Origin of the sequence: Pseudomonas sp. B40(2017) (assembly GCF_002112855.1) — a bacterium.
Taxonomy (GTDB): Bacteria; Pseudomonadota; Gammaproteobacteria; order Pseudomonadales; family Pseudomonadaceae; genus Aquipseudomonas; species Aquipseudomonas pharyngis.
Genome location: NZ_NEIT01000007.1, coordinates 172,522 through 230,192, shown reverse-complemented (window position 1 = coordinate 230,192; position 57,671 = coordinate 172,522). Strand labels below are relative to the sequence as shown.

Annotated in this window: 48 protein-coding genes (2 of these 48 only partly in view); 31 read left to right on the top strand and 17 right to left on the bottom strand. The window is 61.0% G+C overall.

Features of this window, described 5'->3' with window-relative positions:
- The 23 genes from hflD to CAF76_RS20860 all read left to right on the top strand — a co-directional run.
- Positions 1–457 carry the 3' portion of a high frequency lysogenization protein HflD gene (gene hflD, locus CAF76_RS20965; protein WP_039767411.1) on the top strand. 167 nt of this gene lie to the left of the window's left edge, so the window shows 457 of its 624 coding nt (coding positions 168–624); its start codon lies beyond the left edge, outside the window; it ends in the stop codon at positions 455–457.
- Between the two features lie 127 nt (positions 458–584).
- Complete coding sequence (gene purB / locus CAF76_RS20960; RefSeq protein WP_085648275.1) at positions 585–1,955, top strand: adenylosuccinate lyase; 1,371 nt, start codon at positions 585–587, stop codon at positions 1,953–1,955.
- 86 nt (positions 1,956–2,041) lie between these two features.
- Positions 2,042–3,217, top strand: a complete 1,176-nt coding sequence (locus CAF76_RS20955) for a cupin domain-containing protein (protein ID WP_064380698.1) — start codon at positions 2,042–2,044, stop codon at positions 3,215–3,217.
- On the top strand, positions 3,210–3,635 hold the full coding sequence (locus CAF76_RS20950) for a GNAT family N-acetyltransferase (RefSeq protein WP_007951452.1): 426 nt from the start codon (positions 3,210–3,212) through the stop codon (positions 3,633–3,635). Before CAF76_RS20955 ends, CAF76_RS20950 begins: the two co-directional genes overlap by 8 nt.
- A gap of 243 nt (positions 3,636–3,878) precedes the next feature.
- On the top strand, positions 3,879–4,631 hold the full coding sequence (locus CAF76_RS20945; RefSeq protein ID WP_085648274.1) for a secretin N-terminal domain-containing protein: 753 nt from the start codon (positions 3,879–3,881) through the stop codon (positions 4,629–4,631).
- Positions 4,632–5,107: 476 nt separating this feature from the next.
- Positions 5,108–6,433 (top strand): isocitrate lyase, encoded by a 1,326-nt coding sequence (gene aceA, locus CAF76_RS20940; protein WP_039767419.1) that lies wholly within the window; start codon positions 5,108–5,110, stop codon positions 6,431–6,433.
- Between the two features lie 546 nt (positions 6,434–6,979).
- Positions 6,980–7,393, top strand: coding sequence for an NADH-quinone oxidoreductase subunit A (locus tag CAF76_RS20935; protein WP_003223812.1), 414 nt, complete (start codon positions 6,980–6,982; stop codon positions 7,391–7,393).
- A gap of 10 nt (positions 7,394–7,403) precedes the next feature.
- Positions 7,404–8,078 (top strand): NADH-quinone oxidoreductase subunit B family protein, encoded by a 675-nt coding sequence (locus CAF76_RS20930; protein WP_007951456.1) that lies wholly within the window; start codon positions 7,404–7,406, stop codon positions 8,076–8,078.
- A 69-nt stretch (positions 8,079–8,147) separates the two neighbouring features.
- A complete protein-coding gene (nuoC, locus tag CAF76_RS20925; RefSeq protein ID WP_039767687.1) occupies positions 8,148–9,932 on the top strand; it encodes an NADH-quinone oxidoreductase subunit C/D in 1,785 nt (594 codons plus the stop codon).
- Positions 9,933–9,934: 2 nt separating this feature from the next.
- Complete coding sequence (gene nuoE / locus CAF76_RS20920) at positions 9,935–10,432, top strand: NADH-quinone oxidoreductase subunit NuoE (RefSeq protein ID WP_003223804.1); 498 nt, start codon at positions 9,935–9,937, stop codon at positions 10,430–10,432.
- Entirely contained in the window at positions 10,429–11,784 is a 1,356-nt protein-coding gene (nuoF, locus tag CAF76_RS20915) for an NADH-quinone oxidoreductase subunit NuoF (protein WP_039767423.1), read from the top strand. The genes nuoE and nuoF overlap by 4 nt, the downstream gene beginning before the upstream one ends.
- A gap of 137 nt (positions 11,785–11,921) precedes the next feature.
- Positions 11,922–14,636, top strand: coding sequence for an NADH-quinone oxidoreductase subunit NuoG (gene nuoG, locus CAF76_RS20910; protein WP_085648273.1), 2,715 nt, complete (start codon positions 11,922–11,924; stop codon positions 14,634–14,636).
- Positions 14,633–15,640, top strand: coding sequence for an NADH-quinone oxidoreductase subunit NuoH (gene nuoH, locus CAF76_RS20905; protein ID WP_007964859.1), 1,008 nt, complete (start codon positions 14,633–14,635; stop codon positions 15,638–15,640). The genes nuoG and nuoH overlap by 4 nt, the downstream gene beginning before the upstream one ends.
- Before the next feature lie 11 nt (positions 15,641–15,651).
- Positions 15,652–16,200: an NADH-quinone oxidoreductase subunit NuoI gene (gene nuoI, locus CAF76_RS20900; protein WP_007951461.1), complete on the top strand. Its 549-nt coding sequence runs from the start codon at positions 15,652–15,654 to the stop codon at positions 16,198–16,200.
- A 9-nt stretch (positions 16,201–16,209) separates the two neighbouring features.
- Positions 16,210–16,710: an NADH-quinone oxidoreductase subunit J gene (nuoJ, locus tag CAF76_RS20895; protein WP_007951462.1), complete on the top strand. Its 501-nt coding sequence runs from the start codon at positions 16,210–16,212 to the stop codon at positions 16,708–16,710.
- A gap of 3 nt (positions 16,711–16,713) precedes the next feature.
- Entirely contained in the window at positions 16,714–17,022 is a 309-nt protein-coding gene (gene nuoK, locus CAF76_RS20890) for an NADH-quinone oxidoreductase subunit NuoK (protein WP_003180046.1), read from the top strand.
- A complete protein-coding gene (gene nuoL, locus CAF76_RS20885) occupies positions 17,019–18,872 on the top strand; it encodes an NADH-quinone oxidoreductase subunit L (RefSeq protein ID WP_085648272.1) in 1,854 nt (617 codons plus the stop codon). Before nuoK ends, nuoL begins: the two co-directional genes overlap by 4 nt.
- Before the next feature lie 39 nt (positions 18,873–18,911).
- Entirely contained in the window at positions 18,912–20,444 is a 1,533-nt protein-coding gene (nuoM, locus tag CAF76_RS20880) for an NADH-quinone oxidoreductase subunit M (RefSeq protein ID WP_011334963.1), read from the top strand.
- Between the two features lie 7 nt (positions 20,445–20,451).
- Positions 20,452–21,915 (top strand): NADH-quinone oxidoreductase subunit NuoN, encoded by a 1,464-nt coding sequence (nuoN, locus tag CAF76_RS20875; protein WP_064597748.1) that lies wholly within the window; start codon positions 20,452–20,454, stop codon positions 21,913–21,915.
- 489 nt (positions 21,916–22,404) lie between these two features.
- Complete coding sequence (locus CAF76_RS28875; protein WP_256579644.1) at positions 22,405–22,533, top strand: hypothetical protein; 129 nt, start codon at positions 22,405–22,407, stop codon at positions 22,531–22,533.
- Positions 22,534–22,583: 50 nt separating this feature from the next.
- Complete coding sequence (locus CAF76_RS20870; protein ID WP_085648271.1) at positions 22,584–23,807, top strand: YcaO-like family protein; 1,224 nt, start codon at positions 22,584–22,586, stop codon at positions 23,805–23,807.
- A 41-nt stretch (positions 23,808–23,848) separates the two neighbouring features.
- Positions 23,849–24,754, top strand: a complete 906-nt coding sequence (locus tag CAF76_RS20865) for a trans-aconitate 2-methyltransferase (RefSeq protein WP_256579643.1) — start codon at positions 23,849–23,851, stop codon at positions 24,752–24,754.
- Positions 24,751–25,629, top strand: a complete 879-nt coding sequence (locus CAF76_RS20860) for an alpha/beta fold hydrolase (protein ID WP_085648269.1) — start codon at positions 24,751–24,753, stop codon at positions 25,627–25,629. Before CAF76_RS20865 ends, CAF76_RS20860 begins: the two co-directional genes overlap by 4 nt.
- Before the next feature lie 42 nt (positions 25,630–25,671).
- On the opposite strand, the gene CAF76_RS20855 is transcribed toward CAF76_RS20860, so the two are convergent.
- From CAF76_RS20855 to CAF76_RS20830, 6 genes are read right to left on the bottom strand one after another with little or no spacing between them, the layout of a single operon-like run.
- A complete protein-coding gene (locus tag CAF76_RS20855; RefSeq protein ID WP_085648268.1) occupies positions 25,672–27,414 on the bottom strand; it encodes an ABC transporter substrate-binding protein in 1,743 nt (580 codons plus the stop codon).
- 47 nt (positions 27,415–27,461) lie between these two features.
- A complete protein-coding gene (locus CAF76_RS20850; RefSeq protein ID WP_039767461.1) occupies positions 27,462–27,734 on the bottom strand; it encodes a DUF2160 domain-containing protein in 273 nt (90 codons plus the stop codon).
- A 10-nt stretch (positions 27,735–27,744) separates the two neighbouring features.
- Complete coding sequence (locus CAF76_RS20845) at positions 27,745–28,545, bottom strand: carbohydrate ABC transporter permease (RefSeq protein ID WP_007951486.1); 801 nt, start codon at positions 28,543–28,545, stop codon at positions 27,745–27,747.
- Between the two features lie 9 nt (positions 28,546–28,554).
- Positions 28,555–29,421: a carbohydrate ABC transporter permease gene (locus CAF76_RS20840; protein ID WP_007951487.1), complete on the bottom strand. Its 867-nt coding sequence runs from the start codon at positions 29,419–29,421 to the stop codon at positions 28,555–28,557.
- Positions 29,418–30,530 carry an ABC transporter ATP-binding protein gene (locus CAF76_RS20835; protein WP_007951488.1) on the bottom strand — a complete coding sequence of 371 codons (1,113 nt, stop codon included), beginning with the start codon at positions 30,528–30,530 and terminating at the stop codon, positions 29,418–29,420. Before CAF76_RS20835 ends, CAF76_RS20840 begins: the two co-directional genes overlap by 4 nt.
- A complete protein-coding gene (locus tag CAF76_RS20830) occupies positions 30,530–31,624 on the bottom strand; it encodes an ABC transporter ATP-binding protein (RefSeq protein WP_064597764.1) in 1,095 nt (364 codons plus the stop codon). Before CAF76_RS20830 ends, CAF76_RS20835 begins: the two co-directional genes overlap by 1 nt.
- A gap of 270 nt (positions 31,625–31,894) precedes the next feature.
- On the opposite strand from CAF76_RS20830, the gene CAF76_RS20825 reads away from it, so the two are divergent.
- Positions 31,895–33,760 carry a sigma-54-dependent Fis family transcriptional regulator gene (locus CAF76_RS20825; protein WP_085648267.1) on the top strand — a complete coding sequence of 622 codons (1,866 nt, stop codon included), beginning with the start codon at positions 31,895–31,897 and terminating at the stop codon, positions 33,758–33,760.
- Positions 33,761–33,948: 188 nt separating this feature from the next.
- On the opposite strand, the gene CAF76_RS20820 is transcribed toward CAF76_RS20825, so the two are convergent.
- The 3 genes from CAF76_RS20820 to CAF76_RS20810 form a co-directional block, all read right to left on the bottom strand.
- Entirely contained in the window at positions 33,949–35,166 is a 1,218-nt protein-coding gene (locus CAF76_RS20820) for an MFS transporter (protein WP_085648266.1), read from the bottom strand.
- Between the two features lie 340 nt (positions 35,167–35,506).
- The gene (gene cysS, locus CAF76_RS20815) at positions 35,507–36,889 is read right to left on the bottom strand and encodes a cysteine--tRNA ligase (protein ID WP_039767472.1); all 1,383 of its coding nucleotides are present in this window, start codon (positions 36,887–36,889) and stop codon (positions 35,507–35,509) included.
- A 20-nt stretch (positions 36,890–36,909) separates the two neighbouring features.
- Positions 36,910–38,610, bottom strand: a complete 1,701-nt coding sequence (locus CAF76_RS20810) for a glutamine--tRNA ligase/YqeY domain fusion protein (protein ID WP_064597770.1) — start codon at positions 38,608–38,610, stop codon at positions 36,910–36,912.
- 251 nt (positions 38,611–38,861) lie between these two features.
- Between CAF76_RS20810 and CAF76_RS20805 the strand changes: the two genes are divergently transcribed.
- Together CAF76_RS20805 and lpxH are read left to right on the top strand one after the other, a co-directional pair.
- On the top strand, positions 38,862–39,368 hold the full coding sequence (locus CAF76_RS20805) for a peptidylprolyl isomerase (protein ID WP_039767476.1): 507 nt from the start codon (positions 38,862–38,864) through the stop codon (positions 39,366–39,368).
- Positions 39,365–40,111 (top strand): UDP-2,3-diacylglucosamine diphosphatase, encoded by a 747-nt coding sequence (gene lpxH, locus CAF76_RS20800; protein WP_064597773.1) that lies wholly within the window; start codon positions 39,365–39,367, stop codon positions 40,109–40,111. The genes CAF76_RS20805 and lpxH overlap by 4 nt, the downstream gene beginning before the upstream one ends.
- A 212-nt stretch (positions 40,112–40,323) precedes the next feature.
- Here the strand turns inward: lpxH and CAF76_RS20795 are convergent, their stop codons facing one another.
- The 7 genes from CAF76_RS20795 to CAF76_RS20765 all read right to left on the bottom strand — a co-directional run bounded on the left by CAF76_RS20795 (position 40,324) and on the right by CAF76_RS20765 (position 51,529).
- Positions 40,324–41,853 (bottom strand): DHA2 family efflux MFS transporter permease subunit, encoded by a 1,530-nt coding sequence (locus CAF76_RS20795; protein WP_039767480.1) that lies wholly within the window; start codon positions 41,851–41,853, stop codon positions 40,324–40,326.
- 154 nt (positions 41,854–42,007) lie between these two features.
- The gene (locus CAF76_RS20790; protein WP_007951497.1) at positions 42,008–43,210 is read right to left on the bottom strand and encodes an efflux RND transporter periplasmic adaptor subunit; all 1,203 of its coding nucleotides are present in this window, start codon (positions 43,208–43,210) and stop codon (positions 42,008–42,010) included.
- A 15-nt stretch (positions 43,211–43,225) separates the two neighbouring features.
- Positions 43,226–44,695, bottom strand: a complete 1,470-nt coding sequence (locus CAF76_RS20785; RefSeq protein ID WP_064597775.1) for an efflux transporter outer membrane subunit — start codon at positions 44,693–44,695, stop codon at positions 43,226–43,228.
- Positions 44,685–45,167 (bottom strand): MarR family winged helix-turn-helix transcriptional regulator, encoded by a 483-nt coding sequence (locus CAF76_RS20780; RefSeq protein ID WP_011334990.1) that lies wholly within the window; start codon positions 45,165–45,167, stop codon positions 44,685–44,687. The genes CAF76_RS20785 and CAF76_RS20780 overlap by 11 nt, the downstream gene beginning before the upstream one ends.
- 246 nt (positions 45,168–45,413) lie before the next feature.
- Positions 45,414–49,088 (bottom strand): translocation/assembly module TamB domain-containing protein, encoded by a 3,675-nt coding sequence (locus CAF76_RS20775; RefSeq protein ID WP_085648265.1) that lies wholly within the window; start codon positions 49,086–49,088, stop codon positions 45,414–45,416.
- Complete coding sequence (locus CAF76_RS20770) at positions 49,085–50,812, bottom strand: autotransporter assembly complex family protein (RefSeq protein ID WP_085612686.1); 1,728 nt, start codon at positions 50,810–50,812, stop codon at positions 49,085–49,087. Before CAF76_RS20770 ends, CAF76_RS20775 begins: the two co-directional genes overlap by 4 nt.
- A 66-nt stretch (positions 50,813–50,878) precedes the next feature.
- Entirely contained in the window at positions 50,879–51,529 is a 651-nt protein-coding gene (locus CAF76_RS20765; RefSeq protein WP_064597780.1) for an N-acetyltransferase, read from the bottom strand.
- A 174-nt stretch (positions 51,530–51,703) separates the two neighbouring features.
- Between CAF76_RS20765 and xthA the strand changes: the two genes are divergently transcribed.
- Together xthA and CAF76_RS20755 are read left to right on the top strand one after the other, a co-directional pair.
- Positions 51,704–52,516 (top strand): exodeoxyribonuclease III, encoded by an 813-nt coding sequence (xthA, locus tag CAF76_RS20760; RefSeq protein ID WP_064380745.1) that lies wholly within the window; start codon positions 51,704–51,706, stop codon positions 52,514–52,516.
- A 120-nt stretch (positions 52,517–52,636) separates the two neighbouring features.
- The gene (locus CAF76_RS20755; RefSeq protein ID WP_085648460.1) at positions 52,637–53,971 is read left to right on the top strand and encodes a substrate-binding domain-containing protein; all 1,335 of its coding nucleotides are present in this window, start codon (positions 52,637–52,639) and stop codon (positions 53,969–53,971) included.
- Positions 53,972–54,109: 138 nt separating this feature from the next.
- On the opposite strand, the gene CAF76_RS20750 is transcribed toward CAF76_RS20755, so the two are convergent.
- Entirely contained in the window at positions 54,110–55,339 is a 1,230-nt protein-coding gene (locus CAF76_RS20750) for an acyl-CoA dehydrogenase (protein ID WP_085648264.1), read from the bottom strand.
- Positions 55,340–55,515: 176 nt separating this feature from the next.
- On the opposite strand from CAF76_RS20750, the gene CAF76_RS20745 reads away from it, so the two are divergent.
- The 3 genes from CAF76_RS20745 to CAF76_RS20735 form a co-directional block, all read left to right on the top strand.
- Positions 55,516–56,460, top strand: a complete 945-nt coding sequence (locus CAF76_RS20745) for a LysR family transcriptional regulator (protein WP_064380747.1) — start codon at positions 55,516–55,518, stop codon at positions 56,458–56,460.
- Between the two features lie 55 nt (positions 56,461–56,515).
- Entirely contained in the window at positions 56,516–56,914 is a 399-nt protein-coding gene (locus tag CAF76_RS20740) for a MerR family DNA-binding transcriptional regulator (protein ID WP_085648263.1), read from the top strand.
- Positions 56,915–57,063: 149 nt separating this feature from the next.
- Positions 57,064–57,671 carry the 5' portion of a hydroxymethylglutaryl-CoA lyase gene (locus tag CAF76_RS20735; protein ID WP_085648262.1) on the top strand. It continues 292 nt past the right edge of the window, so only the first 608 of its 900 coding nucleotides appear in the window; its start codon is at positions 57,064–57,066; the stop codon falls past the right edge of the window.

Below are 57,671 nucleotides of genomic sequence, written 5' to 3'. Positions count from 1 at the left end.
CGACGATATCAACCTGCGCGAGGGTTACCGCGCACTGATCGGCGCCCTCGAGCGCGACCCTAGCACCTTGCAGCGCGAACCGTTGCGCTACGCCCTGTCAATGCTCGGCCTTGAGCGGCAACTGGCCAAGCGCAACGACATGCTCGACGTGATTGGCAAGCGTTTGCCGCAGATCCAGTCACAGGTCGAGCATTTCGGCCCGGCCCACGAAAACGTGATCGCGGCCTGCGGTGCTCTGTATCAGGACACCCTGAGCACCCTGCGCCAGCGCATTCAGGTGCACGGCGACATGCGCAACCTGCAGCAGCCGAGCAATGCCTCGAAGATCCGCGCCCTGCTGCTCGCCGGCATTCGTTCGGCGCGGCTGTGGCGCCAGCTCGGCGGTCACCGCTGGCAGCTGGTCGTGAGCCGGCGCAAATTGCTCAAAGAGCTGTATCCGTTGATGCGCAGCGAGTAAATCGCCGCGCAATAAAAGCTTTGTAGCCTGTAACGCGTAATACGCCGGTCAGTTGGCGACGGACCGGCGGATTTTTTCATGTATGATACGCGCCCCATTTCGTTGCCCGACTGTCCGAGAACACCCCATGCAGCTCTCTTCGCTCACTGCGGTTTCCCCTGTTGACGGCCGCTACGCCGGCAAAACCCAGGCCCTGCGCCCAATTTTCAGCGAGTACGGTCTGATCCGTGCCCGCGTTCTGGTTGAAGTGCGCTGGCTCCAGCGCCTGGCCGCTCACGCCGGCATCCCGGAAGTGCCAGCCTTCTCCGCCGAAGCCAACGCCGTTCTGAATGAACTGGCCGAAAACTTCTCGCTGGAGCACGCCGAGCGCGTGAAAGAGATCGAGCGCACCACCAACCACGACGTCAAAGCGATCGAATACCTGCTCAAGGAGCAGGCGGCCAAGCTGCCGGAGCTGGCCAAGGTCAGCGAATTCATCCACTTCGCCTGCACCAGCGAGGACATCAACAACCTGTCCCACGCCCTGATGCTGCGCGAAGGTCGTGATGACGTGATGCTGCCGCTGATGCGCCAGACCGCCAACGCCATCCGCGAACTGGCCATCCGTTTCGCCGACGTGCCGATGCTGTCGCGCACTCACGGCCAGCCGGCTTCGCCGACCACCCTGGGCAAAGAGCTGGCGAACGTGGTTTACCGTCTCGAGCGCCAGATCGCTCAGGTTGCTGCCGTTCCGCTGCTGGGCAAGATCAACGGCGCTGTCGGCAACTACAACGCCCACCTGTCGGCCTACCCGCAGATCGACTGGGAAGCCAACGCCCGCGCCTTCATCGAAGACGAGCTGGGCCTGGGCTTCAACCCGTACACCACGCAAATCGAGCCGCACGACTACATCGCCGAGTTGTTCGACGCCATTGCGCGCTTCAACACCATCCTGATCGACTTCGACCGTGACATCTGGGGCTACATCTCCCTGGGTTACTTCAAGCAGCGCACCATCGCCGGCGAAATCGGTTCGTCGACCATGCCGCACAAGGTCAACCCGATCGACTTCGAAAACTCCGAAGGCAACCTGGGCATCGCCAACGCACTGTTCCAGCACCTGGCGAGCAAACTGCCGATCTCCCGCTGGCAGCGCGACCTGACCGACTCCACCGTGCTGCGCAACCTCGGTGTCGGCTTCGCCCACAGCGTGATCGCGTACGAAGCGAGCCTCAAAGGCATCAGCAAGCTTGAACTGAACGCCGACAAGATTGCTGCCGATCTGGACGCTTGCTGGGAAGTCCTGGCCGAGCCGATCCAGACCGTGATGCGCCGCTACAACATCGAAAACCCGTACGAGAAGCTGAAAGAACTGACCCGCGGCAAGGGCATCAGCCCTGAAGCGCTGCAGACTTTCATCGATGGCCTGGACATGCCGGCCGAAGCGAAAGCCGAACTCAAGCAACTGACCCCGGCCAACTACATCGGCAACGCTGTAGAGCAAGCCAAACGCATCTGATCGACCGTTTGACCCGTTTGAGACGCCCGGCCGCGCCGGGCGTTTTTATTCCCGTCTGAAAAATGCTTTTTTTCAATAGGTTACATATGAATCCCGATATTCCTCTTCAACTTCTGGGTGGTCTTACGGCGCGCGAATTCATGCGCGATTACTGGCAGAAAAAACCACTGCTGATCCGTCAGGCATTTCCTGATTTCGAAAGCCCGATCGACGCCGACGAACTCGCCGGCCTGGCCCTGGAAGAAGAAGTCGAATCGCGTCTGGTGATCGAGCACGGCGAGCGTCCTTGGGAACTGCGTCGCGGCCCGTTCGCCGAAGACGAATTCAGCAAACTGCCGGAGCGTGAGTGGACCCTGCTGGTGCAGGCAGTCGATCAGTTCGTGCCGGAAGTCAGCGAGCTGCTGGAAAATTTCCGCTTCCTGCCGAGCTGGCGCGTCGACGACGTAATGATCAGCTTCGCAGCCCCGGGCGGCAGCGTCGGCCCGCACTTCGACAACTACGACGTGTTCCTGCTGCAAGGCCACGGCAAGCGCAACTGGAAAATCGGCCAGATGTGCGACTCCGAAAGCCCGCTGCTGCAACACGCGGACCTGCGCATCCTCGCCGAATTCCACGAGACCGAAGAGTGGGTGCTGGAACCGGGTGACATGCTTTATCTGCCGCCACGCCTGGCTCACTGCGGCGTTGCCGTCGATGACTGCATGACCTACTCGGTCGGCTTCCGTGCACCGAGCGCCGCTGAAGTGCTGACCCACTTCACCGACTTCCTCAGCCAGTTCCTGACTGACGAAGAGCGCTACACCGACGCCGATGCAAAACCGGTCAGCGATGATCCACATCAGATCCAGCACGATGCACTCGGCCGCCTGAAAGCACTGCTCGCCGAGCACATGAGCGATGAGCGCCTGCTGCTGACCTGGTTCGGCCAGTACATGACCGAGCCACGTTATCCAGAGCTGGTGGTCGGCCCTGAAGAAGTCGAGGAAGAAGACCTTCTTGGCGCGCTCGAAGACGGCGCCATCCTGATCCGCAACCCGAGCGCACGCCTGGCGTGGTCGGACGTCGATGACGACCTGCTGCTGTTCGCCAGCGGCCAGAGCCGCTACCTGCCGGGCAAGCTGCGCGAACTGCTGAAGCTGATCTGCTCCGCCGACGCCCTGCACACCGATAACCTCGGTGACTGGCTGAGCGACGAAGACGGTCGCGGCCTGCTGTGCGAACTGGTCAAACAGGGAAGCCTGGGGTTCGCCGACGATGAATAAGATTCGCGTACGTGTTGCAGACTGGCAAAAGGACAACGCCGAGATCCGCCGCATTCGCGAAACGGTGTTCATTGCCGAACAATCGGTTCCACCCGAGCTTGAGTGGGACGCCGATGACGCCACGGCGGTGCATTTTCTGGCTTTCGAAGGCGATTTTCCGATCGGCACCGCCCGCCTCTTGCCCGACGGGCATGTCGGCCGGGTTTCGGTACTGAAGGACTGGCGCGGCCTGAAGGTCGGCGATGCGCTGATGCAAGCGGTGATTGCCGAAGCGGAAGCACGCGGCCTGAAGCAGCAGATGCTCAGCGCCCAGGTACAGGCCACGGCGTTCTATGAGCGCCTGGGTTTCAACCTGGTCAGCGAGGAATTCCTCGAAGCCGGGATTCCGCATGTCGACATGGTTCGTCACTCGGCATAAGTCCGCGTCGCGGCATTCGCGGGCAAGCCCGCTCCCACAGGAGACCTCCAGCGAACACAGATTTTGTGCTCGGCAGAGATCCAATGTGGGAGCGGGCTTGCTCGCGAAGAGGCCCTCCAGAACACCACAAAACGCCCTGCCATTTTCGGATGCCGGGGCGTTTTGCTGTCTACGATTCAACTTGCCCCACCCTGGGCCGACAAACTGGCAATATCAAGCCTTTCGAAAGCGGAGATAACGGACATGTCCCTACGCACCCTGCTCACCACCCTGCTGCTCGGCTGCAGTGTTTCGGTGATGGCAGCCACAGAAATCGTGCCCCTCAAGTACCACACCAGCGCCGACATGCTGCCGGTGGCTCAGGACTTCATCGGCAAGGACGGCCAGGTCAGCGCCTATGGCAACCAACTGATCGTCAAGGCCGAGCCCGGCAAGATCGAAGAACTCAAGGATCTGCTCTCACAGCTCGACACCGCGCCCAAGCGCTTGCTGATCACGGTCGACACCAACGAAAACAACGGTCGTGGCGACGAAGGTTATTCAGTCAATGGCGCGCAAACCCGCATCATCAGTCGAAGCACTGCCAGCCGTGACGGCGGCATTCAGCAGATCCAGGCCAGCGAAGGTGCTCCGGCACTGATCCAGGTCGGCCAGAGCGTGCCGATCACCAGCAGCCAGACCAACTCCTACGGCGATTACAGCAGCCAGACTCAATATCGCAACGTCACCCAGGGTTTTTACGTCACCGCCAGCGTCACCGGCGAAACCGTTCACCTGGCCATCAGTACCAACCGTGACCGCATGAGCCAGGAACGTCCCGATGTAGTGAACGTGCAAAGCACCGACACAACCGTCACCGGACGCTTGGGTGAATGGATCACCCTCGCCGGCGTGAATCGCCAGACCCAGGCCGACAAACAGGGCCTGGCCCGCAGCTACTCTACTCAAGGCCGGGATGACATGACGTTGCGGGTGAAAGTCGACACGCTGGACTAAAGCACCAAAAACTGACTGATTAGTCGTATTAGACGAAAGATGTAGTGCTTGAAAAAAAGCACTACAAAACGTTTGACGAGCCAAAAAAGCGAAGGCATGATGGCCTCGCTCCCGCTAATCAGAGGCCCTGGCAAGGGCCTTCGAAGCGCTGCTCGCAACCATCCCCGCGAGCCGTTTCGTGTCTGTACCGCCCACAAGGCGTGTTTGACGAGGTTGCCGACTGGAACGAAGTTGTCCCGAGGGACGGAAGCGTAATTAGGTAACCCGGCTTTACACTGTCGTTCGTATAAAGGCCCACGACGCCCGAATGCGCCCACCAGTTCGCCTTTACCTGCTCACCTCCCCTCGAGCTCATCGTTCATCCCGTCGCCTGCCCCGCCGAACCCGACCTGACCACCTAAGCTTCTGGTCAGCGAGCGCAAGGAATTTTCCACCGCAGAACAACTTTTCATAAAGACGCGACGAGGTTTATCTCCATGGCACTGACACGCGAACAGCAAATTGCAGCCCTTGAAAAAGACTGGGCTGAAAACCCGCGCTGGAAAGGCGTGACTCGCAATTACTCCGCTGCTGACGTCGTCCGTCTGCGTGGCTCGGTTCAACCAGAGCACACTTTTGCAAAAATGGGCGCCGAAAAACTGTGGAACCTGGTCACCCAGGGTGCCAAGCCGTCCTTCCGCCCAGAGAAAGATTTCGTCAACTGCATGGGCGCCCTGACCGGCGGTCAGGCTGTGCAGCAGGTCAAAGCCGGTATCCAGGCGATCTACCTGTCGGGGTGGCAAGTCGCGGCGGACAACAACTCCGCCGAATCGATGTACCCGGACCAGTCGCTGTACCCGGTGGACTCGGTTCCAACCGTGGTCAAGCGCATCAACAACTCGTTCCGTCGCGCCGACCAGATCCAGTGGAAAGCCGGCAAGAACCCGGGCGACGAAGGCTACATCGACTACTTCGCGCCAATTGTGGCTGACGCCGAAGCCGGTTTCGGCGGCGTACTGAACGCCTACGAGCTGATGAAGAGCATGATCGAGGCAGGCGCCGCCGGCGTTCACTTCGAAGACCAACTGGCTTCCGTGAAGAAATGTGGCCACATGGGCGGCAAGGTGCTGGTGCCAACCCAGGAAGCCGTGCAGAAGCTGACCGCTGCTCGTCTGGCTGCCGACGTTGCCGGTGTTCCGACCATCATCCTGGCCCGTACCGACGCCAACGCTGCCGACCTGCTGACTTCCGACTGCGATCCGTACGACCAGCCATTCGTGACTGGCACCCGTACCCAGGAAGGTTTCTACAAGGTTCGTGCAGGTCTGGACCAGGCAATCGCCCGAGGCCTGGCCTACGCGCCGTACGCCGACCTGATCTGGTGCGAAACCGCCAAGCCGGACCTGGAAGAAGCCCGTCGTTTCGCTGAAGCGATCAAAAAGGAATACCCGGACCAGATCCTGTCGTACAACTGCTCGCCTTCCTTCAACTGGAAGAAAAACCTGGACGACGCGACCATCGCCAAGTTCCAGCGCGAATTGTCCGCCATGGGTTACAAGCACCAGTTCATCACCCTGGCCGGCATTCACAACATGTGGCACAGCATGTTCAACCTGGCGCACGACTACGCCCGCAACGACATGACTGCCTACGTGAAGCTGCAAGAGCAGGAATTCGCTGACGCCGCCAAGGGTTACACCTTCGTGGCTCACCAGCAGGAAGTGGGCACTGGCTACTTCGACGACATGACCACCGTGATCCAGGGCGGCACGTCCTCGGTAACCGCACTGACCGGTTCGACCGAAGAAGAACAGTTCCACTGATCGACTTCGCCTGAGCGAGCGGCCTTTGCGGACCGTATAGAAAGCTAACCGCACTGCCGAAAAACTGACGCCCCGACTGGTTCGGGGCGTTTTTTTGCCTGCGGTTTTCCGGGCACCTCAGGAATTGGCAAAGCCTGTCAGGTAAAACATTGATCCAGAGCGGTATCCGCATCGCAAAAATCGGCTAAAACGGGCGCCGCCGCTACTTGCAGTAACGCGCATATAAGACAACTTCCCAACTACTGACCTGTTAAACAGTTACGAAACCTCTGCAAACGATATCAATTATCATTTAGCGACAACTATGTTCGTTACATTTCCTACAAAACATAATTCGTGAAATCCCGGCTAATGCCCGCAACGCATGGGCTGCGGGCCCTTCGAGGTGTGCTATGTCCTTATTCCAATAAATAATTTCGCTATAGGAATTTTACTTGCAGGGTGTTTAGCCATAAAATCAGCGCGATTGATTGCTGCGACATATCGTCACTGCCTTATTTCTTTATCAAGCTCAGAGACCTTTGCTCTCTGTTAAGGATTTCCAGCATGCCCGAAGCGACAGGACTCATGGCCCACAACTGGGGCTTTGCCATTTTCCTTCTGGGTGTAGTCGGCCTGTGTGCCTTCATGCTCGGCGTCTCCAGCCTCCTCGGGTCAAAAGCCTGGGGCCGCAGCAAAAACGAACCGTTCGAGTCCGGCATGCTACCTACCGGTGGCGCCCGCTTGCGGCTCTCAGCCAAATTCTATCTGGTCGCGATGCTGTTCGTGATCTTCGATATCGAAGCCCTCTTTCTCTTTGCATGGTCTGTGTCCGTCCGCGAAAGCGGCTGGACCGGATTCGTCGAAGCTCTCGTTTTCATAGCAATTCTGTTGGCAGGTCTTGTCTACCTGTTCCGAGTGGGCGCCCTTGACTGGGCTCCGGAAGCTCGTCGCAAGCGGCAGGCGAAGCTGAAACAATGAGGCTTTGGCAATGCAATACAATCTCACCAGAATCGACCCCGATGCTCCTAACGAGCAGTATCCGATCGGCCAGCGGGAAACCGTTTCCGATCCGTTAGAGGATCAAGTCCACAAAAACATTTTCATGGGCAAGCTGGAAGACGTGCTGAGTGGCGCGGTCAACTGGGGACGTAAGAACTCCCTGTGGCCGTACAACTTCGGTCTGTCGTGCTGCTACGTGGAAATGACCACCGCCTTCACGGCGCCCCACGACATCGCGCGCTTCGGCGCCGAAGTTATCCGGGCATCACCGCGTCAGGCCGACTTCATGGTTATCGCCGGGACCTGCTTCATCAAGATGGCGCCGATCATTCAGCGCCTGTACGAGCAGATGCTCGAGCCCAAGTGGGTGATCTCGATGGGTTCGTGCGCCAACTCCGGCGGCATGTACGACATCTACTCCGTGGTTCAGGGGGTGGACAAGTTCCTGCCCGTTGACGTCTACGTACCTGGCTGCCCGCCCCGTCCAGAAGCATTTCTGCAAGGCTTGATGCTGTTGCAGGAATCCATTGGCCAGGAGCGTCGCCCACTGTCCTGGGTCGTTGGCGATCAAGGCGTTTATCGCGCCGACATGCCTTCGCAGAAGGAACAGCGCCGCGAACAGCGAATCGCAGTCACCAACCTGCGCAGCCCTGACGAAGTCTGATCCAGTCTGTTTCATAGAAACGAGAAGCTGGCTTCATTCTTTACGTTGACCGAAAGCGAAAAAATAACCATGACTACAGGCAGTGCTCTGTACATCCCGCCTTATAAGGCAGACGACCAGGATGTGGTCGTCGAACTGAACAACCGTTTTGGCGCCGAAGCGTTCACCGCTCAGCCGACCCGCACCGGCATGCCGGTGCTGTGGGTGGCTCGCGCCAAGCTCGTCGAAGTCCTGACCTTCCTGCGCAACCTGCCCAAGCCGTACGTCATGCTCTATGACCTGCACGGCGTGGACGAGCGTCTGCGCACCAAGCGTCAAGGGCTGCCGGGCGGTGCCGATTTCACCGTGTTCTATCACCTCATGTCGCTGGAACGTAATAGTGACGTGATGATCAAGGTCGCCTTGTCCGAGAGCGACCTCAGCTTGCCGACCGTCACCAGCATCTGGCCGAACGCCAACTGGTACGAGCGTGAAGTCTGGGACATGTTCGGCATCGACTTCAAAGGTCACCCGCACCTGTCGCGCATCATGATGCCGCCGACCTGGGAAGGTCACCCGCTGCGCAAGGACTTCCCGGCGCGCGCCACCGAGTTCGATCCGTTCAGCCTGAACCTGGCCAAGCAACAGCTCGAGGAAGAAGCCGCGCGCTTCCGTCCTGAAGACTGGGGCATGAAGCGCTCCGGCCCGAACGAGGACTACATGTTCCTCAACCTGGGTCCGAACCACCCTTCGGCGCACGGTGCGTTCCGCATCATCCTGCAACTGGACGGTGAAGAGATCGTCGATTGCGTTCCGGACATCGGTTACCACCACCGTGGCGCCGAGAAGATGGCCGAGCGTCAGTCCTGGCACAGTTTCATTCCGTACACCGACCGTATCGACTACCTCGGCGGCGTGATGAACAACCTGCCGTACGTGCTCTCGGTCGAGAAGCTGGCCGGCATCAAGGTGCCAGAGAAGGTCGACGTCATCCGCATCATGATGGCCGAGTTCTTCCGGATCACCAGCCACCTGCTGTTCCTGGGTACCTACATCCAGGACGTCGGCGCCATGACTCCGGTGTTCTTCACCTTCACCGACCGCCAGAAGGCGTACACGGTGATCGAAGCCATCACCGGTTTCCGTCTGCACCCGGCCTGGTACCGCATCGGCGGCGTTGCCCACGACCTGCCGCGCGGCTGGGAAAAACTGGTGAAAGACTTCGTTGAATGGCTGCCGAAGCGCCTCGACGAATACACCAAGGCCGCGCTGCAGAACAGCATCCTCAAAGGTCGTACCATCGGCGTTGCCCAGTACAACACCAAAGAGGCCCTGGAATGGGGCGTCACCGGTGCCGGCCTGCGTTCCACCGGTTGCGACTTCGACCTGCGTAAAGCGCGTCCGTACTCCGGCTACGAGAACTTCGAGTTCGAAGTACCGCTGGCTGCCAACGGCGATGCCTACGACCGCTGCATGGTTCGCGTCGAAGAGATGCGCCAGAGCGTCAAGATCATCGACCAGTGCCTGCGCAACATGCCGGAAGGCCCGTACAAGGCGGATCACCCGCTGACCACGCCGCCGCCGAAAGAGCGCACGCTGCAGCACATCGAAACCTTGATCACGCACTTCCTGCAAGTTTCGTGGGGCCCGGTCATGCCGGCCAACGAATCCTTCCAGATGATCGAAGCGACCAAGGGCATCAACAGTTATTACCTGACGAGCGACGGCGGCACCATGAGCTACCGTACCCGGATCCGTACTCCGAGCTTCCCGCATCTGCAACAGATCCCTTCGGTGATCAAAGGCAGCATGGTCGCGGACCTGATTGCGTACCTGGGTAGTATCGATTTCGTTATGGCCGACGTGGACCGCTAAGCATGAACAGCACGCTTATCCAGACAGACCGTTTCACCCTGAGTGAAACCGAGCGCTCGGCCATCGAGCACGAGCTGCATCACTACGAAGACCCGCGCGCGGCGTCGATCGAAGCCCTGAAGATCGTTCAGAAGGAACGCGGCTGGGTGCCGGACGGCGCTCTGTACGCCATCGGCGAGATCCTCGGCATCCCGGCCAGCGACGTTGAAGGCGTGGCCACGTTCTACAGCCAGATCTTCCGTCAGCCGGTCGGCCGTCACATCATTCGCGTCTGCGACAGCATGGTCTGCTACATCGGCGGCCACGAGTCGGTGGTCAGCGAAATCCAGAACAACCTGGGTATCGGCCTGGGTCAGACCACTGCCGACGGTCGTTTCACCCTGCTGCCGGTCTGCTGCCTCGGCAACTGCGACAAGGCACCGGCGCTGATGATCGATGACGACACCTTTGGCGATGTCCAGCCTGCCGGCGTCGCCAAACTGCTCGAGGGCTACGTATGACCCTGACTTCTTTCGGTCCTGCCAACCGCATCCAGCGTTCGGCCGAGACTCACCCTCTGACCTGGCGCCTGCGTGACGACGGCGAAGCCGTATGGCTCGACGAGTACCAGGCCAAGAACGGTTACGCCGCTGCGCGCAAGGCCTTCGCCGACATGGATCAGGACGCCATCGTCCAGACCGTGAAAGACGCCGGCCTCAAAGGTCGCGGCGGTGCAGGCTTCCCCACAGGCGTGAAGTGGGGCCTGATGCCAAAGGACGAATCCATCAACATCCGCTACCTGCTGTGCAACGCGGATGAAATGGAGCCGAACACCTGGAAAGACCGCATGCTGATGGAGCAACTGCCCCATCTGCTGATCGAAGGCATGCTGATCAGCGCCCGCGCGCTGAAAACCTACCGTGGCTACATCTTCCTGCGTGGCGAGTACACCACCGCCGCCAAGCACCTGAACCGTGCCGTGGAAGAAGCCAAGGCAGCGGGCCTGCTGGGCAAGAACATCCTGGGCAGCGGCTTCGATTTCGAGCTGTTCGTCCACACCGGCGCCGGGCGTTACATCTGCGGTGAAGAAACCGCACTGATCAACTCCCTCGAAGGCCGCCGCGCCAACCCGCGCTCCAAGCCACCCTTCCCTGCCGCCGTTGGCGTGTGGGGCAAGCCGACCTGCGTGAACAACGTTGAAACCCTGTGCAACGTGCCGGCGATCATCGCCGACGGCGTGGACTGGTACAAATCGTTGGCCCGCGACGGCAGTGAAGACATGGGCACCAAGCTCATGGGCTTCTCCGGCAAGGTCAAGAACCCCGGCCTGTGGGAACTGCCATTCGGCGTGACCGGTCGCGAACTGTTCGAAGATTACGCCGGCGGCATGCGCGACGGTTACAAGCTCAAGGCCTGGCAGCCAGGCGGCGCCGGTACCGGTTTTCTGTTGCCGGAACACCTCGACGCACAAATGTACGCCGGCGGCATCGCCAAGGTGGGCACCCGTATGGGTACCGGCCTGGCCATGGCGGTGGATGACAGCGTCAACATGGTGTCCCTGCTGCGCAACATGGAGCAGTTCTTCGCTCGCGAATCCTGTGGTTTCTGCACTCCTTGCCGTGATGGTTTGCCATGGAGCGTCAAGCTGCTGATGGCCATCGAACAAGGCCGCGGCCAGCCAGGCGACATCGAGACCCTGCTGGGTCTGGTCAACTTCCTCGGCCCGGGCAAGACCTTCTGTGCTCACGCACCGGGTGCCGTGGAGCCGTTGGGCAGTGCCATCAAATACTTCCGTCCAGAGTTCGAAGCCGGTATCGCGCCCGCAAGCGCCACCGTCCCGCCTCTGGCGAAGCCGATCACAGTCGGCGCGTAAACGCTTAAAAAAGGCGAAGGGTCCGTGCCCTTCGCCTTTCGTCCGATGACGCCTTTCGGGGCTGACTGGATTCGGACGGATAACAAGATTCCATTAGCCACGCCCGCTGACACCGGGCCAACGAAGACCTTTGAACCATGGCCACTATCCACGTAGACGGCAAAGCGCTCGAAGTCGACGGGGCAGACAACCTGTTACAGGCATGTCTGTCGCTGGGCCTCGACATCCCTTATTTCTGCTGGCACCCCGCGCTTGGTAGCGTCGGGGCCTGCCGCCAGTGTGCGGTCAAGCAGTACACCGACGAGAACGACACCCGTGGTCGCATCGTCATGTCCTGCATGACGCCTGCCACCGACAACACCTGGATCTCCATCGACGATGAAGAATCCAAGGCGTTCCGCGCCAGTGTCGTCGAATGGCTGATGACCAACCACCCACACGACTGCCCTGTGTGCGAGGAAGGCGGTCACTGCCACCTGCAAGACATGACCGTGATGACCGGCCACAACGAGCGCCGTTATCGCTTCACCAAACGCACCCACCAGAACCAGCAACTGGGCCCGTTCATTTCCCACGAGATGAACCGCTGCATCGCCTGCTACCGCTGCGTGCGTTTCTACAAGGATTACGCCGGCGGCACCGACCTCGGTGTATTCGGCGCCCACGACAACGTGTACTTCGGTCGCGTTGAAGACGGCACCCTCGAAAGCGAGTTCTCCGGCAACCTCACCGAGGTCTGCCCGACCGGTGTGTTCACCGACAAGACTCACTCCGAGCGCTACAACCGCAAGTGGGACATGCAGTTCTCGCCGAGCATCTGCCATGGCTGCTCGAGCGGTTGCAACATCTCCCCGGGCGAGCGTTACGGCGAACTGCGTCGCATCGAAAACCGTTACAACGGTTCGGTGAACCAGTATTTCCTGTGCGACCGTGGCCGTTTCGGTTATGGCTACGTCAACCGCACCGACCGCCCACGTCAGCCGCTGCTGGCCGACGGCACCAAGCTTGGCCTGGATGCTGCGCTGGACAAAGCCGCCGACCTGCTGCGCGGTCGCAACATCGTCGGTATCGGTTCGCCGCGTGCCAGCCTGGAAAGCAACTACGCGCTGCGTGAGCTGGTCGGTGCCGAGCACTTCTACTCCGGTATCGAAGCCTCGGAGCTGGAACGCATCCGTCTGGTCCTGCAAGTGCTGAAAGACAGCCCGCTGCCAGTGCCGAACATGCGCGACATCGAAGACCACGACGCCGTGTTCGTCCTCGGTGAAGACCTGACCCAGACCGCCGCCCGCATGGCCCTGGCCCTGCGTCAGTCGGTCAAAGGCAAGGCCGAAGACATGGCCGAAGCCATGCGCGTCCAGCCTTGGCTCGACGCTGCGGTGAAGAACATCGGTCAGCACGAACTGAACCCGCTGTTCATCGCCAGCCTGGCTGAAACCAAGCTCGACGACATCGCCGAAGAATGCGTACACGCCGCTCCCGACGATCTGGCACGCATCGGTTTCGCCGTGGCTCACGCCCTGGACGCCAACGCACCGGCCGTTGAAGGTCTGGACGCCGAAGCCCTGGAGCTGGCCAAGCGCATCGCCGACGCCCTGCTCGCGGCCAAGCGTCCGCTGATCATCGCCGGTACTTCGCTGGGCTCCAAAGCCTTGATCGAAGCGGCTGCGAACATCGCCAAGGCCCTGAAGCTGCGCGAGAAGAACGGTTCGATCAGCCTGATCGTGCCGGAAGCCAACAGCCTCGGCCTGGCCATGCTCGGTGGCGAATCGGTTGATGCTGCCCTGCAAGCGGTCATCGACGGCAAGGCAGACGCCATCGTCGTGCTGGAAAACGATCTGTACACCCGTACCGCCAAGGCCAAGGTCGATGCGGCACTGAACGCTGCGAAAGTGGTGATCGTTGCCGACCATCAGAAGACCGCCACCAGCGATCGCGCGCATCTGGTTCTGCCAGCCGCCAGCTTCGCTGAAGGCGACGGCACGCTGGTCAGCCAGGAAGGTCGCGCCCAGCGCTTCTTCCAGGTTTTCGACCCGCAATACATGGACGCGAGCATTCTGGTCCACGAAGGCTGGCGCTGGCTGCACGCCCTGCGCGCTACCCTGCTGAACCAGCCGATCGACTGGACGCAACTCGACCACGTGACCGCTGCCGTTGCTTCGAGCACCCCGCAACTGGCCCGTATCGTCGACGCCGCACCGTCCGCCTCGTTCCGCATCAAGGGTCTGAAACTGGCGCGTGAGCCGCTGCGTTACTCCGGTCGCACCGCGATGCGCGCCGATATCAGCGTTCACGAACCACGCACCCCGCAGGACAAGGACACCGCGTTCGCCTTCTCGATGGAAGGTTACTCGGGATCCGCCGAACCGCGTCAGCAAGTGCCGTTCGCCTGGTCGCCAGGCTGGAACTCGCCGCAAGCCTGGAACAAGTTCCAGGACGAAGTCGGTGGTCACCTGCGCGCTGGCGATCCGGGCACCCGCCTGATCGAAAGCAGCGGTGATTCGCTGAACTGGTTCGCCAGTGTTCCGCGCGCGTTCAACCCGGCCCAGGGCACCTGGCAAGCCGTGCCGTTCTATCACCTGTTCGGCAGCGACGAGAACTCGTCAAAAGCCGCTCCGGTCCAGGAACGCATCCCGGCTGCCTACGTTGCACTGGCCAAGTCGGAAGCGGATCGCCTGGGCGTCAACGACGGCGCACTGCTGAGCCTCAATGTTGCCGGCCAGACCCTGCGTCTGCCGCTGCGCATCAATGAAGAGCTGGGCGCTGGCCTGGTTGCACTGCCGGCCGGTCTGGCAGGCATTCCGCCGGCGATTTTCGGCCAAACCGTTGATGGTCTGCAGGAGGCAGCGCAATGACCTGGTTCACCCCTGAAGTGATCGATGTGATCCTGACGGTCATCAAGGCCATCGTGATCCTGCTGGCCGTGGTGGTCGCAGGCGCGCTGCTCAGCTTTGTCGAGCGTCGCCTGCTGGGCTGGTGGCAAGACCGTTACGGTCCGAACCGCGTTGGCCCGTTCGGCATGTTCCAGATCGCAGCCGACATGCTGAAGATGTTCTTCAAGGAAGACTGGACCCCGCCGTTTGCCGACAAGGTGATCTTCACCCTGGCACCGGTGGTGGCCATGTCCGCCCTGCTGATCGCGTTCGCGATCATCCCGATCACCCCGACCTGGGGCGTGGCGGATCTGAACATCGGCCTGCTGTTCTTCTTCGCCATGGCCGGTCTGTCGGTCTACGCGGTGCTGTTCGCCGGCTGGTCGAGCAACAACAAGTTCGCCCTGCTGGGCAGCTTGCGTGCCTCCGCGCAGACCGTGTCCTACGAAGTGTTCATGGGCCTGGCCCTGATGGGCATCGTGGTGCAGGTCGGCTCGTTCAACATGCGCGACATCGTCGAGTACCAGGCGCAGAACCTGTGGTTCATCATTCCGCAGTTCTTCGGCTTCTGTACCTTCTTCATCGCTGGCGTGGCCGTGACTCACCGTCACCCGTTCGACCAGCCGGAAGCGGAACAGGAACTGGCCGACGGTTACCACATTGAATACGCCGGTATGAAATGGGGCATGTTCTTCGTCGGTGAATACATCGGCATCATCCTGATCTCGGCGCTGCTGGTCACCCTGTTCTTCGGTGGCTGGCACGGTCCGTTCGGCATCCTGCCGCAACTGTCCTTCGTCTGGTTCGCACTGAAGACCGCGTTCTTCATCATGCTGTTCATCCTGCTGCGCGCTTCCATCCCGCGTCCGCGTTATGACCAGGTGATGGATTTCAGCTGGAAATTCTGCCTGCCACTGACCCTGATCAATTTGCTGATAACCGCTGCGGTTGTGTTGTGGAACACACCTGCGGTTGCGGTTCAGTGAGGATTTGACCCATGTTCAAATATATTGGCGACATCGTTAAGGGTACCGGTACCCAGTTGCGCAGCCTGGTCATGGTCTTCGGCCATGGCTTTCGCAAGCGCGACACCCTGCAATACCCGGAAGAGCCGGTCTATCTGCCGCCGCGCTACCGTGGCCGCATCGTCCTGACCCGCGACCCCGACGGCGAAGAACGCTGCGTAGCCTGCAACCTGTGCGCCGTGGCGTGCCCGGTGGGTTGCATCTCGCTGCAGAAAGCTGAAACCGAAGACGGTCGCTGGTACCCGGACTTCTTCCGTATCAACTTCTCGCGCTGCATTTTCTGCGGTCTCTGCGAGGAAGCCTGCCCGACCACCGCGATCCAGCTGACCCCGGATTTCGAGATGGCCGAGTTCAAACGTCAGGACCTGGTGTACGAGAAAGAAGATCTGCTGATCTCCGGCCCCGGCAAAAACCCTGATTACAACTTCTATCGTGTTGCAGGTATGGCCGTTGCGGGCAAGCCGAAAGGCGCCGCACAAAACGAAGCCGAGCCGATCAACGTGAAGAGCTTGCTGCCTTAAGGAAGAACGATGGAATTCGCTTTCTATTTCGCATCGGGTATCGCTGTTGTGTCCACACTGCGTGTGGTCACCAACACCAATCCTGTGCACGCCCTGCTCTACCTGATCATTTCGCTGATCGCCGTGGCCATGACCTTCTTCGCACTCGGCGCGCCGTTCGCCGGCGTGCTGGAAGTGATCGCGTACGCTGGCGCCATCATGGTGCTGTTCGTGTTCGTGGTGATGATGCTGAACCTGGGCCCGGCCTCGGTTCAGCAGGAACGCACCTGGCTCAAGCCCGGGATCTGGGCGGGGCCGGTGATTCTCGCCGCCCTGCTGCTGGCCGAACTGCTGTATGTGCTGTTCGCTCACCAGAGCGGTCAGGCCATCGGCCACACCACCGTCGATGCAAAAGCCGTGGGCATCAGCCTGTTCGGTCCGTATCTGCTGGTGGTCGAACTCGCCTCGATGCTGCTGCTCGCTGCAGCCGTCACGGCGTTCCATTTGGGCCGTAACGAGGCGAAGGAGTAAGACATGCCTGCTATCCCTCTCGAGCATGGATTGGCCGTTGCCGGCATCCTGTTCTGCCTTGGTCTGGTCGGCCTGATGGTCCGCCGCAACATTTTGTTCGTGTTGATGAGTTTGGAAGTGATGATGAACGCCTCTGCACTGGCCTTCATCGTTGCGGGCGCCCGCTGGGCGCAACCGGATGGACAGATCATGTTCATCCTGGTGATCAGCCTTGCAGCCGCCGAAGCCAGTATTGGCCTGGCGATCCTGCTGCAACTGTATCGCCGCTTCCACACGCTCGATATCGACGCTGCCAGTGAGATGCGCGGATGAACCTACTCTTTCTGACTTTCGTATTCCCTCTGATCGGGTTCCTGTTGCTGTCGTTCTCCCGCGGCCGCTTCTCGGAAAACCTGTCGGCGCTGATCGGTGTCGGCTCCATCGGCCTGTCTGCCATCGTCGCGGCCTACGTGATCTGGCAATTCAACGTCGCGCCACCGGAAGGTGGCGTCTACACCCAGGTGCTGTGGCGCTGGATGTCGGTGGAAGGTTTCCAGCCTAACTTCGCGCTGTACCTGGATGGTCTGTCCGTGACCATGCTCGGTGTGGTGGTCGGCGTGGGTTTCCTGATCCACCTGTTCGCCTCCTGGTACATGCGCGGTGAAGCCGGTTACTCGCGCTTCTTCTCGTACACCAACCTGTTTATCGCCAGCATGCTGTTCCTGATCCTGGGCGATAACCTGCTGTTCATCTACTTCGGTTGGGAAGGCGTGGGCCTGTGCTCGTACCTGTTGATCGGTTTCTACTACAGCAACCGCAACAACGGTAACGCCGCACTCAAAGCCTTCATCGTCACCCGTATCGGCGACGTGTTCATGGCGATCGGCCTGTTCATCCTGTTCCAGCAACTGGGCACGCTGAACGTCCAGGAACTGCTGGTGAAGGCGCCCGAGCACTTCAAGGTCGGCGATTTCTGGATCGTGCTGGCGACCCTGATGCTCCTGGGCGGTGCGGTCGGTAAATCGGCGCAACTGCCGCTGCAGACCTGGCTTGCGGACGCGATGGCCGGCCCTACCCCGGTTTCGGCACTGATCCACGCCGCAACCATGGTGACTGCCGGTGTCTACCTGATCGCCCGTACCCACGGCCTGTTCGCCCTGGCGCCGGACATCCTGCACCTGGTCGGCATCGTGGGCGGTGTGACCCTGGTACTGGCCGGTTTCGCCGCACTGGTGCAAACCGACATCAAACGTATCCTCGCCTATTCGACCATGAGCCAGATCGGCTACATGTTCCTGGCGCTGGGCGTTGGTGCCTGGGAAGGCGCGATCTTCCACCTGATGACCCACGCCTTCTTCAAGGCCCTGCTGTTCCTTGCCTCCGGTGCGGTGATCGTTGCCTGCCACCACGAGCAGAACATCTTCAAGATGGGCGGCCTGTGGAAGAAACTGCCGCTGGCCTACGCCAGCTTCATCGTCGGTGGTGCCGCCCTGGCCGCCCTGCCGCTAGTGACCGCCGGTTTCTACTCCAAGGACGAAATCCTCTGGGAAGCGTTCGCCAGCGGCAACCACGGTCTGCTTTACGCAGGTCTGGTCGGTGCCTTCATGACGTCGCTGTACACCTTCCGCCTGATCTTCATCGCGTTCCACGGTGAAGCCAAGACCGAAGCCCACGCCGGTCACGGCATCGCTCACTGGCTGCCGCTGTCGGTGCTGATCGTGCTGTCGACCTTCGTCGGCGCCATGATCGTTCCACCACTGCACGGCGTGCTGCCGGAGAGCGTTGGCCATGCCGGTGGCGAAGCCAAGCACAGTCTGGAAATTGCCTCGGGCGCCATCGCTCTGGCCGGTATCCTGCTGGCGGCCCTGCTGTTCCTCGGCAAGCGTCGCTTCGTGACCGCAATCGCCAACAGCGGCATCGGCCGTCTCCTTTCGGCCTGGTGGTTCGCTGCCTGGGGCTTCGACTGGATCTACGACAAACTGTTCGTCAAGCCGTACCTTGCGATCAGCCATGTACTGCGCAAAGACCCGCTCGACCAGACCATCGGTCTGATCCCGCGCATGGCCAAGGGTGGTCACACTGCCCTGAGCCGTACTGAAACCGGTCAACTGCGTTGGTACGCCGCCTCGATGGCTGCTGGTGCCGTGTTGGTCATCGGCGCTGTCGTGCTGGTAGCGGTCTGATATGAACCTTGCGAATTTGCGAAAGGAAACGAGCCCGTCATGATTCTGCCTTGGCTAATCCTGATCCCCTTCATCGGCGGCCTGCTGTGCTGGCTGGGTGAGCGCTTCGGCGCCACCCTCCCCCGCTGGATTGCGCTGTTGACCATGACCCTGGAACTCGCCCTCGGCCTCTGGCTGTGGGCCCACGGTGACTATTCATTTGCACCGGCGCCTGGCGCCGATCCGACCTGGGCGCTTGAGTTCAAGCACGTCTGGATCCAGCGCTTCGGCATCAACGTGCACCTGGCCCTCGACGGCCTGTCGCTGCTGATGATCCTGCTGACCGGTCTGCTGGGTATCCTGTCGGTACTCTGCTCCTGGAAAGAGATCCAGCGTCACGTTGGCTTCTTCCACCTGAACCTGATGTGGATCCTGGGCGGTGTTGTCGGCGTGTTCCTCGCCCTCGACCTGTTCATGTTCTTCTTCTTCTGGGAAATGATGCTGGTGCCGATGTACTTCCTCATCGCGCTCTGGGGTCACAGTTCTTCGGACGGCAAGAAAACCCGTATCTACGCAGCGACCAAGTTCTTCATCTTCACTCAGGCTTCCGGCCTGATCATGCTGGTGGCGATCCTCGGTCTGGTCCTGGTCAACTACAACAGCACCGGCGTGATCACCTTCAACTACGCCGATCTGTTGAAGACCAAGATGTCGATGACCACCGAGTACATTCTGATGCTCGGTTTCTTCATCGCCTTCGCGGTCAAGCTGCCAGTGGTTCCGTTCCACTCGTGGCTGCCTGACGCTCACGCCCAGGCGCCGACTGCAGGTTCCGTCGACCTCGCCGGTATCCTGCTGAAAACCGCGGCCTACGGTCTGCTGCGTTTCGCCCTGCCGCTGTTCCCTAACGCCTCGGCCGAGTTCGCGCCGATCGCCATGACCCTCGGTCTGATCGGGATCTTCTACGGTGCGTTCCTCGCTTTCGCACAAACCGACATCAAGCGTCTGATCGCCTTCTCGTCCGTTTCCCACATGGGCTTCGTACTGATCGGCATCTACTCCGGCAGCCAACTGGCGCTGCAAGGCGCCGTGATCCAGATGCTGGCCCACGGTCTGTCGGCCGCTGCACTGTTTATCCTCAGCGGTCAGCTGTACGAGCGTCTGCACACGCGTGACATGCGTGAGATGGGCGGTCTGTGGTCGCGTATCGCTTACCTGCCGGCGATCAGCCTGTTCTTCGCAGCCGCTTCGCTGGGTCTGCCAGGCACCGGTAACTTCGTCGGCGAGTTCCTGATCCTGATCGGTACGTTCGCCAGTGCGCCATGGATCACCGCGATTGCCACCTCCGGTCTGGTGTTCGGTTCGGTCTACTCGCTGATCATGATCCACCGCGCTTACTTCGGTCCGTCCAAATCGGATTCGATCCTGCACGGCATGGACGGTCGCGAACTGATCATGGTGCTGGGCCTTGCGGTACTGCTGATTTACCTCGGCGTCTACCCGCAACCGTTCCTCGACACTTCTGCCGCCACGATGCATGGCGTGCAGCAGTGGCTCGGCACCGCCTTCACTCAACTCGCTTCGGCCCGGTAAGAGCGCTATGGAATTCACGATTCAACACTTTATTGCGCTTGCGCCACTGTTGATCACCAGCCTCACCATTATCGTGGTGATGCTGGCAATCGCCTGGCGCCGCAACCACTCGCAGACCTTCCTGATTTCGGTGGCGGGTCTGAACCTGGCCTTGCTGTCGATCCTGCCGGCCCTGAAAGTCGCGCCTCTGGCCGTGACTCCATTGCTGCAGATCGACACCTTTGCCTGCCTGTACATGGCGCTGATCCTGGTCGCCACCCTCGCCTGCGTCACCCTCGCCCACGCCTACCTCGGCGATGGCGGTTCGGGTTACCCGGGCAACCGTGAAGAACTGTACCTGCTGATCCTGATGGCCGCCGCCGGTGGCCTGGTTCTGGTCAGCGCGCAGCACCTGGCCGGCTTGTTCATCGGTCTGGAACTGCTGTCGGTGCCGGTCTACGGTCTGGTGGCCTACGCTTTCTTCAACAAGCGTTCGCTGGAAGCCGGCATCAAGTACATGGTGCTGTCGGCCGCCGGTTCAGCGTTCCTGCTGTTCGGTATGGCGCTGCTGTACGCAGACTCGGGCTCCCTGAGCTTCGTCGGTATCGGTCAGGCCCTGGCCGCGACCGGTCTGCCAAGCTCGCTGGCGCAACTGGGTCTGGGCATGATGCTGATCGGTCTGGCGTTCAAGCTGTCGCTGGTACCGTTCCACCTGTGGACGCCGGACGTGTACGAAGGTGCTCCGGCACCGGTGGCCGCGTTCCTCGCCACTGCTTCGAAAGTGGCCGTGTTCGCGGTCATGGTTCGTCTGTTCCAGATCTCCCCTGCCGCAAGCAGTGGCGTACTGAGCAACGTGCTGACCATCATCGCCATTGCCTCGATCCTGTTCGGTAACCTGCTGGCCCTGACCCAGAGCAACCTCAAGCGTCTGCTCGGTTACTCCTCCATCGCGCACTTCGGCTACCTGCTGATTGCACTGGTGGCGAGCAAGGGTCTGGCGGTGGAAGCCATCGGCGTGTACCTGGTCACCTACGTGATCACCAGCCTCGGCGCCTTCGGCGTGATCACCCTGATGTCCTCGCCTTACAACGGCCGTGACGCAGACGCGCTGTACGAGTACCGCGGCCTGTTCTGGCGCCGTCCGTACCTGACCGCCGTACTGACCGTGATGATGCTGTCCCTGGCCGGTATCCCGCTGACTGCAGGCTTCATCGGCAAGTTCTACATCATCGCCACCGGTGTCGAGTCGCACCAATGGTGGCTGGTCGGTTCCCTGGTACTGGGCAGCGCCATCGGCGTCTTCTACTACCTGCGCGTGATGGTCACCCTGTACCTGATCGAACCGAACCTGCGCCGCCACGACGCCCAACTGCACTGGGAACAGAAAGCAGGCGGCGTGATGCTGCTGGCGATTGCCGTCCTGGCGTTCTTCCTCGGCCTGTACCCACAACCGTTGCTGACCCTGGTTCAGCAATCGGGGCTGGCGGGCTGATCGCTCAGCGATACTTGGCTACAAACAGAAACGGCACCTTCGGGTGCCGTTTTTGCTTCTGGGCGAGCATTCCGAGTTCCCCCTGCCAGTCCTGCTTGAGCGCCCGAAAGCTTGCGCCGATTGTGCGGTACTTTGCCAAACCTCATAGGAAAACTCACCGCATAACTGTTCCATAAGTCCACGTAAATCCTTCAGTACGAATTTGCGTCATCCCCGCGATGAAACATCTGACAACGGCAGGAAACAGAACGTCTCGGAACGCAGATTCCTGTCGCCTGACTCGACCGTTTTCACGCCGTTCGATGCTCTCAGAAGCGCCCCGCCTGGTGATTCCGACACGTCAATTCACGTTTTATCAGTACGTATTTCGACACCGCTGAAACCCGCGGCTGGAAACGTCCGGACATTTTTGACCCCGCCTTCACCGCCCTTTTAGATTCGGCTCGTGCTTGCAACAGCACTCCCAAACAACAACCAAGGAGCTACATCATGGGCTATATGGGCAGCTGGAACGCCAACCAGATCGATGAACTCGAGGAGCAAGAAGCGCCCTCGGCAGAGCAGATCGAAGCGCTGCAACTGACCGAGGAAGAACAGGCGGAACTCAACGCCGAGTGACAGAACCCGCGGGGGCCTTGCGCCCTCGCGGGCTTTCCAGGAAGGAAATCATGGACAAGACAACGTTGGCCGAGCGTGAGCTCACGGCCGATCAGGCAGAACGGCGTATTCACACCGAACTTTCACGCCTGGGCCTCACACCGCACACCCGCACCCTCGGCAGCAAAGTGGTTGCCGTTCAGGCGAGTCTTCATGGCGGCGACAACCGTCATGCCCGTGGCTCGGGCAAGGGTTATGCGGATCAGGCGCACCTGGGCGCGCTCTATGAAGCGCTCGAGCATTACTGGACGGATGAGCTCTGTACCTACGATGTTCACCACGAAACGGAACGCTATTTCAAAGACACGCCGATGTTTGCCGATGACTCGCTTCTGCACAGGCTCACTTGCCAGCAAAACGTGCGCATCACCTGCCGGACCTATGTCTGTCCGCCGTGGCATGACCGGTTTTCCTACCCGGTGGCGCTGACCTCGCCGAACGGCTCACGTTTACCCTCGTCACCGGGCATGGCGGACTACCGCGCCGTGCAGCGCTACGCCAGCAACAGCGGCACCGCCATTGGCGCCACTTACCACGAAGCGATGCTGCACGCCGCCAACGAATGCATCGAGCGCGACGCCGTGTCGTTGTTTCTGCTCGATCATTTTTATTATCAGAACCATCCGCCACTGCGACGGGTGGCGCGTCTCACTGAACGCGACGATCTCGATCGTCTTTGGGCTGATGCCGAACAAGTGATCGACGGCGAAATCGTGCTGGTGGATATCAGCACCGAGTTCAAGACGCGAACCTTTCTGGCCTTCACCACGAAGCCGGGCGCTCACCCACAGGTATTCGGCAGCGGCAGCTCTCTCGACCCGCGTCACGCGGCGTGGCGGGCGCTTACTGAACTGGTGCAGCTGCAACTGAGTGCCGCCGAACCCGAATACCGTCAGACACTGGCCAATGCGCTGCGCAACCTGCAACCGTTCCCGCGCCTGCTGCGCTGTGCGCAGTTTGATCCGCACACGCTTCTGCATCGCTGCGTTCAACACGAGGTGAGACTGCCGGATGCCGCTAAAAACCTGTCGGTGGGCAATCAACTGCACCTGCTGACTCAAGACCTGCGGATTCATGGACGAACGCTGGGTGCAGCGGTCCTGCAGCGAACCGAGCTCGGCACGACCCTGCTCAACGTGGTGATCCCCGGACTGGAACGCTTCTTCGTGGTCTGCAGCGGTAACGTCGTCATCCCGCAAGCCCGGGGCCGTACGCTGGAGAGGTGCGCCGCATGAGCCGACTTGACCGCAACCGGGAACTGACATTGGCCCGATCCATGCGCCTTTACCTCAACGAGAACGGCGCTGTTGGCCACTTCCTCGAACCGCGAGGCAGCGGACTGCATCACATTTTTTTCCTGCGGGTGAACGATGAGCTCTGGGTCGGCCGTAAGCTCCTGCAACGTGACCGGCATTTTCGATGGCAGGCCAGCAGCTCGCTCAAACCCGCCATGTTGTTTGGCCCGCATCTGCATTCATTGTGGGGGGATGACGGGTTGTCGATCGGCTATCGGACGGCCTCACCCGCGGAGAAAGCGCAGGTCTTCGAACATGCATTGCATCAGGCTGACAGCGAGATCCTGGTTCCCTTCCCGCTGCTGGATGAGGCGGGCCGGGAAGCGGTCCGCCCGGCAGAGTTCTGGCAAGGCAACGAATCACTGGCCGAACAGCTGAACACCGACGAACACCACCTGCGCGAATACTGCGCCGGGCTGCTCCAGGCCATCGCTGAAAAAGGCGCACTGATTTACGACCCGGCCTGTTCGACCGGCGCGTTCATCGCCCACCTCGCCCGCGCCTTGCCAGACTGTCTGTGCCTGGGCAGTGACCGTTCGGCCTCGATGATCGAACACGCCAGGCAATGTCACAGTGGGACGTCCGTCGAGTTCGACGTGCTGGAGGCAAGTGAGGCATTCGATACAGGCATCCGCTGTGATGTCTTGATCCTGAGGTTTCTCAACGCCGAAGTCTTGACCCGCCGCGAGGCCCAGACCGCCTTCGAATCGCTGATCCGCTGCGTCAATCCCGGTGGCACGATCCTCGTCTTCGGTCACACCCCGGTGCTGATTCCGGTCAGTTGGCTTGCGTCCATCCACCACCTGAAACTTGAATCCAGTGTCGCGGCGCGGCCGGGGCAGAATGAGCTGTTCCAGGTCTATCGTCTGACGGTTCCGGCGCCATGAGCTTTTCCCTGCACAGCCGAGGTTATTACCCGACCGGCGACGGCCATCAACTCTATTGGGAACGCCATGGTGTTCCGGGACACGAACCGGTGTTTTTCCTCCATGGCGGCCCCGGCGGACGTATCAGCCGTCACCATTTGCAGTTCTTCGAACCGGGTCGGTTCGACATCATCCTGTTTGATCAACGGGGTTGCGGGCGCTCGACGCCCTACGGCGAACTGCGGGATAACACTACCGGGCTGTGTGTCGAAGACATCGATGCCCTGCGCCAACATTTCGGCTTCGAAAAAATCAGCGTGCTGGGCGTGTCATGGGGTAGCTGGCTGGCGATCCAGTACCAACAGCGATATCCGCAGCACCTGCTGAAAACCACGCTGGTTTCGGTATTCGTGCCGTTTGCCGCCAATGTCCGGGCCTACGATCAGGCACTCAATGACGGGTTGGCTCAATCGCCTCAAACGTCGACCGGCGACCGCGCCAGGAACATCTACCGGATCCTCGGCGAAGGCTGTCCATCGCAGCAACACCGTGCCGCCATCGAATGGTTGAACGCTGTTCTACGTCGCAAAGGGCAGACGATTTGCCGCGCCACACTGGAGCGCTTCGTCGATCAGGAAGCGGTGCTCGCGATCCGCCTCGAACTGCATTACCACCTGCACAACTATTTCTTCACACCAAAGGACGAATACCTGACCCTCGACGACAATACCCTGCTGATCCAGGGCATCCGCGACACCCATGGCATGGCCAGCGTGCGCTGGCTCAGGCAACGCATGAACATTCACTGCCGGCTGCTGCACGCCGGGCACAACGCCTTTGAAAACGCCCTCCTCAAAGCGGTGCGTCGGGCGGTGAAACGTGAAATCGAGGGCTAAAAAAACGGCACCCGAAGGTGCCGTTCCGTCCCGCAAAGGCGCTTACTTGCGTGCCGCCTCCCACGACTTGAGCAGTTCGTTGTAGCTCACGGTTTCGCCCTTCGGCTTCTCGTTGGCCAGTTTCGGTTTGGGTGCGCCCGGCTGGTCGAACCAGTATTGCGCGTCGCGCTCGGGGTTCATTTTCGGGGCGCACACCGCTTGGGCCTTGGAGCGTTCCAGACGGGTCATGATCGCGTCCTGATCCTTGGCCAGACCGTCGAGGGCCTGTTGCGGGGTCTTCTCGCCGCTGGCGGCTTCGGCGATGTGGCTCCACCACAATTGTGCCAGGCGTGGGTAGTCCGGCACGTTGGTGCCGGTCGGCGTCCATTGCACACGGGCCGGGCTGCGGTAGAACTCGACCAGACCACCGAGTTTCGGCGCCAGATCGGTCATCGCTTGCGAGTTGATGTCCGACTCGCGAATCGGCGTCAGACCGACGATGGTTTTCTTCAGCGACACGGTTTTCGAGGTCACGAACTGCGCGTACAGCCAGGCCGCGAGTTTCTGTTTCTCAGGCGTGGACTTCATGAAGGTCCACGAGCCCACGTCCTGATAACCGAGCTTCATCCCTTCTTCCCAGTACGGCCCGCGCGGCGACGGCGCCATGCGCCACTTCGGCGTGCCGTCGGCGTTGACCACCGGTAGGCCCGGTTTGGTCATGTCGGCGGTGAAGGCGGTGTACCAGAAGATCTGCTGGGCGATGTTGCCCTGGGACGGCACCGGGCCGGATTCGGAGAAGGTCATGCCCGCCGCTTCCGGTGGCGCGTACTTCTTCAGCCAGTCGACGTATTTGGTGGTGGCGAACACCGCCGCCGGTCCGTTGGTGTCGCCGCCGCGGGTCACGCTGGAGCCGACCGGGTGGCAATCCTCGACGCGAATTCCCCACTCGTCCACCGGCAAGCCGTTGGGAATGCCCTTGTCGCCGCCACCGGCCATGGAGAACCAGGCATCGGTGAAGCGCCAGCCCAGGGACGGGTCTTTCTTGCCGTAATCCATATGCCCGTAGATGCGTTTGCCGTCGATCTCCTTGACGTCTTCGCTGAAGAACTTGGCGATGTCTTCATAGGCCGACCAGTTCACCGGCACACCCAGTTCATAGCCGTACTTTTCCTTGAACTTGGCTTTCAGGTCGGCACGTTCGAACCAGTCGGCGCGGAACCAGTAAAGGTTGGCGAACTGCTGGTCGGGCAACTGATAGATCTTGCCGTCCGGCGCGGTGGTGAAGGAGATGCCGATGAAGTCCTTGATGTCGAGGGTCGGCGAGGTGAAGTTCTTGCCTTCGTTGGCCATCAGGTCGGTGATCGATTCAGTCTTGCCGTAGCGAAAGTGCGTACCGATCAGGTCCGAGTCGTTGACCCAGCCGTCGTAGATATTCTTGTCCGACTGCATCACCGTCTGCATTTTTTCCACGACGTCGCCTTCCTGCAGCAGGTCGTGGGTCAGCTTGATGCCGGTGATTTCACTGAAGGCCTTGGCCAGCACCTTGGATTCATATTGGTGGGTGGTCAGGGTTTCCGAGACGACCTTGATGTCCATCCCGCGGAACGGCTCGGCCGCCTTGATGAACCACTTCAGTTCTTCCAGTTGCTGCTCGGCCGTCAGGGTCGACGGTTTGAATTCGCTGCCGATCCATTTTTTTGCGGCATCTTCGTAGGCGTCGGCCCAGGCGGACGCGCTCAAACCGCTGAGTGCCAGCATGGCTGCCAATGAAATGCTATGTCGCAGCTTATTTTTCTTATCGAACATAGAGACCTCCTGTTAGGTTTTCGGAGCACGATTGCCGAGCGATTCGACTAGCCCCAACGCATCACAGCCAACAGCCACACCAGGGACAACGCGGACGCTACCCAGATGCTCCAGTCGGTCACGCCGATTACCAGCAGATGCAGGTAGGCGCTGCCGAGAAGACCGATGAACAAACGATCGCCACGGGTGGTGGCAATCGGCAGAAACCCTCGCCGCAAGATGCTCGGCGAGCGCAATTCCCAGGTGGTCATGCCCACCAGGATCAACCCGATCACGATGAAAAACGCCGCCGTCGGGACGGTCCAGCTCATCCATTCCATCATCAGTTCCTCAGACCCGGCCCAGGGCAAAGCCCTTGGCCACGTGGTTGCGAACGAACCAGATCACCAGCATGCCGGGGAGAATAGTCAACACCCCCGCTGCCGCCAGTACGCCCCAGTCAATCCCGGATGCCGACACCGTGCGCGTCATCACCGCCGCGATCGGTTTGGCGTTCACCGAGGTCAGCGTGCGCGCCAGCAGCAGCTCGACCCAGGAAAACATGAAGCAGAAAAACGCTGTCACACCGATGCCGGATCCGATCAGCGGAATGAAGATCTTCACGAAGAACTTGGGAAAGCTGTAGCCGTCGATGTAGGCGGTTTCGTCGATTTCCTTCGGCACCCCGGACATGAAGCCTTCAAGGATCCACACCGCCAACGGCACGTTGAACAGGCAGTGCGCCAGCGCCACGGCGATGTGGGTATCGAACAGACCGATCGACGAATACAGCTGGAAGAACGGCAGCAGGAACACCGCCGGTGGCGCCATGCGGTTGGTCAGCAGCCAGAAGAACAGGTGCTTGTCACCGAGAAAGCGGTAGCGCGAAAACGCATACGCCGCCGGCAGCGCCACGGTCAGAGAAATGATCGTGTTCAGACTGACGTAGTACAGCGAGTTGATATAACCGGTGTACCAGCTCGGGTCGGTGAAGATCACCTTGTAGTTCGCCAGCGTGAAATCCTGTGGGAAAAGGGTCAGTCCGCCGAGGATTTCGGTGTTGCTCTTGAACGACATGTTCAGCAGCCAGTAGATCGGCACCAGCAGGAACAGAATGTAGAGCAGCAGGGGAATCAGCTTTCTTTTGCTCATGGCCGGGCCTCAGCGGTTGGCATCGTTGTGGGTCATGGCGGTGTAGAACAGCCAGGACACCAGCAGGATGATCAGGAAGTACACCAGCGAGAATGCCGCCGCCGGCCCCAGGTCGAATTGGCCTACGGCCATCTGGGTCAAGGTCTGACTCAGAAAGGTCGTAGAGTTACCCGGCCCGCCGCCGGTGAGCACGAACGGTTCGGTGTAGATCATGAAGCTGTCCATGAAGCGCAGCATCACCGCGATCAACAGCACGCTCTTCAACTTCGGTAACTGAATGTGCCGGAACACGGCCCAGGCCGAGGCCCGGTCGATGCGCGCGGCCTGGTAATACACATCGGGAATCGCCCGCAGGCCGGAGAAACACAGCAGCGCCACCAGCGAAGTCCAGTGCCAGACGTCCATCACCAGCACCGTGACCCAGGCGTCCATGGTGTTGGCCGCGTAGTTGTAGCTGATGCCCATGGCGTTGAGGCTCGAACCCAGCAGGCCGATGTCGGCACGACCGAAAATCTGCCAGATGGTGCCGACGACGTTCCATGGAATCAGCAACGGGATCGCCAGCACGATCAGCACCACCGACGACCAGCGACCCTTGGTCGGCATGGTCAGGGCAATGGCGATCCCGAGGGGGATTTCGATCAGCAGCACACACGCCGAGTAGATGAACTGGCGTAGCAACGAGTCGTGCAGACGCGGATCGAGCAGCACCTGCTTGTACCAGTCGGCACCGACGAAGTAGCGGCTGGACTGGTCGAAAATGTCCTGCACCGAATAGTTGACCACGGTCATCATCGGGATCACGGCACTGAACGCCACCAGCAGGAACACCGGCAACACCAGCCACCAGGCCTTGTTGTTCTGCACCTTGTTCATGGCTGTACCTCGCTGTCGGTGGCATCCAGCAGAAACTCGTCGGCATAGACCATCAGCCACTGCGCCGGAAAACTGATGTACGCCGTGCCCTGCGGCACCGGTTTGTCCTCGGCCAGACGCACTTTCAGCGGCGCGCCGTCCAGATCCAGGGTCATGATCTTGTAGGTGCCGAGGTCTTCGACGTGTACGACCCGCGCCTGCATCGCGTCATCAAACGGCTCGTCCCACACATGGATGAACTCGGGACGGATGCCGACCTTCAGATTTTTCCACTGGCCGTGTTCGATATGGCGCTGCAAGCCGTCGGACAGCGGCAGATGGGTTGAATTGAAACCGACCCCGCCCGGTTGCGGTTGCACTTCGATCAGGTTCATCCCCGGGCTGCCGATGAAGTAGCCGACAAAGGTGTGGCTCGGTCGTTCGAACAATTCCCGTGGCGTTCCGAACTGGACGATCTGGCCGCCGTACATCACCGCGATCTTGTCGGCGAAGGTCGAAGCCTCCAGTTGATCGTGGGTGACGTAGACCATGGTGATGTTGAACTGCTCGTGGATCTGCTTGAGCTTGCGCCGCAGTTTCCATTTCAGGTGCGGGTCGATCACCGTCAGCGGCTCGTCGAACAGAATCGCCGAGACGTCATCGCGCACCAGGCCACGGCCCATGGAGACTTTCTGTTTTTCGTCGGCGGTGAGGTTGCGCGCCTTCTTGCTCAGGAGGTTCTGCAGGTCGAGAACTTCGGCGATTTCCTGCACCTTGCTGTGAACTTTCGCCTCGGCCAGGCCCTGATTGCGCAGGGGAAAGGCCAGGTTGTCGAACACGGTCATGGTGTCGTACACCACCGGGAACTGGAACACCTGGGCAATGTTGCGCTTCTCCGGGGTCAGGTCGTTGACCGCTTTGCCGTCGAACAGCACATGCCCCTGAGACGGGCTGAGCAGACCAGAAATGATGTTGAGCAAGGTCGATTTGCCGCAACCCGAAGGGCCGAGCAAGGCATAGGCGCCGCCCTGCTCCCAGATATGGTCCATCTCGCGGATCGCGTAATCCTCGGGCCCGCTCGGGGTTTTGCTGTAGCTGTGGGCGAGGTGCTGCAAACGGATTTCGGCCATCAGGCAACCCTCGCGACGCGCCGGCCCGGTGCCTGCACCAGACGGCCCTGCGCATCGAACACAAACAGTTTATGGGTCGGGATATAGATGCGGATCGGCGCATCGACGTCGTATTCGTGAACACCCGGCAGATGCAGCACCAGCAGGAAATGCTCGTTGCGCACGTGCAGGAAGGTTTCCGAACCGCTGATTTCCGCCACCTCGACGGTCACCGCCAGTTCCAGGTCGTCATCGTTGCTCGGCACCAGCGAGATGTGGCTCGGGCGCACGCCAAAACGGAACTCGCCCTCGCCCACCGGCCGCAGGTCGACGTTCAGCGGGAAGTGCACGAAGTTGGCGAAACTCACTTCGTTACCGGCGATACGCCCCGGCATCAGGTTGATCGGCGGCTCGGAGAACAATTCAGCCGCCAGCACCGTTTGCGGCTGGTGATAGACCTCGGTCGACGGGCCGCTCTGGATCACCCGGCCCTCGTGCAGAATGGTGGTGGTGCCGCCCAGCGCCAGCGCTTCGTTGGGCTCGGTGGTGGCGTAGATGGCGATGGTGTGGCGCGCCTTGAACAGCTCGCGCATTTCCTGGCGCAGTTCTTCGCGCAGCTTGTAGTCGAGGTTGACCAGCGGCTCGTCGAACAGAATCAGCTCGGCATCCTTGACCAGCGCCCGGGCCATGGCCGTGCGCTGTTGCTGGCCGCCGGACAGTTCCAGCGGATAGCGCTTGAGAAACTTCTCGATGCGCAGCATCTTCGCGGTTTCCTGCACCTTGCTCTGGATCTGCTCGTTGGAGATCCCGGCCTGGCGCAGCGGCGAGGCGATGTTCTCGAACACCGTCATGGTCGGGTAATTGATGAACTGCTGATAAACCATCGACACGTTGCGCAAGCGCACCGGACGCTGGGTGACGTCGACGCCGTTCATCAGGATGCGGCCGCTGTCGGGCTTGTCCAGACCGGCCATCAGACGCATCAGACTGGTCTTGCCGGACAGCGTGCGTCCGAGCAAAACGTTGAAGGATCCAGGTTCGAATTTCAGGCTCGCATCGTCGATCCAGGTCTGGCCCTCGACGGTACGGCAGACGTGCTCCAGGGTGAGTGACATGGCTCGGCCTTTTTATTATTGGAGTCAAGCGACCTGTCCTGCAGAGCGACATTCGTGCCAAAAACGGTAAGCTGTTGATTTACCGCCAGATTCGCTGAAAGCCACACAAACCGTGGTTCGTAGCTGAACACAAGTGAACAGTTGCTACTGAACAATTGAACAGTCGGGCGATTGACAATGAACAATAGTGAACAACACTCTATGGATGCTTTTTGCTCGTCGAACGAGCCATAACAAAAACAACAAAGCACCCTTCAGAGACTGCCAATCATGGCCGCACCTGCCCCGCCGCTTTCCCACGACGCCCTCGTCCAGAGTTCCTGGCAACGTTGCCGCGCGTTCGGTCTGGATCACCAAAGCGCCCCGGCCTTTGATCAGTTGCCCGCCGCCGGCATCGCGCATCTGCTCGACAGCCATCACGCGCTGGTGCAGACCACCCACCAGGAAGTCTTGCCCTACTACGAAAACATCCTCAGCAATTCCAACTGCCTGATCATGCTCGCCGACAATCAGGGCCAGGTGCTGACCTCGTGGGGCACGCAACGCTTTATCGAGCCGAGTCTGGCGCGGGGTTTTCAACCGGGAGCGAGTTGGATCGAACGCGCCAGCGGCACCAACGCCATCGGCACGGCGCTGGCCTGCGAGCAGGCGGTGCACATCGAACACGATGAACACTTTCTCAAGGCCAACCGCTTCATGACCGGTTCCGCCGCACCGATTTTCGATGCCGAGCGCAAGGTCATCGCCGTACTCGATGTGTCCAGCGACAGCTACCTGCCGCCCTCGCACACCCTCGGCATGGTCAAGATGATGAGCCAGACCGTGGAAAACCGGCTGATCCTCAACCTGTTCCATGGCCAGCACTTTCAACTGACCTTCAACACCGGGTTGAACAATCTCGACAGCCAGTGGGCCGGGCTGCTGATCTTTGATGAGAGCGGTCAGGTGCTGTCGGCCAACCGTCGGGCCGACAATCTGCTGGGTGTGCGCTTGTCGCGGGTCAGCGTTGAAAGCCTGTTCAAGGTGTCGTTGCTGGAGTTGATCAATCAGCCGGACGGTTTGCCGTTTGCCTTGCAGACTTCCGGGCGCAATCGTTTCCAGTGTTTATTGAAACGGCCTAAACAGGCGCCGATTCAGGCGCGAGTCTTTACTGAAACAAGAACCGCTGAAACCAGAACCGCCGAACCGAAAGTCGCCGCACCCACGGCCATCAGCCTGAGCACGTTGCACTTCGGCGACAGCCGCGTGGAGAAAGCCGTGCGCCAGGCCGAACGCTTGCTGGAAAAGGACATCCCGCTGCTGATTCACGGCGAAACCGGGGTCGGCAAGGAAGTCTTCGTCAAGGCCCTGCACCAGGCCAGCTCCCGCAGCAAACAGGCGTTCATTGCCGTCAACTGCGCGGCGATCCCCGCCGAACTGGTGGAGTCCGAGCTGTTCGGCTACGAGAAAGGCGCGTTTACCGGCGCCAACCAGAAAGGCAGCATCGGCCTGATCCGCAAGGCCGACAAGGGCACGCTGTTCCTCGACGAAATCGGCGACATGCCGCTGCCGACTCAGGCCCGGCTGTTGCGGGTGTTGCAGGAGCGCTGCGTGCAACCGGTGGGCAGCAGCGAGCTGTTCCCGGTGGATCTGCGGATCATTTCCGCCACCAACCGTTCGCTCAGGGAACAGGTGCAACTGGGGCGCTTTCGCGAGGATTTGTACTACCGCATCGGCGGCCTGACCTTGGAACTACCTCCGCTTCGCGAGCGCAGCGACAAGCAGGCGCTGTTCAAGCGGTTGTGGGAACAGCATCGCGAGCCATCGCAGTGGGCGGGATTGAGTCGCGAGGTGCTGGAACTGTTCGAACGGCACCCGTGGCCGGGCAATCTGCGCCAGGTCAGCAGCGTGATGCAGGTGGCGCTGGCAATGGCCGAGGAACAACCGATCCGGCCCGAGCATTTGCCGGACGACTTCTTCGTCGATCTGGAGATGGAGCCCGTGGAAGTGGCCGAGCCGTTGGGCATCGACCTGAACGATGCCGAGGCGCTGAACCGGGAGTTGCAACTGGCCGGCGGGAATATTTCCCACCTGGCTCGGCGATTGGGGGTGAGCCGCAATACGCTGTACAAGCGATTGCGACAGATTGAAGGTTGAGTAAACCCCTTCCCCTCATCGGAACACCGCCCGCCCAGCCCTCTCCCCCAGGAGAGGGAGCCGACCGAGGTGTCTTGCGTTTTACATCGACCTGAAAAAACCAGTGGAATATGGATTCGGCGCCAATCGTTCAAGTCGGTGTACCTCTCGAACATCCCCCAATCGGTCCCCTCTCCTGGGGGAGAGGGCTAGGGTGAGGGTGAAAAGGCTGACTCAACAGGCGCAGCCGATGCGGCCGCCAACGTCCGCAGGCCCATCAGCACCACGACCATCATCATCAGACCTGCGGCTATCGCAACGCCGAACCCTGCCCGGGCGCCCCAGGCATCAATCACCAACCCCGCCAGCATGCCGCCGAGTGCCACGCCGATGCTGATCCCGGTGGTCATCCACGTCAGGCCTTCGGTCATCCTCGCTGCTGGGATGATGATTGTTCCCAGCTTCATGACCACCACCATGGTCGGCGCAAACGAGATGCCGGCGATAAACAGCATCGCGGTAAGGACATAAACGTCCGGTGAGAAAATCGGCAATACGCCGGTGACTGCCGTGACCAGGATCCCGATAAAGAACTGCTTTTCAATCGCCAGCGAAACCCGCAACGCGCCGAAGGTCAGGCCCGCCACCAGCGAGCCGAACGCATAAGCGGCAAGAATGAAGGTAGCGGATGCTGGCCAGCCCTGGGCATTGGCGAACGCCACAACGGCGACATCGATCGATCCGCCAATGGCGCCCATCGCCAGCAGTGCCAGGACAATGGTGCGAACGCCGGGAATCAGCAGGGTCGAACCGCTGTTTTTCCGGTTACCCGCCACGACTTTCGGTTCGGTCTGACGCTGCATGAGAAACGCCGTCACGCCGACGGCCAGCAACCCCACCGCCACCAGCGGCCCGGCTTCCGCGAAGAAACTCACGCTCAAACCGATCGCCAGTGGCGGGCCGATGATGTAAGCCAGTTCGGTGAGGACCGTGTCCAGCGAGAACGCGGTGTGCAGTTGTGGCTTGCCACGAAACAGCTGCGTCCAGCGTGCGCGGATCATGGACGGCATGCTCGGCATCGTCCCCGCCAGTGCCGCCAGCACAAAAAACAGCGCGGCCGGCGCCCTCAGGTGCACCGCAACAATCAGCGCCAGCAACATGACGATGCTGAACGCCGTGACGACGGGCAGCACGCGACTCTGGCCACGCCGATCAACCTGTTTCGAGATGCGCGGGCCGAGCAGCGCATTGGCCAGGGTAAACGTACCGGCGACTGCACCGGCCAGCCAGTAAACGCCGGTCTGCTGCACCAGCATGGTGATGATGCCGATGCCGATCATTGCCTGTGGCAGTCGGGCAATAGAGCTCGCGAGGATCAGCCCGGTCGCGCCGGGTGTCGATACCAACTCGCGATAGTGATTAGCCATGATTCCTCCATTCCATAAACGTCGCCGATCAGCATCCGGCTGAGCGCGTTGCGGACATCAAGACCTACGCGAACGTCAAAAGCAATCCCTCACCCCAGCCCTCCCGAAACGTCGGACCGCCCGGAGGGAGAGGGAGCTGACCGAGGTGTCTGGCGTTCTACATCGACCTGAGAGATTGCGTCGATTATGGATTCGGAGAAAACCTTTCAGGTCGGCGTATTTCTTGAATATCCCCCATTCAGTCCCCTCTCCCTTTGGGAGAGGGTTAGGGTGAGGGGCTCTTCTCGCAGCCAAACAAAAACCCGCACAAGGCGGGTTTTGTTTGCAACAGGTGCAGCAATCAGTCAGCCAGACGCCAGGTCGTGCCGCCCTTGCCGTCTTCCAGCACCACGCCCATGGCGGTGAGCTGGTCGCGGATGCGGTCGGATTCGGCCCAGTCCTTGCCGGCCCGTGCCGCCAGACGCGCAGCGATCAGCGCCTCGACTTCGGCTGCATCCACGCGCCCTTCGGCACCAGCTTGCAGGAAGTCATCGGCTTCGAGCTGCAACACACCCAGCACGCTGGCCAGTTCTTTCAGACGCGCCGCCAGACCGGCCGCTGCATCGAGATCGCTCTCGCGCAGACGGTTGATCTCACGGACCATCTCGAACAGCACCGCGCAGGCTTCCGGCGTGCCGAAGTCGTCGTTCATCACCGTGGTGAAACGCTCGACGAACGCTTCACCGCCAGCCGGTGCCACGTTCGGCAGGCCTTTCAACGCGTGGTAGAAACGCTCCAGTGCGCCCTTGGCGTCCTTGAGGTTGTCTTCCGAATAGTTGATCGCGCTGCGGTAGTGGCTCGATACCAGCAGGTAACGCACGACTTCCGGGTGGTACTTGTCGAGCACGTCGCGAATGGTGAAGAAGTTGTTCAAGGACTTGGACATCTTCTCGCCATTGATACGGATCATGCCGCAATGCATCCACGCGTTGGCGTAGGTCTTGCCGGTGGCCGCTTCGCTCTGGGCGATTTCGTTTTCGTGGTGCGGGAACTCGAGGTCGCTGCCGCCGCCATGAATGTCGAACGTCTCACCCAGGCAGCAGGTGGACATCACCGAGCACTCGATGTGCCAGCCCGGACGCCCGGCGCCCCACGGCGATTCCCAGCTCGGCTCGCCCGGCTTGACGCCTTTCCACAGCACGAAGTCCAGCGGATCTTCCTTGGCTTCGTCGACCTCGATCCGCGCACCGATGCGCAGGTCTTCGATCTTCTTGCGCGAGAGCTTGCCGTAGCCCATGAACTTGCCGACGCGGTAGTACACGTCGCCATTGCCCGGGGCGTAGGCGTAACCCTTGTCGATCAGGGTCTGGATCATCGCGTGCATGCCCGGAATGTGGTCCGTGGCACGCGGCTCCATGTCCGGCTTCTGGATGTTCAGGCGCGCTTCGTCTTCGTGCATCGCGGCGATCATGCGCTCGGTCAACGCTTCGAACGACTCGCCGTTCTCGTTGGCCCGGTTGATGATCTTGTCGTCGATGTCGGTGATGTTGCGCACATAGGTCAGGTCATAACCGCTGAACCGCAACCAGCGGGTCACCAGGTCGAACGCGACCATGCTGCGGCCGTGGCCCAGGTGGCAGTAGTCGTACACGGTCATCCCGCAGACGTACATGCGCACCTTGTTGCCATCCAGCGGCTTGAAGACTTCTTTGCTCTTGGTGAGCGTGTTGTAGATCGTAAGCACGGTGTTTCCTTAAGACTTGATCACTGGCCCCACGAATCACGCAGGGTCACGGTACGGTTGAATACCGGCTGACCTGGTTTCGAGTCCTTGATATCCGCGACGAAGTAGCCTTCGCGCTCGAACTGGAAACGGTCTTCCGGCTGTGCGTTGCCCAGCGAGGGTTCAGCACGACAACCGGTCAGCACTTGCAGTGAGTCAGGGTTGATGTTGTCCAGGAAACTCGCGCTGTCTTCGGCCTTCTCCGGGTTCGGAGAACGGAACAGGCGATCGTACAGACGCACTTCGCACTCGATGCTGGCAGCGGCCGGCACCCAGTGGATCACGCCTTTGACCTTGCGGCCTTCAGGGTTCTTGCCCAGGGTGTCCGGATCGTACGAGCAACGCAGCTCGACGATGTTGCCGTCGGCGTCCTTGATCGCTTCGTCGGCACGGATCACGTAGCTGCCGCGCAGACGCACTTCGCCATTCGGCTCCAGGCGCTTGTAGCCTTTTGGCGGTTCTTCCATGAAGTCATCGCGGTCGATGTAGATTTCACGGGCGAACGGCAGCTGGCGCACGCCGAGTTCTTCTTTCTGCGGATGACGCGGCAGTTCGAGGTTGTCGACCTGGCCTTCCGGGTAGTTGGTGATCACGACTTTCAACGGACGCAGCACGCACATGGCGCGCGGGGCGTTCGCATCCAGGTCCTGACGGATGCTGAACTCGAGCATGCCGAAGTCGACCACGCCGTCGGAACGGTTGGTGCCGATCATCTCGCAGAAGTTGCGGATCGACGCCGGCGTGTAGCCACGGCGGCGGAAGCCCGACAGCGTCGACATGCGCGGATCGTCCCAGCCGTTGACGTGTTTCTCGTCAACCAGTTGCTTGAGCTTGCGCTTGCTGGTGATGGTGTAGTTGAGGTTCAGACGGCTGAACTCGTACTGACGCGGGTGCGCCGGCACTGGCAGTGCGTCGAGGAACCACTCGTACAGCGGACGATGGCTTTCGAACTCCAGGGTGCAGATCGAGTGGGTGATGCCTTCGATGGCGTCCGACTGACCGTGGGTGAAGTCGTAGTTCGGGTAGATGCACCACTTGTCACCGGTCTGGTGGTGATGGGCGTGGCGGATGCGGTACATGATCGGGTCGCGCAGGTTCATGTTCGGCGAGGCCATGTCGATCTTGGCACGCAGTACGCGGGCACCGTCCGGGAACTCACCGGCGCGCATGCGGGCGAACCAGTCCAGGTTCTCTTCAACCGAACGGTCGCGGAACGGGCTGTTCTTGCCAGGCTCGGTCAAGCTGCCGCGGTATTCCCTGGCTTGCTCGGGCGTCAGGTCGTCGACGTAGGCCTTGCCGGCCTTGATCAGCTCGACGGCCCAGTCGTGCAACTGGTCGAAATATTGCGAGGCGTAGCGCACTTCGCCGGACCATTCGAAGCCCAGCCATTTGACGTCGCTTTCGATCGCGTCGATGTATTCCTGGTCTTCCTTGGCCGGGTTGGTGTCGTCGAAACGCAGGTGGGTAACGCCGCCGAACTCCTGGGCCAGGCCGAAGTTCACACAGATCGACTTGGCGTGGCCGATGTGCAGGTAGCCGTTGGGCTCAGGCGGGAAACGGGTGACGATCTGCGTGTGCTTACCCGAGTCCAGGTCCGCCTGGATGATCGGGCGCAGGAAATTGACCGGCGTAACGGGGCCGGTCTTGGAATTCGAGGTAGGGTCGACAGTGGGCTTGCTCATAGGATCCTTGAACGTACAGTGCGCGGCCGGGACACGGGCCTGACAAAACAAAGCGGCTATCATAGCCGATGCTGTCAAGGGGCTGACAGAGCAGGCCTTATAAAGGAGCGTATTTAATCGCAGGGATTTGAAAAACAGCCTCGAAATTCGCGCCTGTCACGCTAAACTGCGCACCTTGGCCCTCACGGGCTGAACCGGTACGGGGCCCAAATGTCCCAATACCCACGAATTCCTTATAAAGAGCATCGATCATGACTCAAGTTAAATTGACCACCAACTTCGGTGACATCGTCATCGAACTGAACGCTGAAAAGGCGCCTCTCACCACCGCCAACTTCATCGAATACGTCAAAAAAGGTCACTACGAGAACGTCGTGTTCCACCGCGTCATCAAAGGCTTCATGATCCAGGGCGGCGGTTTCGAGCCAGGCATGAAAGAAAAGAAAGACAAGAGCCCGAGCATCCAGAACGAAGCCGACAACGGTCTGAAGAACGACAAGTACACCATCGCCATGGCCCGTACCATGGACCCGCATTCGGCTTCGGCGCAGTTCTTCATCAACGCCTCCGACAACAGCTTCCTGAACCACACCGCCAAGACCGCTCAGGGCTGGGGTTATGCCGTGTTCGGTAAAGTGGTTTCGGGCACCGACGTTGTCGACAAGATCGAAGGCGTTTCCACCACGTCCAAGGCAGGCCACCAGGACGTACCCGCAGACGACGTGATCATCGAGAAAGCCGAGATCATCGAAGCGTGATATTGCTGATTTCAGACTTGCATCTGGAAGAGGAGCGCCCGGACATTACCCGGGCGTTTCTGGATTTACTCGCCGGACGCGCCCGCTCGGCGAGTGCGTTGTACATTCTGGGCGACTTCTTCGAGGCGTGGATTGGCGACGACGCCATGACCCCCTTCCAGCGTTCCATCTGCCAGGCCCTGCGCGAACTCAGCGACAGCGGCACGGCGATTTTTCTGATGCACGGCAATCGCGACTTCATGCTCGGCAAGGCCTTCTGTAAAGAGGCCGGCTGCACGCTGTTGAAGGATCCGAGTGTCGTGCAGTTTTACGGCGAACCGGTGCTGCTGATGCACGGCGACAGCCTGTGCACCCGCGACGAAGCCTATATGAAGCTGCGCCGCTACCTGCGCAACCCGCTGAGCCTGTTCATCCTGCGCAACCTGCCCTTGCGCACCCGGCACAAACTCGCGCGCAAGCTGCGCAGCGAAAGCCGGGCGCAGACGCGGATGAAGGCCAATGACATCGTCGATGTCACGCCGGAGGAAATTCCGCGGATCATGCAGGAATACGGGGTGAAAACCCTGGTTCACGGGCACACCCATCGCCCGGCGATCCACAAGTTGCAGATCGGCGATCAGGCGGCGAAGCGGATTGTGCTGGGGGATTGGGATCGTCAGGGTTGGGCGTTGCAGGTGGATGAGAACGGGTTTGCGTTGGCGCCATTCGACTTCGCGCCGCCGCTGGCATTGCCGCACGGCTGAAGATCGCCACCCCCTCACCCCAGCCCTCCCGAAACGTCGGACCGCCCCCAAGGGGGCGAGGGGGAAAGGGAGCCGACCTTCATGCTTTTCAAACCTGAGTTCGACTGAAGACTTTCAGGTCGATGACCTCGCACATCCACCTCGGTCAGTCCCCTCTCCCTCCGGGCGGTCCGACGTTTCGGGAGGGTTAGGGTGAGGGAAAGCTTTTGATCTTAGTGCCCGGAAGCAGCCGGGCCTGCCTTGGCAGCGAATGGCGGCTTCGCCAGCCACACAATCAGAATCAAACCCATGAACCCCCAGCCCAGCAACGTGAAGTAATCCACGGTGGAGAGCATGTACGCCTGACTGGTGAGGATCTGATCCATCTGCGCATAGGCCGATTGGCTCGCGCCACCCAGCGAATGCAAGGTCTCGCGAGTCGCTGGCTCGAAGGTGCTGATGCTCTCGCTCATATAGGCATGATGCTGATCCGCCCGGCGAATCCAGATCCACGTCGTCAACGACGCCGCAAAGCTACCGCCCAGTGTCCGCAGAAACGTCGCCAGACCCGCGCCATCGGCAATCTGGCTCGGCGGCAAGTCCGACATCAGAATGCTCAAGGTCGGCATGAAGAACAGCGCCACGCCAATCCCCATGAACAGCTGCACCAGAGCGATGTGCTGGAAGTCCACTTCGTTGGTGAACTCGGCGCGCATGAAGCAGCTCAGGCCGATCGCCAGGAACGCCAGCCCGGCCAGCAGGCGCAGGTCGAACTTGTGCGCGTACTTGCCGACAAACGGTGACAGCAGCACCGGCAGAATGCCGATCGGCGCCACCGCCAGCCCGGCCCAGGTCGCGGTGTAGCCCATCTGGGTCTGCAACCATTGCGGCAGGATCAGGTTGATGCCGAAGAACCCGGCGTACCCCAACACCAACACCAACGTGCCGATGCGGAAGTTGCGATAGGCAAACAGCCGCAGGTTGACCACCGGATGCTGGTCGGTCATTTCCCAGATCACGAACACCGCCAGCGCGATCACCGAAATTGCCGCGCCGATGATGATGAAGTTCGACTCGAACCAGTCCAGGTCATTGCCCTTGTCTAGGATCACCTGCAGCGCACCCACGCCGATGATCAGCGTGATCAGCCCGACGTAATCCATCGGCTGATGGCTGGTGACCACCGGGCGTTTGGCCAGCTGCTGGCGCACCACCATCACCGCGAAGATGCCGATCGGCACGTTGATGAAGAAAATCCACGGCCAGCTGTAACTGTCGGTGATCCAGCCGCCGAGGATCGGCCCGGCAATCGGCGCCACCACCGTAACCATCGCCAGCAACGCCAAGGCCATGCCCCGCCTCGCCGGCGGATACACCGCAATCAGCAGTGTCTGGGTCATCGGGTACAACGGCCCGGCCACCAGGCCTTGCAGCACGCGGAAGCCGATCAGTTCCGGCATCGACGTGGAAATACCGCAGAGGAACGAAGCCAGCACAAACAGGATGGTCGCCCAGAGAAACAGCTTTACCTCGCCGAAGCGACGGCTCAGCCAGCCGGTGAGCGGCAGCGCAATGGCGTTGCTCACGGCGAACGAGGTGATGACCCAGGTGCCCTGCTCCGAACTCACGCCGAGGTTGCCGGAAATGGTCGGCAACGCCACGTTGGCGATGGTGGTGTCGAGCACCTGCATGAAGGTCGCCAGCGACAGGCCGATGGTGCTGAGCAACAGGCTGGGCGGCGTAAAAGAGGCGTTATTGCTCATCGTGAATCCTATGAAGCCGGGTTGGCGCCGTGTCTGTTACAGACGCAGCCGCCCTTTGTGGGAGCGAGCCTGCTCGCGAAGACGGCGGCTCAGCCAACAAAACTGTTGAATTGAAAATCGCCATCGCGAGCAGGCTCGCTCCCACAGGATGAGATCAGCGTTGCGCAGTCTTGCTGACCGCCGCGCTGTTGTCGTGGATCAACTGGGTGATCATCGCGTCGGCTTCGGCCAGTTGGCGGTCGTAGACGTTGGTGCTGAACGAGGCCTTTTGCGGCGGCTGCTGGGCCAGTACCGGGCCGCTCTGGTCATGCAGGTTGACCTCGACATTGGTCGATAGACCGACGCGCAGCGGGTGTTTGGCCAGCTCTTCGGCGTTGACATGAATCCGTACCGGCACACGTTGCACGATCTTGATCCAGTTACCGGTGGCGTTTTGCGCCGGCAACAGGGCGAACGCGCTGCCGGTGCCCGCGCCGAGGCTGTCGATGGTGCCGCTGAACTTCACGTCGCTGCCGTAGATGTCCGACTCGATCTCCACCGGTTGGCCGATGCGCATGTCACGCAGCTGGGTTTCCTTGAAGTTGGCGTCGATCCACAGCTGATCCAGCGGAATCACCGCCATCAGCGCGGTGCCAGGCTGCACACGCTGGCCAAGTTGCACGGTGCGTTTGGCGACATAACCGGTGACCGGCGCGATCAAGGTGCTGCGTGCGTTGGTCAGGTAAGCCTGACGCAGTTGCGCGGCGGCAGCCATCACGTCCGGGTGCGAGGAGACCACGGTGTCATCGACCAGCGCGCTGGTGGTTTTCAGTTGCTGTTTGGCGTTGGCCAGGGCGTTCTGCGCCGAGGTCAGGTCATCGCGGGCGTGGGACAGTTCTTCCTGGGAAATCGCCCCGCCGGCCGCGAGATTTTTCCGGCGGTTGAAGTTGTCCTGGGCCTTCTGCACTTCGGCCTGTTGCGCATTGACCTGGGCCTTCATGCCGTCGACGTTGCTGTACAGGCCGCGAACCTGACGCACGGTGCGGGCCAGATTGGCCTTGGCACTTTGCAGGCCGACTTCGGCGTCGTTCGGGTCGAAGTTGATCAGCACCTGGCCTTCATGAACCAAGTCACCATCGTCGGCACCGATGCTGACCACGGTGCCGGTCACCAGCGGGGTGATTTCCACCACGTTGCCGTTGACGTAGGCGTCGTCGGTGCTTTCGCTCCAGCGCCCGATGAATTCGTGATACGCCCAGACACCGGCACCGGCGAGGGCAACCACAACGGCCAGCACCAGCAGCATCACCTTGCGTTTGCGCGGATTGCCAGTGTCCTGGGCGTTGTCTTGAGCTTGTGTGTTTTCGGCAGTGGCCATGACAAGTACCTTGAATTAGTTGTGCGGCGTGGCTGGGGTGGCGTTGGCTGCGGTCAGGGTTTCACCCTGGAAGCCGCCGCCCAGCGCTTGCATCAGTTGAATCGACAGGTCGATCTGCTCGGCATTCAGGTTGGCCAGCTGACGCTGGGCCTGCAGCAATTGCTGCTCGATGCTGAGCACGTCCAGGTAGTTGCCGATGCCGGAACCGTAACGCTGGACGACGGTGTTGTAAGAATCCTGGGCAATCTCGGTCGCGTGCTGCTGGGCGCCGATCTGCCGGCCGATGTCACGCAGCTGGTTGATCGTGTCGCTGACATCGCCCAGGGCTTTCACCAGGCTTTTGTTGTATTGCGCCACGGCGAGGTCGTAATCGGCGTCGCGGGCATCGAGGTTGGCGCGCAAGCGTCCGCCATCGAAGATCGGCACCGAAATCGTCGGGGCAATGTTGAAGAAGCGACTGGCGGAGCCGAACATCGCGTCCCCCAACAAGGATTCGGCACCGGCGGAAGCCGACAGGTTCAGGTTGGGATAGAAGCGGGTCTTGGCCGAGTCGATGTCCTTGCTCGCCGCCTCGACACGCCAGCGCGCGGCGACCAGATCCGGGCGACGGCCCAACAGTTCGGCCGGCAGCACCGAGGGCAATGCCACGGCACTGGCTTGCAGAACTTTCGGCCGAGCGATTTCGTTGCCGCGATCCGGGCCTTTGCCGAGCAGTACGGCCAGGGCGATTTTTGCGCTGTTCAGGCGTTTTTCGGCGTCGATCAGGCTGGCTTCGGAGCTGGCTTCCAGACTTTGGGTCTGCTGGAACTGGTACTGGCTGTCGATCCCCGAGCTCAAACGACGCTGGCTCAGGTCGAGCATCTGTTTGGTGCGCTTCAAATCTTCGTTGGCCAGGTCATAAACGATGTGCGCCTGACCCAGATCGCTGTAAGCCCGAGCCACGTCGGCGGCGAGGGTCAGTTGCGCGGCCTGACGGTCGACTTCGGCGGCGCGGGCCTGACCGAGTGCGGCTTCCCAGGCGTCACGCTGACCGCCCCACAGGTCGAAGTTGTAATTGAAGCCGGCGCTGATGTTGCGCACGGTGGAGTAAGCCCCACCCTGCCCCAGCGGATCCTGATCCCGGGCCAGACGCGAACGGCTGATGCCGGCGCTGGCGTCGAGGGTCGGGTAGCGTTCGGCATCGGCGGCATACGCGGCGGCGCTGGCCTGATGGGCGCGGGCGTCGGCGATCTGCATGTCCGGGCTGTCTTTCAGGGCTTCGCGGATCAGGCCGTCGAGCTGCGGATCGCCGAGGCTGGTCCACCAGTCGCTCTTCGGCCACGCGGCCTGGGACAGGGTGACGCCGTTGAGCGATTGCCCGGTCTGCAGGGTTTTCGCATCGAGGCTGGCGCCCTGGGTATCGAGGCCACTGTAGTTGGCGCAACCGGCGAGGATCATCGCCGACAGCACCAGTGTCAGGCTGCTGCGCAAGGTTTTACCGCTCATTGTGTTCACCTAACCGCTGGATGGTGATCGGGTCACCGGCTGCCAGCAAAATTTTCTTGAGGATGTATTCCAGGGTTTTCAACTCGTCCGGGGTCACGGCGCCGGCCAGCTCATTCATGGCATCGGCACCGATGTGCGGCAGGCGATCGGCCAGTTGCTGGCCCTGCTCGGTGAGCTTGAGTTGCACCTGACGGCGATCGCCTTCGCTGCGTTGGCGAACCAGGAAACCTTTCTGCTCCAGACGATCGAGCATCCGAGTCATCGAACCGCTGTCCAGCGACAGATGCCGGCACAGCTCGGCCGGAGTGTCGACGCCGAACTGGGCCATGATGATCAACACCTTGAACTGCGCGGCGGTGATGCCGTGGGGTTCCATGTGGGTGTCGATGATCTTGTCCTTGAGCAAGGCGGCACGGCCGAGCAACAGGCCGAGATGGCAATGCTGGAATTCGTCAGGGGTGAAATGCTTCATGTGCTCACCTAATAACTGCCTAGGCAGTGAATGTATGTCGAGATGTTACTGCCTAGGCAGCGAATGTCAACGTAATAGTTAGGTTGCTTTGTAATTAGTTGACCAGTGGACTGGGTTTTCTGTCGTCCATGCAGACGCCATCGCGAGCAGGCTCGCTCCCACAGCGTTGTGAACTTCACAAAACCCTGTGGGAGTCAGTCTGCTGGCGATTGCACCAACCTGGTAATAAAGGAAGGGAAAAGCGGGCTAGAAATCCCGCTTGTAGAAGATGTCCAGCGAACTGGCCACGCCGCTGGCGGCTTCGAGGTAAACCTTTTTGCTCAGTTTGTAACGCAAGGCGATGGTGTTGGCCGGCTCGAACACGCCGACGCCATAGCGCAGGCTGAGTTTTTCCGAGATGTTGCCGCTGGCCACCACGCTGGTGGTGTTGCCGCTGCCCTGGGTGTCGAGCTGGAAGTCCTGAATGCCCAGGTCGCTGGCCAGACTGCTGGTGACCCCGGAACTGCCCATCAGGCCCAGACCGAGTGCCGCCTGCGCGAGCATGTTGTTGTCCTCGCCGGTGGTGCTAAGCGGACGCCCCAGCACCAGATAAGACAGCGCCTGTTCCTGGCTCATGGCCGGTTCCGAGAAGATCTGTGTCGTCGGCTGCTCGGCGCTGCCGCTCAGGCGGATACCGGCGATCACATCATCGGTCTGGCGAATCGCTTCGATGTCCAGATACGGCTGATCCAGCGGCCCGGCGAACAGCAGACGCGCGCGGCGCACCGTCAGTCGCTGGCCGTAGGCGCGGTAGCGTCCGTCGTTGAGCCACAGTTCGCCACGGGTGTCCATGTTGTCGCCGATGTGCACCTGGCCTTGCAGGTTGGCGGTCAGGCCGAACCCGGCGAAGCTCAACTTGTCCTGGCCAACCACCACATCGATGTCCATTTTCATCGCCAGCGGCGGTTTGCCCTCCTCGGTCTGCGCGCCGACGATGATCGTGTCATCGGAGACTTTCACCGTCGATGGCGGCAGTTCGCGCACGGTGATTTCGCCTTTCGGTACCAGCACCTTGCCGGCAATTGCCAGCTCATCGCCGGCCATGGAAATCTTCAGGTCCGGCGCCACTTCCAGTTTGGCGTAGGGCTCGACCGTCACCGGCAATTGCGTGCCCTTGAGCGCCAGATCCACCACCAGCGCCTGACCCCAGGCGATGTTGCCGTTCAGGCTGCCCTGCCCGCTCTTGCCGCTTTTCCAGCCGCCGTTCAATTGCACGGCCTCACCGGCGATCACCGCTTGTAGTTGCAACGCTTGCAGCTCGATCGGCAACTCCGGCCCGGACACTTCGCCGTCGCTGAGCTGCACCGTGCCGTTGACCAGCGGCGCGAGCAGCCCACCGGAAATCGTGCCGCTGCCGTTCAGGCGCCCGGTGAGTTTTTCGACCATCGGCACAAACGGCCGCGCCACCGACAGATCCAGTCCGCTGAGGCGGAATGTACCGCTGAGCGGTTTGTTCTTCGGCAGCGGGTTGAGCTGCGCCTGCACCATCAGCTCACCGAGCTTGCCGCCGACGAAGTTGAGGTCGGTATCAATGCGCTTGGGCGTGAGTTTGCTGGTGAGCTTGAGGGTCTGGTACGGGAAGTCCAGCCACTGATCCTTCTCGCGCATGCGCAAGGTGCCGCCGCTGGCATCGATGCTGACCTGGCCGTTCGGGCCGCTGGCCGGCAGGTCCAGTTGCAGGTCGGCGTTGAGCTTGCCCTGCCAGGCGAAATCCTTCGGCAACCACTGCGCCAGGCTTTCGATCGGGAATTGCTTGAGGTGATAACGCAGCTTCGGCTCCGGCATCAGGCGCTGATCTTCACCGCACAGGCTGGCATTGCCGGACATCCAGCAATGGGCGCCGAAGTTGATCTTGCCGTCGGCCAGCCGTTCGAGCTTGGCCGGGCTCTGCAGTTTCCAGCCCTGACCGCCTGCCTGAATGTCACCGCTGGCCAGACGCCCGCGCCAGTTGCCCTTGTCCAGATTGCCGTCCAGACCCAACGCCAGTTTCAGCTTGGGCCCGAGCAGGTCGAGGTTGAGTTTCTGGTTTTTGATATCGCCCTGAGCGCTGACGGTCAGGGTGCCCAGCGACGTATCGCCGGCCTGGATGCCGCTGCCCTTGAGGTCGATCTTCGCCCGTTGCGCACTGTCGAGGGTGGCGTCGAGGTTGAGGCTTTGCAGGCGATTGTCCTGGAACGCCAGTTGCGAACCTTGCAGGCCGAGCTTGCCCTGCGGCGCCTTGAGCGTGCCGGCGACATCGACCCGCCCGTTGATCTGCCCGCGCAGTTGCGGCCAGAGCTGGGCCAGTCGCGCCAGTTTGATGTCGATCTGCCCGGTGAGCTTCTGTTGCAGGCTGCCCTTGCCGTTGATGCTGTTGTCGCCGAGGCGAATTTGCAGGGCATTCAGATTCCACTGCTCGCCAGCGCCGTCAGCCTTGGCTTGCAGGACCGTCGGTTGCCCGCGCAGTTTGCCTTTCAGATCGAGGTCGGCATTCAGGCTCAGGCGTTCGTTCTTCATTTCGCCTTTGCTCTTCAACGGCCCAGCCAGGGTGCCCGGCAACTCCGCAACCCAGTACGCCGGGTTGAGCGCCGACAACTCCAGCGCGGTGTCCCAGGCAATGCCATCGGCGAACTGCACGTTCACATGGCCTTCGGCCTTGCCCTGCCCGGCTTCGAGTTTCAGTTGTGGCAGGAAAATCTGCTTGAGATTGCCGCTGAACGGACTGCTCAGGGTGAACGCCCCCGCCGGCCCATCTGCAGCGGCGGCGAAGTTACCGAGGTACTGACCGTCGGTGTAGGAGACTTCGCCGGTGAAGGTACGCAAAGCGACCTGCGGCTCGTCGATTTCCGGATAGAGCCGGTGCCAGGGGAAATCCAGCCAGTTGATATTGGCCTGGGCGCTGAGGCCTTTGCTCCAGTCGACGTTGCCGGTGAGCTTGAGGCTTTGCTTGTCGTTGGCCGTCAGATCGAGGCCGGCAATCTGTGCACCGTTGGCGTCGACCTTGCCTTTGAGCAGCAGCGCCACCGGGCCTTTATCGGCAGGCAGCGTCGCATTGCCGAGCAGTTGGTAACCGTTTTTCAGGTCGCCTTCGCCGGTCAATAGCAGCTGATTGAATTGCAGGGTGTCCGGCAGATCGGCGCTCGGCTTGAACGCCTCCGAGGTGATCCGCACTTTGGCCGGCAGGTTTTCCGCCAGCGGTTGCAGCTCGCCGCTCAACTGGCCGTTGAGGTAGCCACGGCTGTCGGCGTGCAGGTTGAGGGTTTTCAGCAGGTCGCCGTCGATTTTCAGCGCCAGCGTCCACGGCTCGGGAGCGGGCGACGGCAAGGTCAGATCACCGGCGATGTTCAGCGGCCAGTTGCCGGTCGGTTGCAACAGGCCGGACAGGTTAAGGCTCAACTCGTCGCGTTGCAGTTTCACGCTGTCGATCTGCATGCCCTTGGCGGTCCAGTGCGCCGCCAGTTGCAGGCCTTTCAACGCTTCGCTGCCGTTGAACAACAGGCTGCCGACCTGCACGTCGCCCAGCTCAATGGCCACGGGCAATTGCAGATCCGGAAGCTTGATCGGGCCGCTTTCGGTGACTTCTTCGCTCGGCGGGAATTGCAGGCTGACGGTATCGGCCTTGAGCTGTTCGATGCACAACGTCATGCGCGTCAGGCACAGCGGCGACCATCCGAAGATCGGCTTGTCCAGTTCGACGCGGCTGCTGTCCTGCTGCCACAACAGATGATCGGCGCTCCACTGCCCGCCGAGGCGACCCTGAAAGTTGTCGACGCTCAGGCCCGGCACCAGGCCCAGCACCCAACGGCTGCCGGCCTGCGTTCCGAGCACAGCGGTGATGCTCAATACGATCAGCAGCACCAGCGACAACAGCGCCAGCGTCGATATTTTCAAACCACGCTTCACAGCTCAGGCCCCATGGAAAAGTGCAGCCGGATGCCGCCGTCGTCGTCCAGCGCGTGGGCCAGGTCGAGGCGGATCGGCCCCACCGGCGAGACCCAGCGCACGCCGATACCGACCCCGGTCTTGAGGTTCGGCAGTTCGAGTTTGTTAAAGGAGTTACCCTGATCGACGAAGGTCGCCACGCGCCACTTCTCGGCAATCGAATATTGATATTCGACGCTGCCGGCCACCATATAGCGCCCGCCGATGCGGTCGCCCTCGGAGTTCTCCGGGGACAGGCTCTGATAGTCGTAACCACGCACGCTCTGATCGCCACCGGCGAAGAAGCGCAGCGACGGCGGCACCGATTTGTAGCCGTTGGTGGCGCTGCCGCCGACCTGCACCCGGCCGAGCAGGCGGTGCTTGTCGAACACGGTGGTCAGGCCCTTGATCAGCGCCGTGCCATAAAGCAGGTTGTTGTCCGAACCGAGCCCTTCTTTCGCCACTTTGCTTTCGAAGGTCAGGCGATAGCCGTTGTGCGGGTCGATGCGGTTGTCACTCTTGAGGTAGGAATAGCTGACGCCGGGCATCAGCAAGGTGCTCAGACCGGAGTCGTCGCCGAGCTGGTATTCCTCGCGTTGCCATTTCAGCGAGATCACCCGCTGCCAGCCGCTGGGCAATTTGCTGTGCCATTCCGGGCCGAAGGTCAGCAGCTTGCTCAAGGTGTCGGAGCCGTCGATGTCCTCGTATTGATAACCGCCGGCCCAGCGCAGTTTGTCGGTCAGCGGCGGGTCCAGCGGGATGTCGTAGAACAGACCGACGTTCTGCCGTGGCGCCGAGAGTTCGGCCTCCCAGCCATAACTGTCGCCCTGCGGGTTGACCCAATGGCGGGTCCAGTTGGCCTTGATTCGCGGGCCGACGTCGGTGGAATAACCGAGACCCAGGCCCATGGTGCGCGGCTTGCGGGTGTCGAGTTTGACGTCCACCGGGATCACGTCGTTTTTCGCGGCGGTCGGCGCGGCGTCGACCCGCACGCCTTCAAAATATCCGCTCGATTGCAGGTCGCGATTGAGTTCGGCGATCAGCTCGGAGTCATACGGCTCGCCGGCCTTGAACGGCACCATGCGTTGCAGCAGGTCTTCGTCGAACGGGGTGTCGCCTTCGAAGCTGACCTTGCCCAGCGCATAACGCGGGCCGCTTTCGTAGATCAGTTCGACGTCGGCGACCCCGGCGCGCGGGTCGACCATCAATTTCTGGCTGGTGAAACGGCCACTGAAGAAGCCATAACGCGAGGCCTGGTTCTGAATCAGGCGTTTGGCGTCTTCGTAACGCCCATGGTTGAGCACCGCGCCGGGCTTGAGCACGTCACTCTTGGGGACTCGAAAGGATTTGAGAGAGGCCGCCGGACCGTCAACACGCACGGTCACGTTGCGCAGGCGAATCGGCTCGCCGGGATCGATGTTCAGCACCAGACGCGGTTTTTCACCGCCCTTGACGTCACTTTCGATCTGCGGCTGGTAATAACCCAAGGCCTGGGCGGCCTTGCGCGCCTGTTCTTCGGCGCCGCGACTGAAGCGCTGCAAGGCTTCTTCGTCACGATCGCCGAGGCTGCCGATATAGCCTTCTATATTGGCTTTCAGTTCATCGTTGGACGGTTTGATCCGCACATCCAATTCACTTTGCGCCAGCGCCGCGCAGCTGCTTAACAGCATGAACACGCCACTGGTAAATCTTCCTGGAAACTTCATAGGCGCGGATGCTATCACGGGCTTGGGAGCGTGATAGAACAGGAAATTCCCCCAAAAGTTCGACGGTCATCCCGTTGCTGTTTGTAATACCTGTGGGTTGGCGTGGAAAAACACGTGCTCGCGTACCGGGCCTACGGCCACTTCGCCGATTTCCTCGTAACCCTGACGCTTGTAGAACTCCAGATAGCGCGGGTTGCCGGTGTCGAGAATCACGCCTTGGGAGCTTTCGTCTACCGCGCACCAGTTGTGCACCGCTTGCAGCAGTTGCTCGCCGAAATGCTTGCCCTGAAATTGTGGATGCACGCCGAGCAGCGGCAGCATGTGCACCGAGTCGGTCGGCACACAGGCTTCAACGGCAGCGTGATACTCCAGATAACGGCGGGTGCAGCGAAAACCGGTGCTCAGCACCATGCGCAAACGCCAGGCCCAACTTTCGGTAACGCCCAGACGCCGTTGCGGCGGCGCGATCAGGGCGATGCCGATCAAGCGGTCGTTGACCAGCAGGCCGATGGCCGGCAGATCCTGCAGGAAGTGCTGTTTGACCAACTCCCGCACCGTGGCCCGCACCCGCTGCTCGTAACCCGGACGCTCGGCTTCGAACAGGTAAGCGAAGGTCGGCTCGTGGCGATAAGCCTGATAGAGAAGAGATCGCGCTTCACGGGAATAGCCGCGGTCGAGCATGTGGATGTCGGCAACGGCGGTTTGGGTTTCAGGCATGACGGTGATTCTCCCTGGACGGGACTCAAGAGGCCCCGTTCTTGTTATACGAGCCTTGGGCAGAGGGGATCGTTCCCACACCCGAAAGACATTAGCAGCGCATATGGACTACCGCCACGCTGGCCCAGATCCTACATGTCAGCTAGCATCGCCCTTTTGCCAGGACTGCCGACCATGAAGATCGTTTCCTTCAACATCAACGGACTGCGGGCCCGCCCGCATCAGCTGGCGGCGCTGATCGAAAAGCATCAGCCGGACGTCATCGGCCTGCAGGAAACCAAGGTCCACGACGACCAGTTCCCGCTGGATGAAGTGCGGGCCCTGGGTTATCACGTGTATTTCCACGGCCAGAAAGGCCATTACGGTGTCGCCCTGCTCTCGCGCCAGGAACCGATTGCCGTACACAAAGGCTTCGCCACCGATGAAGAAGACGCGCAGCGGCGCTTCATCTGGGGCACATTCGCCGACGCCAACGGCGTGCCGGTGACGATCATGAACGGCTATTTCCCACAGGGTGAAAGCCGCGACCATCCGACCAAATTCCCGGCCAAGCAGCGTTTCTACAGCGATCTGCAAGCGCTGCTGGAAAGCCAGTTCCACAACGAACAGCCGCTGGTGGTGATGGGCGACGTCAACATCTCCCCCGAAGACTGCGACATCGGCATCGGCCCGGACAACATGAAACGCTGGCTGAAAACCGGCAAATGCAGCTTCCTGCCGGAAGAGCGCGAGTGGATGGCCCGCCTGAAAAACTGGGGCCTGACCGACAGTTTCCGTCACCTGAACCCGGACGTGACCGACACGTTCAGCTGGTTCGACTACCGCAGTCGCGGGTTTGAAGACGAGCCGAAGCGCGGTCTGCGCATTGATGTGATTCTGGCGTCCCACGGTTTGCTGCCACGGGTGAAAGCCGCCGGCGTCGACTATGAACTGCGCGGGATGGAAAAGCCTTCGGACCATGCGCCGATCTGGCTTGAATTGAGCTGATACCGCAATCAGCTCAAATCGCTGTGGGAGTTCGCTCCCACAGTTTGAGCACTGTCATCTTTCAGCAACCTCACTGACTTAATCTCCCCGGCAATCCCCTTGGCTGCAATCGGTGCCGGCATGACCCTGCGTGTTCTGTTCGTCTTTCTCCTGAGCGCCTGGCTGCAGGTTGCGGTTGCGGCGTTGCCCATTCCCGAGAACGGCCCGGTATTGCGCATCCAGGGTTCCAACACCATTGGCGCGGCGCTCGGCCCGGCGCTGGTGGAAGGCCTGTTGCAAGACCAGGGGCTGTTGAAAGTCCACAGCGAAACCCCGGACACCGCCAACGAACAACGAGTCGTCGGCCTGACGGCCCAGGGCCAGAGGGTCGTGGTGGAAATCGCTGCCCACGGCTCGAGCACCGGTTTCACTGCACTCAAGAACGCCAGCGACGACCTGGCCGCCTCTTCGCGCCCGATCAAGGACAGCGAACTGCTGAACCTGCAAGCCCGGGGCGATCTGAAAAGTCCCGACGCCGAGCAAGTCATTGCCATCGATGGCCTGGCGATCATCCTTCATCCCGACAATCCGCTGAATCAATTGAACACCGAACAACTGGCGCGGATCTTCAGTGGCGAGGCGAAGACGTGGGAAGACGTCGGCGGCAAGGGTGGGACGATTCATTTATATGCGCGGGATGATCAGTCCGGCACCTACGACACGTTCAAGGAACTTGTTCTCAGCCGTCGCGGGAAATCCCTGAGCAATGCCGCGAAGCGGTTTGAATCCAGCGAGCAACTGTCCGACGCCGTGAGTGCCGATCCGCAGGCCATCGGTTTCATCGGCCTGCCCTACGTGCGCCAGGCCAAGGCCGTGGCGATCGTCGACGGCCAATCCCAGGCAATGTTGCCGCTCGCCAGCCTGATCGCCACCGAAGACTATCCGCTGTCGCGGCGGTTGTTCTTCTACCTGCCGCCGGACAGCAACAATCCTTGGGCCAAGGCATTGGTGGAATTTGCACAGAGCCGTCGGGGTCAGGCGATTGTCGCGGCCAACGGTTTTATCGCCCAGACCGTGCAGGCCATCGCCGTTACGCCGAATGCGCTGATGCCCGAGGGTTATCAATCCCTCAGCCGCCACGCCCAGCGTCTGACCGTGAACTTCCGCTTTGAAGAAGGCAGCGCCAGCCTCGACAACAAGGCCCGTCAGGATCTGGCCCGGGTGTTCGACTATATAAAGCACCACGACAAGACCGACCGCGCGGTAACTCTGGTGGGATTCGGCGACGCCAAGGACGACCCGGCGCGGGCGGATTTGCTGTCGAAGCTACGGGCGATGGCGGTCCGCCGGGAGTTGGTGAAGAACGGCGTGGTGCTGCGCGAGGTGCGCGGGTTTGGCGCGCTGATGCCGGTGGCGACCAACAGCGGGGATGAAGGCAGGATCAAGAATCGGCGGGTTGAGGTTTGGGTTTACTGAATCTGGTGTTGATGCGTTGAACGAGCAGGCCCCATCGCGAGCAGGCTCGCTCCCACATTAGATCTCCAGCGAACACAACGTATGTGGACACCAGCGACCCCGTGGGAGCGAGCCTGCTCGCGATAGCCGGCGACGCGGTTAATGACCGCTACGCAGCATTTCCTTCGGCACATACTTGCCGATCTCGAACTTGCCGATCGCCGCACGGTGCACCTCGTCCGGGCCGTCGGCCAGGCGCAGGGTGCGTTGCATGGCGTACATGTAGGCCAACGGGAAGTCGTTCGACACCCCGGCCCCGCCATGAATCTGGATCGCCCGGTCGATCACCCGCAACGCGACGTTCGGTGCCACGACCTTGATCTGTGCAATCTCGCTCTTGGCGACCTTGTTACCCACGGTGTCCATCATGTACGCCGCTTTCAGGGTCAGCAGGCGCGCCATGTCGATTTCCATCCGCGAGTCGGCAATCTTGTCGACGTTACCGCCCAGACGCGCCAGCGGTTTGCCGAACGCGGTGCGGCTTACCGAACGTTTGCACATCAACTCCAGTGCGCGCTCGGCCATGCCGATCGAACGCATGCAGTGGTGAATCCGGCCCGGGCCAAGACGACCTTGTGCGATTTCGAAGCCGCGTCCTTCACCGAGCAGGACGTTTTCGTACGGCACCCGCACGTTGTCGAACAGCACTTCGGCGTGGCCGTGGGGCGCGTCGTCGTAACCGAACACCGGCAGCGGACGGAGGAGCTTCACGCCGGGAGTGTCGACCGGCACCAGGATCATCGAGTGCTGAGCGTGACGCGGGGCGTCGGGGTTGCTCAGGCCCATGAAAATCAGGATCTTGCAGCGCGGATCGCAGGCGCCGGAGGTCCACCATTTCTTGCCATTGATGACCCACTCGTCGCCATCGCGCACGGCACGGGCGGCCATGTTGGTGGCGTCGGAGGAAGCAACGTCCGGTTCGGTCATGGCAAACGCCGAGCGAATCTCGCCGCGCAGCAGCGGTTCGAGCCAGCGCTGTTTCTGTTCTTCGTTGGCGTAACGCACCAGCACTTCCATGTTGCCGGTGTCGGGGGCCGAGCAGTTGAACGGCTCGGGACCGAGCAGCGAACGGCCCATGATTTCCGCCAATGGCGCGTATTCAAGGTTGGTCAGGCCGGCGCCGAGTTCCGACTCAGGCAGAAACAAATTCCACAGACCTTCGGCTTTTGCCTTGGCCTTGAGCTCTTCCATGATCGCCGTCGGCTGCCAGCGATCGCCTTCGGCAACCTGCCGTTCGAACACGGCTTCGGCCGGGTAAACGTAAGTGTCCATGAACGCGGTCACGCGCTCACGCAGTTCTTGCACCTTGGGCGAATAAGCGAAATCCATGAGCAATTACCTTTTTTCGGCAGGTTGTTTAAGTCATGCAATCGATGCTAGAACAGCGTTGATAATTTACCTAGCCTATTCTCGGCGTGTATAAACATTCATCACCGATATATGATTGGTTGATTTTCCTGGCCGCCCTGACCCGCGCCATTCACCTATAACAAGAGAGCCGCGTAATGAATCTGAGCAAGGTCGACCTCAACCTTTTCATCGTCTTCGACGCGATCTACACCGAAGCCAACCTGACCCGCGCCGGGCAGATTGTCGGCATTACCCAGCCGGCGGTGTCCAACGCCTTGGCGCGGTTGCGCGAGACCTTCAACGACCCGCTCTTCGTGCGCACCGCCCAAGGCATGGTGCCGACGCCCATGGCGCAGAACATCATCGGTCCGGTGCGCAACGCTCTCTCGCTGTTGCGGGTTTCGGTTCAGGAAAGCCGGATTTTCAACCCCTCGCAAGCGGTCAAGACCTATCGCATCAGCATGACCGACCTGACCGAAGCGGTGATTCTGCCGCCGCTGTTCCAGCGACTGCGGCGTCTGGCGCCGACGGTGATCATCGAAAGCTTCCTGTCCAAACGCCGGGAAACCACCAAGGAACTGGCTGCCGGGCGTCTCGACTTCGCGGTGGATGCGCCGCTCAACACCGACCCGCAGGTGCGCCACGTCAAGCTGATGGAAGACCGTTACGTCTGCGCCATGCGCAAGGGCCATCCGCTGGCGACCAAGGAAAAATTCACCCTCGACGATTACCTGTCGCTGACCCACATTCATATTTCCAGCCGGCGCAGTGGCCTGGGTCATGTCGATCTGGCGCTGGGCAAAATGGGCATCCAGCGCAAGATCGCCCTGCGCTCGCAGCACTATCTGATGGCGTCCCAGGTGTTGCAGCAGACCGACATGGTGATGACCGTGCCGGAACGTTTCGCCCGGCGCCATGACCTGCATGCGTTCAATCTGCCGGTCAACGATGTACCGCCGGTGGAAACCCATTTGTACTGGCACGAAAGCACCGACCAAGACCCGGCCAACCGCTGGATGCGCGAGCAGATGATCGAGCTGTGCCAGCAAGTGACAGCGCACGAGAAGAAGCTCGACAAGCTGCAGACGCCCGCTACTTGACGTAAACGTCAACCTGCCATTAGCTTAGCGCCAAGACCCTTCTTCGAGCGCTTTCATGAGCAGCCAGACCTACAGCATTTCCGACCTCGCCCGCGAGCTGGACATCACCACCCGGGCGATCCGCTTCTATGAAGAACAAGGCCTGCTCAGCCCCGAGCGCCGAGGCCAGGAACGCATCTATTCGCCACGCGACAAGGTCAGCCTGAAGCTGATCCTGCGGGGCAAGCGCATCGGTTTTTCCCTGGCCGAGTGCCGCGAGCTGATCGAGCTCTACGACCCCTCCAGCGGTAACACCAAACAACTCAACAGCATGCTGGCGAAAATCAGCGAACGGCGGGAACAGCTTGAACAGCAATTGCTGGACATCGAACAGATGAAGCTGGAACTCGACACCGCCGAAGAACGCTGCGTGCAGGCGTTGGAACAGACGCTGAAGAGCCAATCCGTCCAGTAAGCCTACCTCGAACCCCTGTGGGAGCCAGCCTGCTGGCGATAGCCATCGCACATTCAACATAGATGTCGACTGGCCCGGCGCTATCGCCAGCAGGCTGGCTCCCACAGGGATTACTTGCAATGTTCAGACAATCAGCACAGGTCAATCCCATGTCGCTCCCCTCCCAAGTACGCCTGATCGAAGTCGGCCCGCGTGACGGCCTGCAGAACGAAGCCCAGCCCATCAGCGTCGCCGACAAGGTGCAACTGGTCGACGCGCTGAGCGCCGCCGGCCTCGGCTATATAGAAGTCGGCAGTTTCGTCTCGCCCAAGTGGGTGCCGCAGATGGCCGGCTCCGCTGATGTATTCGCGCAGATCCAGCGCAAGCCCGGCGTGACCTACGGCGCGCTGGCGCCGAACCTGCGCGGTTTTGACGATGCACTTGCGGCGGGAGTGAAGGAAGTCGCGGTGTTTGCCGCTGCGTCAGAAGCGTTCTCGCAGCGCAACATCAATTGCTCGATCAGCGAAAGCCTGGCGCGGTTCGCGCCGATCATGGAATCGGCGAAACAGCACGGCGTTACCGTGCGCGGTTACGTGTCCTGCGTGCTCGGCTGTCCTTACGAAGGCGAGGTCGCGCCGGAACAAGTCGCCATGGTCGCTCGCGAGCTGTACGCGATGGGCTGCTACGAAGTGTCGCTGGGTGACACCATCGGCACCGGCACCGCGGGCGCGACCCGCCGTCTGTTCGAAGTGGTCTCGAAGCAGGTGCCGCGAGAGAA

What these genes read in the sequence shown, in the direction of transcription:
- purB (WP_085648275.1), top strand. Translation starts at nt 585, where the DNA reads ATGCAGCTCTCTTCGCTCACTGCGGTTTCCCCTGTTGACGGCCGCTAC.
- CAF76_RS20955 (WP_064380698.1), top strand. Translation starts at nt 2,042, where the DNA reads ATGAATCCCGATATTCCTCTTCAACTTCTGGGTGGTCTTACGGCGCGC.
- CAF76_RS20950 (WP_007951452.1), top strand. Translation starts at nt 3,210, where the DNA reads ATGAATAAGATTCGCGTACGTGTTGCAGACTGGCAAAAGGACAACGCC.
- CAF76_RS20945 (WP_085648274.1), top strand. Translation starts at nt 3,879, where the DNA reads ATGTCCCTACGCACCCTGCTCACCACCCTGCTGCTCGGCTGCAGTGTT.
- aceA (WP_039767419.1), top strand. Translation starts at nt 5,108, where the DNA reads ATGGCACTGACACGCGAACAGCAAATTGCAGCCCTTGAAAAAGACTGG.
- CAF76_RS20935 (WP_003223812.1), top strand. Translation starts at nt 6,980, where the DNA reads ATGCCCGAAGCGACAGGACTCATGGCCCACAACTGGGGCTTTGCCATT.
- CAF76_RS20930 (WP_007951456.1), top strand. Translation starts at nt 7,404, where the DNA reads ATGCAATACAATCTCACCAGAATCGACCCCGATGCTCCTAACGAGCAG.
- nuoC (WP_039767687.1), top strand. Translation starts at nt 8,148, where the DNA reads ATGACTACAGGCAGTGCTCTGTACATCCCGCCTTATAAGGCAGACGAC.
- nuoE (WP_003223804.1), top strand. Translation starts at nt 9,935, where the DNA reads ATGAACAGCACGCTTATCCAGACAGACCGTTTCACCCTGAGTGAAACC.
- nuoF (WP_039767423.1), top strand. Translation starts at nt 10,429, where the DNA reads ATGACCCTGACTTCTTTCGGTCCTGCCAACCGCATCCAGCGTTCGGCC.
- nuoG (WP_085648273.1), top strand. Translation starts at nt 11,922, where the DNA reads ATGGCCACTATCCACGTAGACGGCAAAGCGCTCGAAGTCGACGGGGCA.
- nuoH (WP_007964859.1), top strand. Translation starts at nt 14,633, where the DNA reads ATGACCTGGTTCACCCCTGAAGTGATCGATGTGATCCTGACGGTCATC.
- nuoI (WP_007951461.1), top strand. Translation starts at nt 15,652, where the DNA reads ATGTTCAAATATATTGGCGACATCGTTAAGGGTACCGGTACCCAGTTG.
- nuoJ (WP_007951462.1), top strand. Translation starts at nt 16,210, where the DNA reads ATGGAATTCGCTTTCTATTTCGCATCGGGTATCGCTGTTGTGTCCACA.
- nuoK (WP_003180046.1), top strand. Translation starts at nt 16,714, where the DNA reads ATGCCTGCTATCCCTCTCGAGCATGGATTGGCCGTTGCCGGCATCCTG.
- nuoL (WP_085648272.1), top strand. Translation starts at nt 17,019, where the DNA reads ATGAACCTACTCTTTCTGACTTTCGTATTCCCTCTGATCGGGTTCCTG.
- nuoM (WP_011334963.1), top strand. Translation starts at nt 18,912, where the DNA reads ATGATTCTGCCTTGGCTAATCCTGATCCCCTTCATCGGCGGCCTGCTG.
- nuoN (WP_064597748.1), top strand. Translation starts at nt 20,452, where the DNA reads ATGGAATTCACGATTCAACACTTTATTGCGCTTGCGCCACTGTTGATC.
- CAF76_RS28875 (WP_256579644.1), top strand. Translation starts at nt 22,405, where the DNA reads ATGGGCTATATGGGCAGCTGGAACGCCAACCAGATCGATGAACTCGAG.
- CAF76_RS20870 (WP_085648271.1), top strand. Translation starts at nt 22,584, where the DNA reads ATGGACAAGACAACGTTGGCCGAGCGTGAGCTCACGGCCGATCAGGCA.
- CAF76_RS20865 (WP_256579643.1), top strand. Translation starts at nt 23,849, where the DNA reads ATGCGCCTTTACCTCAACGAGAACGGCGCTGTTGGCCACTTCCTCGAA.
- CAF76_RS20860 (WP_085648269.1), top strand. Translation starts at nt 24,751, where the DNA reads ATGAGCTTTTCCCTGCACAGCCGAGGTTATTACCCGACCGGCGACGGC.
- CAF76_RS20855 (WP_085648268.1), bottom strand. Translation starts at nt 27,414, where the DNA reads ATGTTCGATAAGAAAAATAAGCTGCGACATAGCATTTCATTGGCAGCC.
- CAF76_RS20850 (WP_039767461.1), bottom strand. Translation starts at nt 27,734, where the DNA reads ATGGAATGGATGAGCTGGACCGTCCCGACGGCGGCGTTTTTCATCGTG.
- CAF76_RS20845 (WP_007951486.1), bottom strand. Translation starts at nt 28,545, where the DNA reads ATGAGCAAAAGAAAGCTGATTCCCCTGCTGCTCTACATTCTGTTCCTG.
- CAF76_RS20840 (WP_007951487.1), bottom strand. Translation starts at nt 29,421, where the DNA reads ATGAACAAGGTGCAGAACAACAAGGCCTGGTGGCTGGTGTTGCCGGTG.
- CAF76_RS20835 (WP_007951488.1), bottom strand. Translation starts at nt 30,530, where the DNA reads ATGGCCGAAATCCGTTTGCAGCACCTCGCCCACAGCTACAGCAAAACC.
- CAF76_RS20830 (WP_064597764.1), bottom strand. Translation starts at nt 31,624, where the DNA reads ATGTCACTCACCCTGGAGCACGTCTGCCGTACCGTCGAGGGCCAGACC.
- CAF76_RS20825 (WP_085648267.1), top strand. Translation starts at nt 31,895, where the DNA reads ATGGCCGCACCTGCCCCGCCGCTTTCCCACGACGCCCTCGTCCAGAGT.
- CAF76_RS20820 (WP_085648266.1), bottom strand. Translation starts at nt 35,166, where the DNA reads ATGGCTAATCACTATCGCGAGTTGGTATCGACACCCGGCGCGACCGGG.
- CAF76_RS20810 (WP_064597770.1), bottom strand. Translation starts at nt 38,610, where the DNA reads ATGAGCAAGCCCACTGTCGACCCTACCTCGAATTCCAAGACCGGCCCC.
- CAF76_RS20805 (WP_039767476.1), top strand. Translation starts at nt 38,862, where the DNA reads ATGACTCAAGTTAAATTGACCACCAACTTCGGTGACATCGTCATCGAA.
- CAF76_RS20795 (WP_039767480.1), bottom strand. Translation starts at nt 41,853, where the DNA reads ATGAGCAATAACGCCTCTTTTACGCCGCCCAGCCTGTTGCTCAGCACC.
- CAF76_RS20790 (WP_007951497.1), bottom strand. Translation starts at nt 43,210, where the DNA reads ATGGCCACTGCCGAAAACACACAAGCTCAAGACAACGCCCAGGACACT.
- CAF76_RS20785 (WP_064597775.1), bottom strand. Translation starts at nt 44,695, where the DNA reads ATGAGCGGTAAAACCTTGCGCAGCAGCCTGACACTGGTGCTGTCGGCG.
- CAF76_RS20780 (WP_011334990.1), bottom strand. Translation starts at nt 45,167, where the DNA reads ATGAAGCATTTCACCCCTGACGAATTCCAGCATTGCCATCTCGGCCTG.
- CAF76_RS20770 (WP_085612686.1), bottom strand. Translation starts at nt 50,812, where the DNA reads ATGAAGTTTCCAGGAAGATTTACCAGTGGCGTGTTCATGCTGTTAAGC.
- CAF76_RS20765 (WP_064597780.1), bottom strand. Translation starts at nt 51,529, where the DNA reads ATGCCTGAAACCCAAACCGCCGTTGCCGACATCCACATGCTCGACCGC.
- xthA (WP_064380745.1), top strand. Translation starts at nt 51,704, where the DNA reads ATGAAGATCGTTTCCTTCAACATCAACGGACTGCGGGCCCGCCCGCAT.
- CAF76_RS20755 (WP_085648460.1), top strand. Translation starts at nt 52,637, where the DNA reads ATGACCCTGCGTGTTCTGTTCGTCTTTCTCCTGAGCGCCTGGCTGCAG.
- CAF76_RS20750 (WP_085648264.1), bottom strand. Translation starts at nt 55,339, where the DNA reads ATGGATTTCGCTTATTCGCCCAAGGTGCAAGAACTGCGTGAGCGCGTG.
- CAF76_RS20745 (WP_064380747.1), top strand. Translation starts at nt 55,516, where the DNA reads ATGAATCTGAGCAAGGTCGACCTCAACCTTTTCATCGTCTTCGACGCG.
- CAF76_RS20740 (WP_085648263.1), top strand. Translation starts at nt 56,516, where the DNA reads ATGAGCAGCCAGACCTACAGCATTTCCGACCTCGCCCGCGAGCTGGAC.